54 protein-coding genes, 3 tRNA genes and 1 riboswitch (1 of these 58 cut by a window edge) are annotated in these 56458 nt (G+C 61.7%); of the genes, 27 read left to right on the top strand and 30 right to left on the bottom strand.

Annotated features, from left to right (window positions below; translation table 11 throughout):
• A protein-coding gene (gene ffh, locus B0D78_RS07225; protein WP_078016301.1) for a signal recognition particle protein crosses the window boundary here: on the bottom strand, positions 1–826 show its 5' portion. It extends 524 nt beyond the left edge of the window; only the first 826 of its 1350 coding nucleotides appear in the window; it begins with the start codon at positions 824–826; its stop codon lies off the left edge, out of view.
• Positions 819–1166: a sigma-70 family RNA polymerase sigma factor gene (locus tag B0D78_RS07220; protein WP_078016300.1), complete on the bottom strand. Its 348-nt coding sequence runs from the start codon at positions 1164–1166 to the stop codon at positions 819–821. Before B0D78_RS07220 ends, ffh begins: the two co-directional genes overlap by 8 nt.
• 351 nt (positions 1167–1517) lie before the next feature.
• Here B0D78_RS07220 and B0D78_RS07215 point away from each other — a divergent pair, with 351 nt between their 5' ends.
• Entirely contained in the window at positions 1518–2192 is a 675-nt protein-coding gene (locus tag B0D78_RS07215) for a lactate utilization protein (protein ID WP_078016310.1), read from the top strand.
• Positions 2193–2194: 2 nt separating this feature from the next.
• Positions 2195–3184 (top strand): asparaginase, encoded by a 990-nt coding sequence (locus B0D78_RS07210; protein ID WP_078016299.1) that lies wholly within the window; start codon positions 2195–2197, stop codon positions 3182–3184.
• A 278-nt stretch (positions 3185–3462) separates the two neighbouring features.
• On the opposite strand, the gene hutH is transcribed toward B0D78_RS07210, so the two are convergent.
• The 4 genes from hutH to B0D78_RS07190 form a co-directional block, all read right to left on the bottom strand.
• On the bottom strand, positions 3463–5001 hold the full coding sequence (gene hutH / locus B0D78_RS07205; RefSeq protein WP_078016298.1) for a histidine ammonia-lyase: 1539 nt from the start codon (positions 4999–5001) through the stop codon (positions 3463–3465).
• 92 nt (positions 5002–5093) lie between these two features.
• Complete coding sequence (locus B0D78_RS07200) at positions 5094–7139, bottom strand: urocanate hydratase (protein WP_143521770.1); 2046 nt, start codon at positions 7137–7139, stop codon at positions 5094–5096.
• A gap of 215 nt (positions 7140–7354) precedes the next feature.
• Entirely contained in the window at positions 7355–8605 is a 1251-nt protein-coding gene (hutI, locus tag B0D78_RS07195; protein WP_078016297.1) for an imidazolonepropionase, read from the bottom strand.
• A gap of 22 nt (positions 8606–8627) precedes the next feature.
• Positions 8628–9383: an IclR family transcriptional regulator gene (locus B0D78_RS07190; protein ID WP_158606341.1), complete on the bottom strand. Its 756-nt coding sequence runs from the start codon at positions 9381–9383 to the stop codon at positions 8628–8630.
• A gap of 70 nt (positions 9384–9453) precedes the next feature.
• On the opposite strand from B0D78_RS07190, the gene B0D78_RS13230 reads away from it, so the two are divergent.
• Complete coding sequence (locus B0D78_RS13230; RefSeq protein ID WP_205948272.1) at positions 9454–9591, top strand: hypothetical protein; 138 nt, start codon at positions 9454–9456, stop codon at positions 9589–9591.
• A gap of 65 nt (positions 9592–9656) precedes the next feature.
• Here B0D78_RS13230 and B0D78_RS07185 read toward each other — a convergent pair whose 3' ends face one another.
• Positions 9657–10280, bottom strand: coding sequence for a hypothetical protein (locus tag B0D78_RS07185; protein ID WP_078016295.1), 624 nt, complete (start codon positions 10278–10280; stop codon positions 9657–9659).
• Between the two features lie 177 nt (positions 10281–10457).
• Positions 10458–11543, bottom strand: a complete 1086-nt coding sequence (locus B0D78_RS07180) for a deacylase (RefSeq protein ID WP_078016294.1) — start codon at positions 11541–11543, stop codon at positions 10458–10460.
• Between the two features lie 136 nt (positions 11544–11679).
• Between B0D78_RS07180 and B0D78_RS07175 the strand changes: the two genes are divergently transcribed.
• Positions 11680–12363, top strand: coding sequence for a lipid-binding SYLF domain-containing protein (locus tag B0D78_RS07175; RefSeq protein ID WP_078016293.1), 684 nt, complete (start codon positions 11680–11682; stop codon positions 12361–12363).
• An 83-nt stretch (positions 12364–12446) separates the two neighbouring features.
• Here B0D78_RS07175 and B0D78_RS07170 read toward each other — a convergent pair.
• From B0D78_RS07170 to B0D78_RS07135, 8 genes are all read right to left on the bottom strand, one after another.
• A tRNA-Thr gene (locus B0D78_RS07170) sits at positions 12447–12522 on the bottom strand.
• Positions 12523–12530: 8 nt separating this feature from the next.
• Positions 12531–12616: transfer RNA gene (locus tag B0D78_RS07165), tRNA-Tyr, on the bottom strand.
• A 23-nt stretch (positions 12617–12639) separates the two neighbouring features.
• Positions 12640–12715, bottom strand: a tRNA-Thr gene (locus B0D78_RS07160).
• Between the two features lie 203 nt (positions 12716–12918).
• On the bottom strand, positions 12919–14400 hold the full coding sequence (locus B0D78_RS07155; protein WP_240496140.1) for a TolC family protein: 1482 nt from the start codon (positions 14398–14400) through the stop codon (positions 12919–12921).
• Between the two features lie 110 nt (positions 14401–14510).
• The gene (locus tag B0D78_RS07150) at positions 14511–14771 is read right to left on the bottom strand and encodes a glutaredoxin family protein (RefSeq protein WP_078016292.1); all 261 of its coding nucleotides are present in this window, start codon (positions 14769–14771) and stop codon (positions 14511–14513) included.
• A 33-nt stretch (positions 14772–14804) separates the two neighbouring features.
• Positions 14805–15695, bottom strand: coding sequence for a M23 family metallopeptidase (locus B0D78_RS07145; RefSeq protein ID WP_078016291.1), 891 nt, complete (start codon positions 15693–15695; stop codon positions 14805–14807).
• 61 nt (positions 15696–15756) lie between these two features.
• Positions 15757–17229 (bottom strand): AMP-binding protein, encoded by a 1473-nt coding sequence (locus tag B0D78_RS07140; protein ID WP_078016290.1) that lies wholly within the window; start codon positions 17227–17229, stop codon positions 15757–15759.
• Between the two features lie 150 nt (positions 17230–17379).
• Positions 17380–17790, bottom strand: a complete 411-nt coding sequence (locus B0D78_RS07135) for a GNAT family N-acetyltransferase (protein ID WP_078016289.1) — start codon at positions 17788–17790, stop codon at positions 17380–17382.
• Positions 17791–18023: 233 nt separating this feature from the next.
• Positions 18024–18201: riboswitch (cobalamin riboswitch) on the top strand.
• 136 nt (positions 18202–18337) lie between these two features.
• Between B0D78_RS07135 and B0D78_RS07130 the strand changes: the two genes are divergently transcribed.
• The 17 genes from B0D78_RS07130 (at position 18338) to B0D78_RS07050 (ending at position 34996) form a co-directional block, all read left to right on the top strand.
• The gene (locus tag B0D78_RS07130) at positions 18338–19231 is read left to right on the top strand and encodes a sirohydrochlorin cobaltochelatase (protein WP_240496139.1); all 894 of its coding nucleotides are present in this window, start codon (positions 18338–18340) and stop codon (positions 19229–19231) included.
• A gap of 2 nt (positions 19232–19233) precedes the next feature.
• On the top strand, positions 19234–20250 hold the full coding sequence (locus tag B0D78_RS07125; RefSeq protein ID WP_078016288.1) for a FecCD family ABC transporter permease: 1017 nt from the start codon (positions 19234–19236) through the stop codon (positions 20248–20250).
• 23 nt (positions 20251–20273) lie between these two features.
• Positions 20274–21032, top strand: coding sequence for an ABC transporter ATP-binding protein (locus B0D78_RS07120; RefSeq protein WP_240496138.1), 759 nt, complete (start codon positions 20274–20276; stop codon positions 21030–21032).
• A gap of 11 nt (positions 21033–21043) precedes the next feature.
• Positions 21044–21859 carry an ABC transporter substrate-binding protein gene (locus tag B0D78_RS07115; RefSeq protein ID WP_168170046.1) on the top strand — a complete coding sequence of 272 codons (816 nt, stop codon included), beginning with the start codon at positions 21044–21046 and terminating at the stop codon, positions 21857–21859.
• 4 nt (positions 21860–21863) lie between these two features.
• Positions 21864–22553, top strand: a complete 690-nt coding sequence (locus B0D78_RS07110; protein ID WP_078016285.1) for a precorrin-2 C(20)-methyltransferase — start codon at positions 21864–21866, stop codon at positions 22551–22553.
• Positions 22544–23449 (top strand): hypothetical protein, encoded by a 906-nt coding sequence (locus B0D78_RS07105; protein ID WP_240496137.1) that lies wholly within the window; start codon positions 22544–22546, stop codon positions 23447–23449. Before B0D78_RS07110 ends, B0D78_RS07105 begins: the two co-directional genes overlap by 10 nt.
• Before the next feature lie 23 nt (positions 23450–23472).
• Complete coding sequence (locus B0D78_RS07100) at positions 23473–24093, top strand: precorrin-8X methylmutase (RefSeq protein ID WP_240496136.1); 621 nt, start codon at positions 23473–23475, stop codon at positions 24091–24093.
• Positions 24077–25177 (top strand): cobalt-precorrin-5B (C(1))-methyltransferase CbiD, encoded by a 1101-nt coding sequence (gene cbiD / locus B0D78_RS07095; RefSeq protein WP_078016283.1) that lies wholly within the window; start codon positions 24077–24079, stop codon positions 25175–25177. Before B0D78_RS07100 ends, cbiD begins: the two co-directional genes overlap by 17 nt.
• On the top strand, positions 25167–26396 hold the full coding sequence (gene cbiE / locus B0D78_RS07090; RefSeq protein WP_078016282.1) for a precorrin-6y C5,15-methyltransferase (decarboxylating) subunit CbiE: 1230 nt from the start codon (positions 25167–25169) through the stop codon (positions 26394–26396). The genes cbiD and cbiE overlap by 11 nt, the downstream gene beginning before the upstream one ends.
• Before the next feature lies 1 nt (position 26397).
• A complete protein-coding gene (gene cobM / locus B0D78_RS07085; protein WP_078016281.1) occupies positions 26398–27153 on the top strand; it encodes a precorrin-4 C(11)-methyltransferase in 756 nt (251 codons plus the stop codon).
• Positions 27150–28151 carry a cobalt-precorrin 5A hydrolase gene (locus B0D78_RS07080; RefSeq protein WP_078016280.1) on the top strand — a complete coding sequence of 334 codons (1002 nt, stop codon included), beginning with the start codon at positions 27150–27152 and terminating at the stop codon, positions 28149–28151. Before cobM ends, B0D78_RS07080 begins: the two co-directional genes overlap by 4 nt.
• Positions 28148–28870, top strand: coding sequence for a precorrin-3B C(17)-methyltransferase (cobJ, locus tag B0D78_RS07075; RefSeq protein ID WP_078016279.1), 723 nt, complete (start codon positions 28148–28150; stop codon positions 28868–28870). Before B0D78_RS07080 ends, cobJ begins: the two co-directional genes overlap by 4 nt.
• Positions 28867–30090, top strand: coding sequence for a precorrin-6A reductase (cobK, locus tag B0D78_RS07070; protein ID WP_078016278.1), 1224 nt, complete (start codon positions 28867–28869; stop codon positions 30088–30090). The genes cobJ and cobK overlap by 4 nt, the downstream gene beginning before the upstream one ends.
• Complete coding sequence (gene hemC / locus B0D78_RS07065; protein ID WP_078016277.1) at positions 30087–30977, top strand: hydroxymethylbilane synthase; 891 nt, start codon at positions 30087–30089, stop codon at positions 30975–30977. Before cobK ends, hemC begins: the two co-directional genes overlap by 4 nt.
• 4 nt (positions 30978–30981) lie before the next feature.
• Complete coding sequence (gene cobA / locus B0D78_RS07060) at positions 30982–32433, top strand: uroporphyrinogen-III C-methyltransferase (RefSeq protein WP_078016276.1); 1452 nt, start codon at positions 30982–30984, stop codon at positions 32431–32433.
• Complete coding sequence (gene hemB / locus B0D78_RS07055; RefSeq protein ID WP_078016275.1) at positions 32430–33410, top strand: porphobilinogen synthase; 981 nt, start codon at positions 32430–32432, stop codon at positions 33408–33410. The genes cobA and hemB overlap by 4 nt, the downstream gene beginning before the upstream one ends.
• 206 nt (positions 33411–33616) lie before the next feature.
• Positions 33617–34996 (top strand): cobyrinate a,c-diamide synthase, encoded by a 1380-nt coding sequence (locus B0D78_RS07050; RefSeq protein ID WP_078016274.1) that lies wholly within the window; start codon positions 33617–33619, stop codon positions 34994–34996.
• A 69-nt stretch (positions 34997–35065) separates the two neighbouring features.
• Here B0D78_RS07050 and B0D78_RS07045 read toward each other — a convergent pair whose 3' ends face one another.
• From B0D78_RS07045 to B0D78_RS07030, 4 genes are all read right to left on the bottom strand, one after another.
• On the bottom strand, positions 35066–35938 hold the full coding sequence (locus tag B0D78_RS07045) for a MurR/RpiR family transcriptional regulator (protein ID WP_078016273.1): 873 nt from the start codon (positions 35936–35938) through the stop codon (positions 35066–35068).
• 201 nt (positions 35939–36139) lie between these two features.
• A complete protein-coding gene (locus B0D78_RS07040; protein WP_078016272.1) occupies positions 36140–37141 on the bottom strand; it encodes a PDZ domain-containing protein in 1002 nt (333 codons plus the stop codon).
• Between the two features lie 39 nt (positions 37142–37180).
• Complete coding sequence (locus B0D78_RS07035) at positions 37181–37636, bottom strand: ImmA/IrrE family metallo-endopeptidase (protein WP_078016271.1); 456 nt, start codon at positions 37634–37636, stop codon at positions 37181–37183.
• A complete protein-coding gene (locus B0D78_RS07030; RefSeq protein WP_078016270.1) occupies positions 37608–37991 on the bottom strand; it encodes a helix-turn-helix domain-containing protein in 384 nt (127 codons plus the stop codon). The genes B0D78_RS07035 and B0D78_RS07030 overlap by 29 nt, the downstream gene beginning before the upstream one ends.
• A gap of 149 nt (positions 37992–38140) precedes the next feature.
• Here B0D78_RS07030 and B0D78_RS07025 point away from each other — a divergent pair, with 149 nt between their 5' ends.
• Entirely contained in the window at positions 38141–39034 is an 894-nt protein-coding gene (locus B0D78_RS07025) for a LysR family transcriptional regulator (protein ID WP_078016269.1), read from the top strand.
• A 251-nt stretch (positions 39035–39285) separates the two neighbouring features.
• Here the strand turns inward: B0D78_RS07025 and B0D78_RS07020 are convergent, their stop codons facing one another.
• Genes B0D78_RS07020 through B0D78_RS07010 form a run of 3 tightly spaced genes read right to left on the bottom strand, consistent with a single transcriptional unit; the run spans position 39286 to position 43260 of the window.
• On the bottom strand, positions 39286–40845 hold the full coding sequence (locus B0D78_RS07020; RefSeq protein ID WP_078016268.1) for an ABC transporter substrate-binding protein/permease: 1560 nt from the start codon (positions 40843–40845) through the stop codon (positions 39286–39288).
• Positions 40846–40894: 49 nt separating this feature from the next.
• Complete coding sequence (locus tag B0D78_RS07015; protein ID WP_078016267.1) at positions 40895–42460, bottom strand: ABC transporter substrate-binding protein/permease; 1566 nt, start codon at positions 42458–42460, stop codon at positions 40895–40897.
• The gene (locus B0D78_RS07010; RefSeq protein WP_120372240.1) at positions 42460–43260 is read right to left on the bottom strand and encodes an amino acid ABC transporter ATP-binding protein; all 801 of its coding nucleotides are present in this window, start codon (positions 43258–43260) and stop codon (positions 42460–42462) included. The genes B0D78_RS07015 and B0D78_RS07010 overlap by 1 nt, the downstream gene beginning before the upstream one ends.
• 481 nt (positions 43261–43741) lie before the next feature.
• On the opposite strand from B0D78_RS07010, the gene sufC reads away from it, so the two are divergent.
• Genes sufC through sufU form a run of 5 tightly spaced genes read left to right on the top strand, consistent with a single transcriptional unit; the run spans position 43742 to position 48647 of the window.
• A complete protein-coding gene (gene sufC, locus B0D78_RS07005; RefSeq protein WP_078016265.1) occupies positions 43742–44488 on the top strand; it encodes a Fe-S cluster assembly ATPase SufC in 747 nt (248 codons plus the stop codon).
• A gap of 5 nt (positions 44489–44493) precedes the next feature.
• A complete protein-coding gene (gene sufB / locus B0D78_RS07000) occupies positions 44494–45903 on the top strand; it encodes a Fe-S cluster assembly protein SufB (RefSeq protein ID WP_078016264.1) in 1410 nt (469 codons plus the stop codon).
• Positions 45904–45918: 15 nt separating this feature from the next.
• Positions 45919–46977, top strand: a complete 1059-nt coding sequence (locus tag B0D78_RS06995; RefSeq protein ID WP_078016263.1) for a SufB/SufD family protein — start codon at positions 45919–45921, stop codon at positions 46975–46977.
• On the top strand, positions 46970–48211 hold the full coding sequence (locus B0D78_RS06990; RefSeq protein WP_078016262.1) for an aminotransferase class V-fold PLP-dependent enzyme: 1242 nt from the start codon (positions 46970–46972) through the stop codon (positions 48209–48211). The genes B0D78_RS06995 and B0D78_RS06990 overlap by 8 nt, the downstream gene beginning before the upstream one ends.
• Positions 48201–48647: a Fe-S cluster assembly sulfur transfer protein SufU gene (gene sufU / locus B0D78_RS06985; protein WP_078016261.1), complete on the top strand. Its 447-nt coding sequence runs from the start codon at positions 48201–48203 to the stop codon at positions 48645–48647. Before B0D78_RS06990 ends, sufU begins: the two co-directional genes overlap by 11 nt.
• A gap of 51 nt (positions 48648–48698) precedes the next feature.
• On the opposite strand, the gene B0D78_RS13605 is transcribed toward sufU, so the two are convergent.
• The 7 genes from B0D78_RS13605 to panB all read right to left on the bottom strand — a co-directional run bounded on the left by B0D78_RS13605 (position 48699) and on the right by panB (position 56393).
• Complete coding sequence (locus B0D78_RS13605; RefSeq protein ID WP_143521768.1) at positions 48699–48959, bottom strand: IS3 family transposase; 261 nt, start codon at positions 48957–48959, stop codon at positions 48699–48701.
• A 202-nt stretch (positions 48960–49161) separates the two neighbouring features.
• Positions 49162–50850 carry an amidohydrolase gene (locus B0D78_RS06975; protein WP_078016259.1) on the bottom strand — a complete coding sequence of 563 codons (1689 nt, stop codon included), beginning with the start codon at positions 50848–50850 and terminating at the stop codon, positions 49162–49164.
• Positions 50851–51005: 155 nt separating this feature from the next.
• Positions 51006–52442, bottom strand: coding sequence for a sodium:glutamate symporter (locus B0D78_RS06970; RefSeq protein WP_240496135.1), 1437 nt, complete (start codon positions 52440–52442; stop codon positions 51006–51008).
• Positions 52443–52559: 117 nt separating this feature from the next.
• Positions 52560–53846: a TRAP transporter large permease gene (locus tag B0D78_RS06965; RefSeq protein WP_078016305.1), complete on the bottom strand. Its 1287-nt coding sequence runs from the start codon at positions 53844–53846 to the stop codon at positions 52560–52562.
• Positions 53839–54318: a TRAP transporter small permease gene (locus B0D78_RS06960; protein WP_078016257.1), complete on the bottom strand. Its 480-nt coding sequence runs from the start codon at positions 54316–54318 to the stop codon at positions 53839–53841. Before B0D78_RS06960 ends, B0D78_RS06965 begins: the two co-directional genes overlap by 8 nt.
• A 196-nt stretch (positions 54319–54514) precedes the next feature.
• Positions 54515–55483, bottom strand: a complete 969-nt coding sequence (locus tag B0D78_RS06955; RefSeq protein ID WP_078016256.1) for a TRAP transporter substrate-binding protein — start codon at positions 55481–55483, stop codon at positions 54515–54517.
• 73 nt (positions 55484–55556) lie between these two features.
• A complete protein-coding gene (gene panB / locus B0D78_RS06950) occupies positions 55557–56393 on the bottom strand; it encodes a 3-methyl-2-oxobutanoate hydroxymethyltransferase (protein WP_078016255.1) in 837 nt (278 codons plus the stop codon).
• Between the last annotated feature and the right edge of the window lie 65 nt (positions 56394–56458).

Below are 56458 nucleotides of genomic sequence, written 5' to 3'. Positions count from 1 at the left end.
CGCCGACGCCGGCGAATTTGACCGGCACGCCGGTAGCGGCCAGCACGGCCAGAGCCGCTCCGCCGCGGGCGTCGCCGTCGAGCTTGCTGAGCACGACGCCGGTGACGCCGAGGCGTTTGTTGAAGGCTTCGGCCACGTTCAGGGCTTCCTGTCCCGACATGGCGTCGACGACCAGAAGGATTTCGTGCGGATCGAGCGCCGCTTTCATGCGGTCGAGCTCGGCCATCATCTCCTCGTCGACGGCGAGACGTCCGGCCGTGTCGAAGACGAGGACGTCGATCAGGTGCGAGGCGGCGTAGGCGAGAGCCCGTTGGGAGAGCGCCACGACGTCGGTCTCGCCGGCTTCGGGGCCGAAGAAGGCGACGCCGGCCTGGCCGGCCAGCACGCGCAGCTGATCCACCGCGGCGGGGCGGCGCAGGTCGCAGGCGACGAGCATGGGCTTGTGGCTCTTGCTCAGCTTTTTGGCGAGCTTGGCGCTGCTCGTCGTTTTGCCGCCGCCCTGAAGTCCGACCATCATCACCAGCGTCGGAGGCTGGGAGGCGATGTCGATGCCGCGGCTGCCTTCGCCCATGATGCGGGCGATCTCTTCGTAGACGACGGCGGCGACCTGCTGGGCGGGCATGATCGACTCGAGCACCTCGGCGCCGACGGCGCGGACGCGGATCTTTTCGACCAGGTCCTTGACGACTTTGTAGTTGACGTCGGCTTCGAGAAGGGCGCGGCGAACTTCGCGCAGAGCCTGCTGAACGTCTTCTTCGGTCAGCTTGCCGCGGCCGCGCAGTCCGCTGAAAATGCTTTCCAGCCGTTCTTTGAGCGAGTCAAACATGATTCATCGTCCTTCCGGCGCACGCCTCGACAATGGCCGCGGCGTGCTGTTGGGGATTTTCGCCGCCGCAGATGGCGCGGGCTTCCTCCTCGATACGGCGAAAGCTCTCGGCGTGGCCGAGCAGCGTTTCGATCTCGTCGAGGCGGTCGCGTGCCCGCTGCAGCTGGTCGGAAACGCCCTGACGGCTGATCCCCAGATCGTCGGCGATCTCCGAGAGCGAGAGATCGTCGAGCTCGTGCATTTCGTAGACGCGGCGCTGCCGTTCCGTGAGGAGCGGCCCGTAGAGATCGTACAGCCGCGAAAGCTGAATGCGCCGTTCCAGCACTTCGTTTTCGCTCACTCTGTCCCCACTCCCTTCGCGACGCGAGCATTATAAGCGATCGTAACGAGGGTGTCAAGATGTTTTGCTTGACCCGTGAGGGATCCGAGAAAGGTTGTGTTCGCTGTCCCCGTTTTCTTCATCGTGCGGCTTCCTCTGAGATGATTGTGCCGGTTGCCGGGAGGCGGGATTTGATTTTTGCATTTCGGCGGGCAAGAATTCTCTTTTTCTGCGGGGATAGGTATGATAAAATAAGCTCGGCTCTGTTTTTAATCTTTTTTTGTTTCGCGTTTGAATGTGGAAAAACGAACGCGTTTGCGCCATGGGCTGAGGCAGAGCGAACGCTTCGCCGAGCCCGAACTGGAGGAGAAAATGAAGACTGAAACGACGATGAATGAGGCTGTGCGAGACAACTACCGCCATCTTGCGGTGAGCATGGAGAAGCATCTGGTCCGACGGGGGCACGTTCCCTTTTACGCCGCGACCGCGTCGGAAGCTCTGGAAAAGGTTCTGGACCTGATCCCCGCCGGCGCCAGCGTGGGGATCCCCGGCTCCGTGACGATTCGCGAGATCGGCGCCGTCGAAGCGCTGCGGGGGCGCGGGCACAAGGTGGTGCAGCACTGGGATCCGAAGGCGACGGCGGCGGAGAAGCTGGAAGCGCGTTTTGAAGAAGCGCAGTGCGACGTCTTTCTCGCCAGTTCCAACGCGATCACCAAAGACGGCGTGCTCGTCAATATCGACGGTTCCGGCAATCGCGTGGCGGCCATGTGCTGGAGCCGCGGCGACCGGATCTACGTCGTCGGCATGAACAAGGTCTGTCCCGACGTGGCAAGCGCCCTTGCGCGTGTGCGCGACCGCGCTGCGCCGCCCAACGCGCTGCGGCTCAAGAGCAAGACGCCCTGCGCCGTCATGGGCTGTCATGACGAGAAAGGCTGTCTCGGTCCCGACAGCCTCTGCCGCGCCGTGCTGATCATGGAGCAGGCGCCGACCATGCCAGACGGCAGGAAATCCTACGTGGTTCTCGTAGGCGAAGAATTGGGGTATTGAGAATGGCAGATCAGAATATTTCACTTGTCATCGCCGGCGGCGAAATCTCCATGGGACTGGCCGACGGCATCGTCACCTCGCAGCAGCCGGTTTCGGCGGAGACGATCCAGTCGTGGATTTCGCCCGAGCTGGCGGGAGCGGTGCGCCTGGTGGACTGGAGCCATCAGCCCAGCAGTCATTATTCGGTGCGCATGACGGCCGACCTCGTCGAACTGTTGAGCCAGCAGGTCGAAGCGGGCGCTCATGCCGTCGTCGTCTTCTGCGGCTCCGACGCCGTGGAGGAGATGGCCTATCTGGCCGATCTGCTCTGGGTGTATCCGCAGCCGCTGATATTTGCCGCGACTCATGCGCCGGCGGGTGTTCCCGGCAGCGACGCGCTGACCGTGCTGAACGAGGCGCTGCTCACCGCCCTGTCGCGCGAAGCGTGGGGGCAGGGCGTGCTGGTCTGCGCCGGCGGACAGCTTTTTGCGGCTTCCGATATCGTTGAGTATGCCGACTACGGCCGTCTCGGTTTCTCGGGCAATTTCCGCGGCGCCATCGGCGCCATTGTCGCCGGCAAGGTCCATCTCTGGCAGGCTCCCAAGCGCAGCAAAATTTTTGACGCGCCGTTTACGCCGGCCCGCAATGTGGAGCTGCTCTACGCTTCGCTGGGCGCCGGGGAACGTTTTCTGCAGCTGCTCACCGGCGACGAGGGCAATCCCCTCGACGGCCTTGTCATCGCCGGCTTCGGCGGCGGCCATGTCTATCCCGCCTGGGTCCCTTACCTGAAGGCCCTTGTGCGCGACGGCGTCCCCGTGGTGGTCGTGTCGCGCTGCCTGCGGGGCTGTGTGATGGAGGATTCTTCCTTCGAGGGAGCCTTCCTGAAGCTGAAGGAGTTCGGCGTCATGGACGGCGGCTTCCTTTCTCCCTTGCAGGCGCGCCTCAAGTTGGCCGTCGGCATTGGCGCAAATCTGAAGGGCGAAGAGCTGCAGAAATATCTGTTGGACCAGTGACGAAAAATGACGTTTGCTCTTGAGAAAACAGCAGGACGAACAAGGCGCCGGAAGATTTTTCTTCCGGCGCCTTGTTCGTCCTGCTGACGGGGGAGCGCGCTTCATGCGCAGACGTTGGGATTTTGGGAAGCGGCGAGTTACATTGATTCTTGATAGAAAGTGTAAACGTAATTTTCTGAGCGCTGCGGGGGAGTTCAGTCGCTTGGAACTCCCTCGCAGCGCCCCTGCGTTCGGCTTTTTAATTGAGAAATAGTATGAGCGATGATCTTGTCGGACAATCAGTTCAACTCGCCGATGGCGTTCTCGACGGCTTCGATCAGAGCGCCACTGCGGACGAAGTCGATGGCTTGGGTCATGAGCGGATGGATGAAGTGGTCTTTTTCGAGGAAGGGGATCTGGGCGCGGAAGGCTTCGTAGGCGGCTTTCGTGCCGCGGCCGAGACTGAGCGGCAGCGAGAAGTCGACGCCCTGGCAGGCGGCCATGGCTTCGATGCCGAGGATCTTTTCCACGTTGCGCAGCACGCGCGCAGCCTTGAGCGAGCTCCAATAGCCCATGGAGACGTGGTCTTCCTGATTGGCGGAGGTGGGGATGGAGTCGACGCAGGCGGGGTGGGTCAGCGTCTTGTTCTCCGAGGCCACGGCGGCCTGGGTGTACTGGGTGATCATGAAGCCGCTGTTGACGCCGCTGTCGTCGATCAGGAAGGGCGGCAGGCCGTTGGAGAGGCTTTTGTCGACCATGCGGGCGCTGCGGCGCTCGGAGATGCTGCCGAATTCGGAAACGGCGATAGCGAAAAAGTCCATGGCGAGGGCGATGGGCTGGCCGTGGAAGTTGCCGCCGCTGAGCGCCGCCTCGTCGTCGGGGAAGATCAGCGGGTTGTCGGTGACGGAGTTCATCTCGATCTCGATCTTCGACTTCACGTAATCCAGCGCGTCGCGGCTGGCGCCGTGCACCTGGGGCATGCAGCGCAGCGAATAGGCGTCCTGCACGCGGGAGCCTTTGTACTTGTCGATGATCTCGCTGCCTTCGATGAGTCGGCGGATGTTCTGCGCCACGGCGATCTGGCCGCTGTGGGGGCGCAGCGCGTGGGTGCGGGCGTCGAAGGCGTAGGGTACGCCGTGCAGCGCTTCCAGCGACAGGGCGCCGACGATGTCGGCGTTCTTTTCGAGTTTCAGCGCGTCGTACAGCGCCAACGCGCCGAGTCCGGTCAGCGCCGCGGTGCCGTTGTTGAGCGCCAGCCCTTCTTTGGGATGCAGGGACACGGGGTTGAGTCCCGTCAGCTTCATGGCATCGAGCGCGGTCATGCGCCGGTTCTGATAGAACACGTCGCCTTCGCCGAGCATGGCGGCGGCGATGTGCGACAGCGGGCAGAGATCGCCCGACGCGCCGACGGAACCCTGCTCGGGCACCATGGGCGTGATGCCGAGATTGAGGAAGTTGACGAGCTGCGACAGCGTTTCCAGCGTGATGCCGGAGTGGCCGCAGAGCAGGCCGTTGAGGCGCAGCAGCATTATGGCGCGCACCACGTCGACGGGCAGTGGTTCGCCGACGCCGACGGCGTGGCTGCGGATCAGGTTCTCCTGAAGCAAGCGGGTGCGCGCGGCGTCGACTTTTACGGTGGCGAGATCGCCGAATCCCGTCGTCACGCCGTAGACGATACGGTTGCCGGCGACCCAGTTCTCGATCAGGGCGGACGCCCGGTTGATCTGGCCGACGGCCTCTGCGGAAAGTTTCACCGGAGCGCCGCAGCGCGAGACGTTGATCAGTTGTTCGAGGGTCAGGTTACGGCCGGTAAGGACGACGGGATTGGCGCGGTTCATGGCGATCACTCCTGATTGTTTGGGTTTGACGGGCCGCCGCGGGCTTCGCGGCGGCTCTTTCGTTTAACGTTCCGTTTTTTTTCGAAAAGCGCCTAGGCTTCGTGATGTTCTCTTTGGGCGCAGGCCGCTTCGGCCGCGCGGCGCACCGAGTCGCCGTCGACGTGGTACGGCAGCGTGATGTGGTACTTGCCGGGATACTTGGCGTTCACTTCGCGGCTGACCTCTTCGGCGTGTTCGCAGCGGGCCCAGGCGCGGCGCGCGACGCCGCCGAGCACGTCCCACATCATCGCCGACCTGATGATCGCGTCGGTCTCGGGGCGTCCGTCGAGCAGCAGGCCGAAGCCGCCGTTGATGCACTTGCCGATGCCCACGCCGCCGCCGTTGTGCAGCGTGCAGAGCGTCATGCCGCGGGCGGCGTTGCCGGCGAAGGTGTTGGTGGCCATGTCGGCGCAGATGTTGCTGCCGTCTTTGACGTTGGCCGTTTCGCGGAAGGGGCCGTCGGTGCCGGAAACGTCGTGGTGGTCGCGCCCCAGCATGACGGGGCCGATCTTGCCCTCGCGCACGAGCTTGTTGAACGCGAGGGCGATGTTGGTGCGTCCTTCGGCGTCCTGATAGAGGATGCGGCACTGCGTGCCGACGACGAGGTTGTTCTTTTCGGCGTCGCGGATCCAGACCCAGTTGTCGTAGTCCTGGCTGCGGCGGTCGGGGTCGATGCAGGCCATGGCGGCCTCGTCGGTGGCGCGCAGGTCTTCGTGTTTGCCGCTCAGGCAGCACCAGCGGAAGGGACCGTAGCCGTAGTCGAACAGATGGGGGCCCATGATGTCTTCGACGTAGCTGGGCCAGATGAAGCCTTCGTAGGTGTCTTTGCCGTTCTTGGCGATCTCGGTGACGCCGGCGTCGAAGACGGCGCGCATGAAGCTGTTGCCGTAGTCGAAGAAATAGGAGCCGCGGTCGACCAGCTTCTTGATCACGTCGAAATGACGGCGCAGACTGGCGTCGACGTGCCTGCGGAACTCTTCGGGATCCTCGTGCAGCATTTTCGTGCGCTCTTCGAAGGTCAGATCCGCCGGGCAGTACCCGCCCTCGTAAGCGGCGTGGCACGAAGTCTGGTCCGAAAGCAGCTGGATTGCGATATGGCGGCTCTCGGCGTACTCGAGCAGCGTGACGACGTTGCCGTAATAGGCGATCGAAAGAGGCTTTTTGGCGTCCAGCGCTTCCTGAGCCATTCGGAAGGCCTTTTCGGCGCTGTCGGTGATCTCGCCGACCCAGCCTTGGCGGTGGCGGGTCTCGATGCGGGAATAATCGACTTCGGCGACGATGCCGACGCCGCCGGCGATCTCGATGGCCTTGGGCTGCGCGCCGCTCATGCCGCCCAGTCCCGACGTCACGTAAAGGATGCCGGCCAGATTGTCGCGCGGCCCGACGCCGAACTTGAGGCGCGCGGCGTTGAGCACGGTGTTGAAGGTGCCGTGTACGATGCCCTGCGGCCCGATGTACATCCAGCCGCCGGCGGTCATCTGGCCGTAGTTGCTGACGCCCAGCTGCATGGCGCGGTGCCAGTCCTTCTGGTTGTCGAACAGGCCGACGAGCAGCCCGTTGGTGAGGATCACGCGCGGCGCTCCGGGATGCGAGGCGAACAGTCCCACGGGATGGCCGCTCTCGAGCACCAGCGTGGTGTCGTCGGTCAGCTCGCGCAGATACTTCTGGATCAGGCGGTACTGCAGCCAGTTCTGGCAGACCTGCCCCGTCTCGCCGTAGGTGACGAGTTCGTAGGGATAGAGCGCCGTCTCGAAGTCGAGATTGTTGTCCATCATCACCTGAAAAGCTTTGCCGGCCAGGCACTTGCCCTCGTAGGTGTCGATCGGGCGGCCCCAGATGCGGCCGGCGGGGCGGAAGCGGTAGGCGTAGATGCGGCCGCGCGTGCGCAGTTCTTCCATGAACTCGGGGATCAGCTGCTCGTGGTACTTCTCGGGCACGTAGCGCAGCGCGTTGCGCAGCGCTAGCTCCGTCTCGGACTGCGAAAGCGTCCAGCCGCGGTCGGGGGCGCGGCGGATCCCCGCCGCGAACTCGGGATATTCGGGCAGAACCTCGTCCAGTTTGATGACCATCGCTTCACTGTTGAGCAAATTCTCCTGCATGTGTTTTTCTCTCCTTTTATAAAACAAGATCTCCCGCGGAGAAGCGGAACAGCGGAGAAAAATCCTTTTCCGATGAACCGCGTCCTGCCGATCTTTTTCCCCACGGACTTCCATCAAGCGAACGAACGTTTTACGACAAACAAAAACAACCCAATTGCCTCGCGGCCGACAGCTTTTTATTTTTCTACGTCTCCGCGAGAACGTTCGATGCGTCTTTACGCCACGTAAACGCCTTTTTTGTACACTTCCATGACGGGACTGACGCCGGCGTGATAAGCCAGGATCGTCGGCGAATCGCCGTCGAGCAGCAAAAAGTCGGCCTGTTTGCCGATCTCCAGGCTGCCGACTCTGTCCTGCAGGCCGACGGACCAAGCAGCGTTGAGCGTGCAGCCGGTCAGCGCCTCTTCTACGGTCATGTTCATGTTCATCACCGCCAGGCCGAAGACGAACGGCATCGACTCGCAGAAGCAGGAGCCGGGGTTGCAGTCGGTGGCCAGCGCCATGGGCACGCCCAGTGCGATCATGCGGCGCGCGTCGGCATAGGGCTTGCGCAGGCTGTACGCCGTGGCGGGCAGCACATCGGCGATGACGCCGGCTTCCGCCATGGCCCTGAGATTCTTTTCGTTGGCCGCCAGCAGGTGTTCGGCCGAGGCGACGCGCAGTTCCGCCGCCAGCCCCGCGCCCTGCGTGTCGTCCACTTCGTCGGCGTGGATGCGCAGCTTCATGCCCAGCGTGCGAGCCGCTTCGAGGATGCGGCGGCTTTGCGGCACGGTGTACACGCCCGTCTCGCAGAACACGTCGCAGTAGCGCGCGATGCCCTGTTTTTTAACGGCGGGCAGCATTTCATCGACGAGAATATCGACGAAATCGTCGGCGCGCCCCTTGTATTCCGCAGGCACGGCGTGAGCGCCCATGAACGTGGGCACGATGTCCAGCGGCGTCTCCTCGCCGAGGCGGGCGATCACGCGCAGCATTTTCAGTTCTTCGGCGGTGTCCAGACCGTAACCGCTTTTCACTTCCATGGTCGTAGTGCCGAAGTTCAGGGCCGAGAGCACGTTCTCGCGCGTGGTCTCGAACAGTTCCTCCTCGCTGGCCGCCTTGACGGCGTTGACGCTGGAAAGGATGCCGCCGCCCGCGCCGAGGATCTCCAGATACGTTTTGCCCTGCAGGCGCATCGTGAATTCCTTTTCGCGCCGCGCCGCAAAGCAAATGTGCGTGTGCGGATCGACGAAGCCGGGGATCATCGCCGCGCCCTCGCAGTCGCGCTCCTCTTCGATCTCCGCGTCCTTCGCGGCGAGAGCCGCGCGCACTTCCGCCTCGTCGCCGACGGCGGCGATCAGGCCGCCCTCGACGAACAGCGCGCCCTTCTCCCACGACGCGACGCGCCCCTGCGCGGCCCCCGCCGCCGGCGCGCCGCCCATCAGCGGCGTGGCGATCGCCGTGTTGTAAAACAGTTTTCCGCTCATCCCTTCGCCTCCTTTTGAATCGTTACATCAACGAAGCGATCTCTGCCGCCGCGCTTTTCAGCGCCGGCAGCAGATCGGCTTCCCAGTTCCCGAACGTTCCCGCCACGCCGGCGATGCCCAGCTGCGCCACAAAATGGCCGTGACGGTCGTACAGCGGCACGCTCAGATCCTCGGCGTTGGCCATCCACTCTTCGCGCGAATGGGCGCAGCCCGCGCGCCGGATCCCGGCGACGCGCTCCCGCAGCCGTAGCGCGTCGGCCGCCGAGCCGTCGGGCATTTTCAGCGGCGAGGCCAGGATCCGCTCGCGCAGGCTCGTCTCGCAGAACGCCAGCAGTACCAGCCCCGTGGCGCCGGCGCAGAGCGGCACGCTCATGCCCTCGCGCGCCACGAACTTGACGGCGATCTCCGGCTCTTCGGTGTGGACGCACAGGCCGCCCGTGCCCTCGATCACGCTCAGGATCGCGGTTTTCCCCGTGCGTTCCACAAGCCGCCGCATCGGCTCTCTGGCGCAGCGTACCAGCGCCTCGAAGAGCACGGGGCGGTGGTTGAGCAGGAAGAAACGAAGCCCGGCGCGGTAGGCGCCGCTTTCGGCGTCTTGAACCGCCCAGCCGTAGGATTCCAGCGCCGCCAGAAAACGATGCGCCGTACTGCGCGGAACGCCCGCCGCCGCAGCCAGATCGCGCACGCTCGTCACCCGTTCGGAGCGCACCAGCGCCTCCATCAGGCGAATGACTTTGCCCACGGCGTCGTTTTTGCTCTGCTGTCCTGTCGAATCCATCATGAACCTCCAAAAGTGGGACGCTCCGTCTTAAAAATTGTTTAATATAACTATACTAAAAAAATATCCCTTGTCAATCGAGAAAAAAGAGAAACTTAGATTTTCTTCATTCGGCGCCGATGATTTGGCGCGCGGCGGCTCAATGGCACAGGTCCGTACCATTCGGATGAGGCTGGCCGGCCCGATGCCGGCGGGATTTTTGCATTAAAATGAGGGAAGTTCCTCCGCGCTGCGGCGCGAAAGAGCTTCCCTCGTTGAGTTTTTCTGAAAAAATCACTTCCACTGCGTTTCCAGCGACAGGATCGTGTAGCGGTTCCGCTGTTTGGTCTTGGGCGTGACCCAGGCCTCGAACGTGGCGGGGCGGTCGCTCTCGTCCTCGACGTTGTAGATATCGCCGGTCATGCGCAGCATCCTGGCTTCTTCGAAGACTTGCTTCACCTGCGCGTAATAGACGGACTCGCCGTCGGCGCCCTCGAAGTGGTAGAGTTTCCCGTCGTAATGGAAGTCGGAACCCTCCATGTTGCGATTCTTCAGATCGATGTCGAAATACTTTTTCACCGTCTCGGCCACGAATTTTCCGTCGATCGTCAGCGAGCCGTACGGGCAGTTTTTGTCGGCGCAGCGTTTGACGCGGCTTTTGAAGTTGTTCACGTAATTGTGCCAGACGCCGAAACGGATCAGCTCGGCCAGACCTTCTTCGCTCTTCATGTGCAGCAGGCCGTCGCTGCCGTCTTCCCCCACGTCGAAGCCGTAGTAGCCCAGCTCGGTGAAATTGCTCAGGAAGATGCTCATCCTTTTCAGTTCCGCCGCGCCGGGATCCAGCGTTTTCGCCCCGGCCGAGGCCGCGGCGCAGGCAGCCAGCGCGCACGCTGCCATCACGCGTGCAAACTTTTTCATCTTCATTCGCTCCTTTCGTCGCTCTCGTCTCTCTCTCTCGACGCCCGAAGCCCTCTTCCGGCTTCCGTCGGACCACGCTTTAAAATCACAAAGAATATAACACGGGCGGAAGGTCTCGGCAAGCGGCCAAAATCCGTCTGCGAACGCGCCGTTTTCGCCTTCGCTGCCGCGCTTTCGTTATTGCAGCCACGCCCCCACGCCCTGCGCTTCGATCTGCTTTTTGGAGGGCAGACCGTTCACCGCCAGCGGCGCGCCGGTCAGTTCGGGAAACTTTTCGAACCAGACTCTCAACACTTCCGCCGTAATGCCGACGCGCTCTTCGAGCGGATGTCTGGCGTCGCGGAGCGGATCGGCGCCGACTGCATGCGCGTTCATCGCCGGATTGGGCGTTTCGCTGAGAAACGGGACGCAGGGCGTCCCTTCGCCGATCTCGTAGTGGGAGATGCCCCGAAAGCCGGGGACGGACTGTTTGGGCTTGAGAGAAACGCCTCGCTCTTCGAGCTCCAGGATCATCTCGATGCATGGCTCGAGGTATTTCGGATGAGTGATCAGAGAGTAAGAGAGCGAACCGCCGGGATGTTTTTTGCCGTCGCGGGGATCGAACACTTCCTCCGGCGCGGTCGCTTCGTGCATGTCGAGACAGGAACCGGGCTTTTCGCGGCGGATCAGCTCCATGACGCCGAACGTCACCATCTGCGCAGGCGTTCCGTCGGCGACGCCGGGATAATTGCGGTTGACGTTGCGCCATTCGGAGCCGTCTTTGTGAACGTAACCGAGCGGGTGGACGAAATGTTCGGGGTCGCTCTCGCCTTTCTTCAGCGGTATGCGGCGATCGCCGTAATACAGCCAGCGCTTGCCCTGGCGGCTTTCGAACGGCAGCTGATGGGGCACTTGCCCGAGCGCGTCCGGCACCGACATGCCGGCGGCGTTCAGGCAGGGGATGACGAACAGCTTGCCCTGTTCGACTTCCGCGTTTTCGAGAAGAACTTCCGCCGTCAGCACGCCGCCGATCTCGCGCGGATGCGTCCCCGCCAGGATCAGCGCCGTCGCGCCCGGCTTCTTGCCCTCCATCACGTAGACCGCCGTGTCGTAATCGGTGCCTCTGAGATTGGGATTGTAGTCGGAAAGCCATTTGATCCCCGTCACGCCGTATCCCGGCCGCACGTCCAGCCGAAAAGCCGCCCGCGCCGCCGCGCCGTTCAGAGCTAAAACCGTCGCCATCCCGGCGGCTGCCGCAAATTTTTGAAAACGTGTGCAGACCATTTTTGTCCCCCTCCGTTGGATTTCGCTGCCGCATTCCACGCTGTGCCGTTATTCTTCCGGGATCATTATACCAACGTCTGCGACTTTCTACGCGGATGATGATAAAATAAAAGCACCTTAAAAGCGGAGGTGTCACATGAAAAAATTTCTCGGTGTGATTTTGTTCTTGGCGGTTTCATGCTGCACGGCAGTTCAGGCGAAGGATTATCACGTGGCGGCGCGGGTGAAGGAAGCGCAGGCGGCCGTGGATAAAATGATCCGCTCCAAATCGGCGGCGGGACTGGCACAGTCAGTCAAGGAAGGCGTCGGCGTGGCCATTTTCCCCAACGTCGTCAAGGCGGGACTCATCGTCGGCGGCCGTTACGGCGAGGGGTTGATGCTGCGTCATGATCCCAAGACGGGCCAATGGTACGGACCGGCGTTTTTCAGCATCAGCGGCGGGTCGGTCGGACTGCAGATCGGCGCTTCTTCGACGGCGCTGGTTTTGACCGTCAACAATGAAAAAGGCATGAAGGCATTCCGCGGCGGCACCTTCACGCTGGGGGCCGACGTCGCTGCCGTGGCCGGCCCGAGCGGACGCAACTCCTACGTCGGCACCAACATCAACGCCGACGCGCCGATCTTCAGCTACTCGATCACCAAAGGCGTTTTCGCCGGCGTGGCCCTCGACGGCTCGGTGATCAGCGAACTGCCCCGCGTCAACGATGCCTGCTGGGGCAGACACCTGAACAACGTCCAGATCTTTCACCGCAGACCGGCGCGTAAGGACGTGCAGGCGCTGATCAGAAAACTCAACCGGCTGATTTCCCTGGCAAAGTAAACTCGTTCTTTCGGTCCCGGAACAAAAAAGCGCAGACCCTTGATCCCAAAGGTCTGCGCTTTTTTGTTTTTCGCGGTAAAAAATGGAGCCGACTCCCGGATTCGGACCGGGGACCCCATCCTTACCATGGATGTGCTCTACCTACTGAGCTAAGTCGGCTTAAAAAATGGTGGTAGCGGGTGGATTTGAACCACCGTAGGCTCTCGCCGTCAGATTTACAGTCTGATGCCATTGACCACTCGGCCACACTACCACGTCGTATGAAGTTGTCAAAACTGGAGCCGGCGATCAGAGTCGGACTGATGACCTGCTGATTACAAGTCAGCTGCTCTACCAACTGAGCTACGCCGGCCTGACAGGAAGACATTATAAAGGGTTTTCGTCAAAAGTCAACGGGCAAATGCAAATTTCTTCGTTCGCGGCGTGCGGCTCGGGAGAACAACCTCCATCCTGTGTCGTCCTTTCGACGAGCCTTCGGCGGGCGAAAAAGCGCGAAAAGAGCGCGGCGAAACGGCCGCTTGTTCGATGAAAACGACCGCTCCGCCGCCTCGCTTTTCAATTTTTCGCGCCGTTCCGTCCTGCCGCCGCGGGCGGAACGGCGTCGGGCAGCTTGAACCGTTCCGAAAGGCCGAGCGCGTAGTCGAGATCGGCGCGGCTGCTGTTCATGTCGTAAACGGCGTCGACGAGCTGAGTGCGGGCGTTGGTCAGGGCGGTGCGGGCGTCGAGCACGTCGAGGTTGGTGCCGACGCTGGATTTATAGCGCAACAGGGCCATGCGGTAATCTTCCTGCGCGCTGGCGACCTGGCGTGAAGCCACGTCGATGCGCTGGCGCGCCGATTCGAAGTTCAGCTGCGCCGACGAGACCTCCAGCGCGACCTGCCGTTTCACGTCTTCGATCTGGGCGAGCAGTTCCTGCGCCCGCGCTCTGTACTCCTTGACCTGGGCGCGGGCCTTGCCGCCGTCGTAGAAATCCCATCGCAGGCTGAGCGACAGCTTCCACGTGTCCAGATCGTCGGGCCAGAAATCGCGCCCCGTGTTGAAAACTTCTCCGCCGGCGACAATCTTCGGACCGGTAGACGCGCGCGACGCGGCGGCGACGGCCAGCGCGGCGCGGCGCGAGAAATCGAGCGCCTTCAGCTCGGGACGCAGGGCGTAAAGGCTGGCCTCGTCCCAGTGGGGCGCGTCTTTCGGCGCCGCGTTCCGGTCCGGCTCCGGCAGGTCGAATTTCGAGCGCAGCTCGGTGCCGACGGCGCGTTCGAGCGCGCGCCAGCGCACGTCCACGGCGTTTTTGGCGGAGATCACGTTCAGCTCGCCGTTGGACACGTCGACTTCCACGCGCAGCACTTCGTCCTGAGCGACGACGCCGTACTTGAAAAAGTTCCTGACCTGCGACAGATGTTCTTTGGAAAGCGCGAGCACCTCTTCGGCCACGGCCAGCTTGGCGCGGGCGCGCTGCAGGTTGTAATAGGAGACGAGCACGGCGTTCTCCACGGCCTGGCCGGTGCGGACTTCGCGGGTCTGAATGCCGCGGAAGGCCATTGTGCGCGCGGCGATCGTGTTCTCGACGGCGCCGCTGCTGAAAAGCAGCCACTGCACGCCGAGCGCGGCCTGATACGCCTCTTCGAAGGAATTGAGGGCGTAACCGCTGAAAACTTTAGGCGGATCGGACTTTGGATCGACGGTTACAACAGCAGGAACTTTTCCCTCCTCGCCCTGCCACGCCCCGGCGAGCGCGGCGTACAGCTTGGGCAGTTTGTCGGCGCGGGCCTGGGCGAGCTGCTGCCGGGCCTGTTCGATGCGGGCCTCGGCGGCCGCCAGCGAGGGATTGTTCGCGCAGGCCAGTTCAAGGGCCGTCTCCGTCGTCAGCACGGGACGTTCGGGGCGTTTTGAGGCGCGGCCGTCCTTCGCCGCGGCGGGGACGGCCAGCACAGCGGCCGCCAGAAGAGCGGCGATCGTTTCCTTGTACACGGGCATCAGCCTCCTGATCGGTCGGGCTTTTTCGCGCCCGACGAAAGATGCGTTGCCGCCATTATACATAAATTTGCGGGAATCAAGAAGCCGCAGCGGCAATTTTGTTCAGTTCCTGTAACCTGTTCGAAACGAAAACGCCCCGCCGTGAGGCGGGGCGTTCGCGTGCGATTTTCTCGCTATGCCAGGGCGGCCTTGAAGACTTTTTCCACGTCGGCCTTCTCGGCGTGCCCTTCGTGAACTTTCTCGCCGTCCACGAAAAACGTGGGCACATAATAGTAATCGTACTTCGCGGCGACGTCGGGCTGTTTCTTCTCGTCGACCATCTCGAACGGAACGGCGGCGTACTCGGGGTGTTCGGCCTTCAGCTCGTCGAGGCACTTGCGGGCCAGCTTGCAGTGAGGGCAGCTTTCGAACATGAACATGGTGATTTTTTTCATCGTGGTTCCTCCTTGGATAAATAAAATCGAAGCCTAAATTTCGTACAGCACTTCCACGCCTTTGGGCAATCTTTGTGGTTCGAGCAGCGGCAGAGGATCGAGCGCCGCGCCGCCGCTGAAAAGGCCGAGGTGGAGGTGCGGTCCGGTGACGCGCCCCGTCGCGCCGGAAAGGGCGATCGCGTCGCCGGCTTTCACTTTCTGGCCGGCTTCGACGAGGTTCTTCGAAAGATGGAAATAGGCGGACAGCACGCCGCCGCCGTGATCCACGTAGACGGCGCCGCCGGAAAAATAATGGGCCCCTTCGAGCACGACCGTACCGTCGGCGATCGCTCTGACCGGCGTACCGACGGCGGCGCGCAGGTCGAGGCCGCCATGGCCGCTGCGGGGCACGCCGTTGTAGACGCGGAAGCCGCCGAAATACGCGGTGGGGATCCCCGGCACGGGGGGCACGTAACGGCGCGGCAGCACGCCGCCTTTGCTGCGCGTCGCCAGCGCTTTCCGCACGAGCTGGCGCTCTTCGGCGATGCGTTTCAACTCCGACTGAGGCGGAGTGACCATCTTCGGCGCGACTGTGAGCACCTGTTTGGGGTAACGGTAGCCGGTCACTTTGATTTTTCGTTCGGCCCGGATCCGGCCTTTGGCGCCGCAGTCGAACTCTACCTGCACGGGCAGCGTCGATCCGGCCAGTTTGGCGTCGTTGGGCGCGCCGAGGATCGTGCGCACGGCGTTGCGGCGCGGCGCGAGGACAAACTTTTGCCCGCGCCACGTCACCGTGACGTCGCCGATCGCTTCGTTGGCGCGCAGCTCCAGAAAAAAAGGCTGACCGATCGGCGCCTCTTCCGGCACCGTCAGCCGCATGCGCGCGGCAAACGCCGCCGGCATGAATGCGAACGTCAGCAGCAGCGCCAGGACAAATTTCTTCACTTCTTCTCTCACCTCTGAAAAAATTCGCCCGGGCGGCGAAAGCTTTTGGGCCGGCCAGACGTCACTCAAGCTCTCTCAGCTTGCGGCGCAGGATCTTGCCCGAAGGCGACACGGGCAGGCTCTCGACGAAATCGACCTTGCGCGGGATCTTGTAGTTGGCGAGTTTGCCCTTGCAGTATTCGATGATGTCGCGGTCGGTGACCGAAGCGCCTTCCTTGAGCACGACGAAAGCGCGCGGGATCTCGCCGTTGACGAGGTGGTGCATGGCCACGACGGCCGCCTGGGCGATCGACGGATGGACGTTGAGGATGCGTTCCACTTCCTGGGGATAGACGTTGAAACCGCCGACGATGATGATGTCGGTGAGGCGGTCGAGCACGGTGATGTAGCCGTCCGCGTCGTATTTGACGACGTCGCCGGTGTCGTACCAGCCGTCGGGGGCGAGGCGCTCGGCGGTGACTTCGGGCGCTTCGTAGTAGCCGTGGAACACGGACTTGCCGCGCAGTTTGAGCACGCCGGGCGTTTCCGGCGGCAGCGCGTTGCCCTGCTGATCGCAGACTTTCCACTCGTAGCCGGGCAGGACGGGACCGATGGTGCCGAGCTTGCGCGTCTTTTCGTCGTTGTTGAAGGTGACGACGGGTGAGCACTCGGTCGTGCCGTAGCCTTCGAGAATGGGATGGCCGAACAGCTCCATGCTGGCCTGGTCGAGCATCGTATTGAGCCGGTCGCCGCCGGTAATGACGGCGCGGACCGAGTTGATCTCGATGGGATTGTGTGCGGCCGAACGCTTCAGGAACTCGAGCATGGCGGGCACGAGGAACAGCACGGTACAGCCGGCGTCGCGGATCGCCTCGAGCGTTTTCAGCGGCGGCATGAATGCGGGCACGGCGGCGACTTTCGCGCCGGCGTATTGGGGCAGCAGCATGGAGAGCGTCAGGCCGAAGGAGTGGAAGTTCGGCAGCGCCCAGATGATCGTGTCGCTCGGATAAATCGGGAAATGTTTGCAGATCGAGCGCACGTTGTCGACGAAATTTTCGTGGCTCAGCGGCACGGCCTTGGGCAGGCCGGTCGTGCCCGAGGTCGTGAAGAACACGGCCCAGTCGGACGTCGTCGTTTTGCGTTCCACGCCGCGGAATTTGTCAAGCGTGCCTGTCGTCGGCTCGATCTCCACGACGGGGTAGCGCAGCACGCCCGCTGCGGCTTTGGCGTCGCCGCGCGCGACCGCGATCGCGAACGGCTGCACGAGGTCGATGGTGGGCAGCAGATTGTCGGTGCCGGCGCGCATGTTCAGCGGGACCAGCGTGCCTTTCAGGGTCCAGACGGCAAGAGTCAACGTCAGCAGCGCCGGGCAGTTGGGCAGCAGCGTCATGAGCCGCTGCCCTTCTTTGAAACCGGCCGCCGTCAGCGCTTCGCGTTCCGCGGCGACGGCGTCCAGCAGCGCCTGCCCCTTCAGCCACTCCCCGTCCCACCAAAACACATCCGCGGCGGCGCGTTTTCTCAAACTCTCCAGCAGGAGATCTTCAAGACGTTCCATTTGTTTCCTCCTCAGATAAAGCGGCGGCAGAATCTCCGCGCCGGCCGGCTCATTTCTCAGCTTGGCGCGCCCTGGCAAGGACGCATTTCAAGAATTCTACACGATTCTCCTTTTCAAGGCAAACGGATGCTTTTATGTCTTCAGTCCGGCTCAGCACTGATACTTCATGGGCACGAACTGGGGCATTTCGCTGAAGCCGAGCTTCTCGTAAAAGGCTTGGGTGCCCGGAGCGCCGACCAGACCGATCCAGTCGATCCCGACGGCGCGGAGTTCCTTCACAAGCCGGGAAACGATCTTCTTCCCCCAGCCCTGACCGCGGTAATCGGTGCGCACCACGATGTCCTGAATGTAAGCGTCGCTGACGCCGTCGGAAAGGGCGCGTCCCATGCCGACCAGCTCGCCGCCGTCGAACAGCGCCACGAACCGGAAGGAATTGGCCACCATCGCGGGGATGACGTCTTCGCTCCAGCCCTCTTCCCACCAGCCGGCATCCATGTAAAGATCGACGACCGCCTCGGGGCGGAGCGATGTAACCACTTCAAGGCGCAGTGAATTTTCCAATTAAGAAGCACCTCCATGAGAAATGTAACGCGATATTTTCTTCGATCACCGGTTATATGGTAATTTTTCGCCGCCAAATTGGCAAGCGCCGATTGCAGAATTTTGTCGCCGCGTCCGCCCCCAAAAATTCGGCGGCGCGTTTCTTCGGCACGGAGCCGGGGCTTCGTCATTTTCCGCCGCGCAAAAAACGTTTTCATCTTCGTTATGTTTCATTGAAGCGGCTGCGACTCCGTGTTATAATGACGGCAATCGAACATGGAACTCCGTTTAAAGAGGAAGCCGGTGGAAATCCGGCGCGGCCCCGCCGCTGTAACTCGGACAAATCCGAAGCACGTCACTGATCGCGTTATTGGGAAGACTCGGACGAGGATGAAGAGAAGCCAGAATATTCTTTAAAGGGAGCTTGCAAAGGGGGAATGTTTGCGTGGGCGAACTCCTGTGCGGCTGACCAGTGACAGCCGCGGCGGAAGGACACGACGCAGGGTCGTGTCTTTTTTTGTCTCCCGAGGCCCGAGCTTCGGAAAAAAATTTCATGAAAGGTCGTCTGATGAATATGTCCTTTAAGTCCATGATTCTCGCCGTCACCCTCGTGGCCGTCGCTTTCTCCGGGATCGCCTGCGCCAAGGAAGCCAAAAAGGAAGAGAAACAGGCCATCCTGATCACCTCTTTCGGCACCTCCATGCCCAGCGCCCGCAAAGCGATCGACAATCTGGTCGTCGCCGCCAAAAAGGCGTTCCCCGGCGCCGAGGTGCGCTTGGCCTTTACCTCCAACATCATCCGCCGCAAGCTGGCCCGCGAAGGCAAGAAGAACGTTCCCCCCACGCCCGTCATGGCTTTGGCGCAGCTGAACGACGAAGGGTTCGCTACGGTCGGCGTGATGCCGACGCACATCATCCCCGGCGCCGAATACGACGAGATCAAGAACGTTGTCGAAGCTTGGGGCGAACTGAAAGGCAAATACGGCATCAAGGATCTGCGCCTCGGCAAGACGTTCCTGTCCAGCGTCGAAGGCTGCGACGAGATGGCCGCGATCCTCGTGAAGAGATTCGAAAAACTCGCCGGCAAGGACACCGCCGTCGTGCTGATGGGACACGGCACGCCGCACCATATCGCCAACGCCATGTACAGCCAGCTTCAGGTCGCCCTAAACAAAGTCGCCGACGGCCGTTTCTTCATCGGCACCGTCGAGAACACGCCGCTGATCGAAGACGTCGTCGCCGCGCTGAAGAAAGCCGGCTACAAGAAGACGCTCGTCTCGCCGCTGATGATCGTGGCCGGCGACCACGCCAACAACGACATGGCCGACAAAGACGATCCGGAGTCCTGGTACAGCATCCTCAAGAAGGAAGGCTTCGCCGTCGAGACTTACATCAAGGGCCTTGGCGAGGACAAGAACGTTACCGCCGCCTTCGTGGAACACCTGAAGGAAATGATGAAGTAAACATGCCTCCGTCGCCTGTCGGAAATCTCGAGCGCTGGCGTTCGCAACTTCGTGCGCGATACTTCCGCCTCGGAGCGGCGCTCGGCGTTCTGCTCTTTCTGACGGCGCTGTGGCGAATCACGCAGGGAGAGTGGAATATTCCACTCTCCCGCGTCTTTGAACTGCTCTCGCCGTTTCTTCCCGCCGCCGAGAGCGAGACCGCCGAGGCGCTGGTGATCCGCGCCGTCCGCCTGCCGCGGTTCTTCGCGGCGGCGGGAGCCGGGGGGCTGCTCGCCGTCTCGGGTGTCGTCCTGCAGGGGCTTTTGGCCAATCCGTTGGCCGAACCTTACACGCTGGGCATCGCCGCGGGCGCGGCGTTCGGCGGCGCGGTGGGATTTTTCTTCGACCGCTTGGCGGTGACGCCGACGGCGTTCGCCGGCGCGCTCGGTTCGCTGGCGCTGGTCAATCTGATCGCGCGCAAAAACGGCGGCAGCGGCGCGTATCTGGTGCTGGCGGGCATCGTCGCCAACGCCGTGCTCTCGGCGGGGGTGACGCTTCTCAAGGCCGTCGCCGACGACAAGCTGGGAGCGATCGTGCTCTGGCTGATGGGCAGTTTTTCCGGCGCTTCGCCCGCGGCGGCGCGTCTGGTCTGGCTGGGCGCGGCGATCACGCTGGTCCCGGCCTGGCTTTACGGGCGACGGCTCGACGCCGTCTCGCTCGGCGAAGGGCAGGGGGAAATGCTCGGCGTCGACGAGAAAAAACTGCGGCGGCGTCTGCTCTGCGCCGCGTCGCTGGGCACGGCCATGAGCGTGAGCAGTTTCGGCATCATCGGTTTCGTGGGGCTGGTGGCGCCGCATGTCCTGCGGCTCCTCATCGGGCCCTCGCACCGGCCGCTGCTGGTCTTCAGCTTCCTCGCCGGCGCTCTGCTGACGGCGCTGGCGGACGGAGCGGCCCAGCGTCTCGGGGAACTGCCCGTCGGCGTGATCACGGCGCTGATCGGCGGCCCTTTTTTCTGCTGGATTCTGGTGAAAAGAAAATGACCGCGCCGTCTCTTTCGTATTGTTTGCGCGATCTCAGCGCCGGCTACGGGGACCGCGAAGTCCTCAGAGGCGTTTCCGGCTCGGTCGAACCGGGGTTGGTGACGGCTCTGATCGGCCCCAACGGCAGCGGCAAAAGCACGCTGCTCAAAACGCTGGGCGGTTTTTTGCCCTATCGGGGCAGCCTCGCGCTCGGCGGGCGCGAGATCCGGCGCTGTCCTCGCCGCGAGCTCGGCCGCCTGCTCGGCGTCGTCGCCCAGCAGGCGGTCATGAAAGCGGCTTTCAGCGTCTACGACGTGATCGGTTTCGGCCGTCTGCCGTACCAGCGTCTGCTGGCTCGGCGCTCGCCCGCGGACGACCGTGCCATTCAGGCGGCAGCCGAGCGTCTGGAAATCGCGTCGCTGCTCTTCCGCCCCGTCACCGAACTGTCGGGCGGCGAGCGGCAGCGCGTGCTCCTCGCCATGGTACTGGCCCAGGATCCGCCCATCTTTTTGCTCGACGAACCGACTTCGGCCATGGATCCCCGCCAGGCCCAGCATGCCTTCCGCCTCATGCGCGGGCTTGCCGCCGGCGGGAAAACTGTGATCGTCGTCGCCCACGACATCAACGCCGCGCTGTCCTGCGCCGACCGTTATCTCGCTCTCCGCGGCGGCGAACTGATCGCCGCCGGGCGCGCGGATCGCATCGACGGCGGCGTGCTGGAAAAACTTTACGACACGCCGTTCGTCCCCTACATTTCGCCCGAAGGTGATAAAGCATGGCATCCTTCTTCAAAAAAACGCTGATCATTTTTCTGATGGCGTTCGTTTGGGCCGCGCCGGCGACGGCTTACGAGCGCATCGTTTCGCTCTATTCGGGGCACACCGACAACATTATCGCCCTGGGCGGCGAGGGAAGGTTGATCGCGCTGTCGAAAAACGACGAACCATCGCGCCTCACCGATCTGCCGCGCTTCGCCCTCAACGTCGGCGCCGAGGCGCTGCTGGCGCTCAAGCCGGATCTCGTGCTGACGCGTACGCTGGTGGAAAAGCAAAATCCCGAACTGCGCGGCGTGCTCGAACGCGCCGGAGTTCCCGTCATGCGCGTCGATCCGCCCTCGTGGGACTCTTTCACCGCCTACCTGCGGGCGCTGGCGCCGCTGATCGGCGTTGCTCCGCAGGCGGCGGAAGCCCAGTTCGCGCAAGCCTGCGATGAAATCCGGCAGGCAGCGGCGGCGCGACGAGGCGGCCGCCCCGCGCCGTCGGTCTTCGTCGAAGCCACGGCCAAGGAACTGCACACCTGTTCCCCCGATTCGTGGGCGGCGCATCTGATCGAACTGGCCGGAGGCGCGAACGCCGCCGCGGAAGCCGAACCGATCCGCCGCGGCAGCGCCGTCGCTCCCTGGGGAGTAGAGCGCGTCATGAAGCTGCTCGCCGGGGGACTGGACGTCTACCTCGTCCAGCACGGGCCGATGAACCGCGCCTCGCTCGACGAAGTCAAAGCCCGCCCGTGGGCGGCGGCGCTCGCTTCCGTCAAGCTCGCGCAGATCCCCGAGTACTGGCTGAGCCGTCCCTCGCTGCTTGGGCTCAAAACGGGCGGGGCGGAATTGATCCGCATTTTTTACGGAGAGTGATCCCATGAAATTTATCGTTGCCGGCGTCGGTCCCGGCGATCCCGATCTCGTCACCGCCGGCGCGCTGAAACTGATCGAGCGGGCCGACCTGGTGCTCAGCCCCCATTCTCATGCGGAACGGGCCAGCGTGGCCGAACAGGCCGTACGACCGCATCTGCCCGATCTGAAAACGACGCCGGTGTTGTTTCCGATGACCGGCGACGCGACATCCCGCGACGCGGCGCTGAAAGCGCAGCTGGAAGAGCTGCGCCCTCTCTGGCAAAACGCCGAGACGGTCGTGTTGCCCGTGATCGGCGACTCTACGCTCTACGCCACGGGTTTCTACCTTTACGAGCTGTGGAAGCAGATCGTCCCCGAACTGGAACTCGAGCTGACGCCCGGCATCTCGGCGCACTGCCTGGCCGCGGCGAAGTCCGGCTCGTTCCTCGCCATGGGGAGCGAGATCCTCGCCATCGTCCCCGCCACGGCGTCGCGCGAACGGATCGCCGCTGCGCTGAAAGCGGCCGACGCCGCCGCGGTCTACAAGCCCTGCGCGCTGCGTGGACAGCTCCGCTCGACGGTGGAAGAAGCCGGCCCGTGGAACAAGATTTTGCGTATCGACCGCGCCGGTCTGCCCGACCAAAAGATCTTCACGGACGCCGCGGCCCTGGGCCCCGCCGAGGAATACCTTTCGATCCTGCTGCTGTGGCGCTGACCATGGACTGGGCGCGTCTGCTCCGCGGCGAACTGCGGCTGACGATCGACATTCTCGCCGGTTTTCTGATCGGCGCGCTGATCGTCCGCACGGGGCTGGCGGACAAAGCGCTGCGGCGCGCCCTGCCCTGGCTGAAACGATGGGGCATCGGCGCTACGCTCGGCGCGGCGCTGACCGTCAGCATCGGCTCGTCGAAAGCCGGCGCCGCCGTGGTAGCTTCGGCGCTGGACAGCGGGCGCATTTCGCCGCGCACGGCCAAATGGGGCACGCTGCTGCTGGCTTTTCCGGCCTACGCGCGCCGCTGGGTCGCGACGATGGTTTTGTCGTGCAGTCTGGCCGGCTGGGCGGGCGCGTTCTTCGCGCTGACGCTGCTGTTCCGCTCGGCGGCGAAATTCGCGCTCGAGCTTTTCATTCTCAACCGCGGCGAACACGACGACCGGCCTCTGGAAGAAACGGCGGCGGGCGGCGAAACGGCGCGGAGATTCGGCTTCAAGCTGCTGAAAACGCTGCCGCTGGCGTGGTTCTTCTACGCGCTCGCCGTGCTCGTCGTGCCATGGGCGGAAAAATATCTACAGCTCTGGCTGCGCGGCAGCGCCTTTTTCCCCCTGCCCGCCATGGCGGTGGCGGCGGCGTCTTTCGCCCACGTTTCCGCGGCGCTGGCGCTGGCCGGGGGCAGTCTGGCCGCGGGCGAGCTGTCGACCGCGCAGGCGGTTTTCGCGCTGCTTTTCGGCAACAGCCTGAGCCTGATCACGCGGCTCGTGCGCACCAACGCCGGCTATTACTTCGGCTTTTTCCCGCGCGCCGTCGCCCAGTCCATGCTGCTGTGGAACGTCGCCGCGTCGGCCGCGCTCAGCCTGCTGACGCTGGCGCTGGCGGCGCTGCCGCTGTGTCTGTGAAACGAAATTTTGCCTTAGAAGAGGTGAACGCTGTGAGACCGGAAGAGATCGAACAGGCGAGCATGAGAACGATCGTCGCCGAAATGGAACCGTGGCAAGGACCGGAGGAGAACCTGCCCGTGGTCATGCGCGTCATCCATACGACCGCCGATTTCGAGTTCCAGAAGAACCTGCGCTTCACGCCGAACGTGGTCGGGCGCGCCCGCGAAGCGCTCCGCGCCGGGACGACCATTGTCACCGATACGATGATGGCCGCCGCCGGCGTCAACAAAAAAGCCTGCCAGACGCTGGGCGTGCAGGTCGTCTGCCGCATGTCGGACGCCGCCGTCCGCGAAGAAGCCGCGTCGCGCGGCGTCACCCGCGCCGTGGTGAGCATGGAGGCGGCCGTGCGCGAGACGCCGCAGGCCATCTTCGCCATCGGCAACGCGCCGACGGCGCTGATCCGCCTCTGCGAGCTGATCGACGCGGGCGAGGCCCGTCCGGCGTTGGTCGTCGGCGTGCCCGTCGGTTTCGTCAACGTGATCGAGTCCAAGGAACGCCTGGCGCGCACCGCCGTGCCCTCGATCGCCGCCATGGGACGCAAGGGCGGCTCCGCCGTCGCCTCGGCGGTCCTCAACGCGCTGCTCTATGGAATTACACGATAGCCGTGGCCTGCGCGAAGGTTTCACCACCGGCAGCTGCGCCGCCGCGGCCGCGCAGGCTTCGGCGCTGCGCCTGACGACGGGGCGGTGCCCCGCGCAGGTGCGCATCGTCACGCCCGCCGGCAAGGAACTCACGCTCGACATCGTCGAGTACGCCTTTCCGGCCTGCGGCGTCGTCAAGGATGCCGGCGACGACCCCGACGCCACCGACGGCATGACGGTGATCTCGTCGGTGGAACTGGGCGACGGCGACGGCCCCGTCTCCTTCAGGGCCGGCCCGGGCGTGGGCACAGTGACGCTGCCGGGGCTGAAAATCCCCGTCGGCGAAGCGGCCGTCAATCCCGTGCCGCGCCAAATGATCGAAGAGGCGCTGCGCGCCGTCATCGGCCCGCGCCGCGCCTGCGTCACCGTCTCCATCCCCGGAGGCGAAGAAAAGGCCGCGCACACGTTCAACCCCCGTCTCGGCATCGCCGGCGGTTTGTCGGTGCTGGGCACCACAGGCATCGTCAAGCCGTACAACGTCGAGTCGGTCTACGCTTCGTTCTTGCTGGAACTGAGCACGTTCGCTTCGTCGGGGCTGAAGTGCGTCGGCCTGTGCTTCGGCAACAGCGGCGAAAAGGCCATGCGGCACGTATGGAACATCGGCGGGCGCGTCATCATGCACACGGGCAACTACATCGGCTTTGTGCTCGACGAGGCGCTGCGGCTCAAGTTCGAACGCGCGCTGATCTGCGGCCACCCCGGTAAGCTGCTCAAGGTTGCCGCGGGAACGTTCGACACCTACAACCGCACCGGCGACGGCCGCCGCGAAGCCCTCTGCACGCAGGCCGCTCTGGCCGGAGCGGGACGCGAGATCGTCAGGAAACTTTACGAGAGCACTACGACCGAGGTCGCCATGCAGATCGTCCGCGAAGAAAAGCTCGACTTCCTTTGGACGACGCTGGCCGAGGTGACGGCAAAGCGCTGCCGCGAGCGGATGTTCGGCGACCTCGCCGTGGAAGCCGCTTTTATCGACAATCAGGGCCGACTGCTGGGCGCGAGCGCCGGCGCGGCGGCCTTCGCGGAGGAACTCGCCCATGCGCAATAAACTTTTCGTCGTCGGCGTCGGCCCGGGCGGCGCCGATCAACTGACGTCCGCCGCGCGCGAAACGATCCGGCGCGCCGGGTGTGTGGTCGCCGCGCCGCGCCATCGCGCGCTGGCGGGCGGCCATCCCAACGTCATCGCCCTCGGCAAATTCGAGGAGACGTTTGCCGCCGTCGACGCCGCGCTCGACCGAAATTCCGTGGCCGTGCTCGTCTCCGGCGACGCGGGCGTGTTCAGTTTACTGCCGCTGCTCAAAAAACGCTTCCCCGGCGACGACCTCGAAGTGATCCCCGGCGTCAGTTCGCTGCAAAGCCTGTGCGCCGCCGCACGCGAAACGTGGATCGACGCCGTTGTCCTCTCCGGGCACGGGCGCGATCTCGGCGAGGCGAAGGTCCTCGACGCCGCCGACCAGAACAGAAAGACGATCTTCTTCTGCGGGCCGCAGTGGAACCCGCGCCGCCTCTGCCGCCTGCTTGCCGACTGGGACATGGACCACCTGCGTCTCACCGTCGGCGAGCGGCTCAGCTACGGCGACCAGCGCCTCAGCCGCGGTTCTCCCGCGGAACTGGCGGCGCGGGAATACGACGATCTGTCGTTGGTTCTGATCGAAAATCCTTCGCCGTGGAGCGCGCCGCAGGCGCGCCCGCGAGACGACGATTTTCTCCGCGCGGACGTGCCGATGACGCGCGAGACCGTGCGCTCGGCGATCCTCGACGAGCTGCGTCTGCGCCGCGATTCGACGCTCTGGGATCTGGGCGCGGGCACTGGCTCGGTGACGGTCGCGGCGGCGCTGTTCTGCGCAGACGGTCGGGTCTGCGCCGTGGAGAAAAATCCCGCAGCCGCGGCGCTGATCGCCCGCAACGTCAGAAAGTTCCACCGGCACAACGTCGCGCTGTACGAGGGCGACAACGCCGCCGTGCTGCCGTCGCTGCCGCGCCCCACGCACGTCTTCGTCGGCGGCAGCGGCCCGGAACTGCCGGAGCTGCTGCGCGCCGTCGCCGCGCTCGGCGAAGGGATCCGTGTCGTCGTCTCGGCGGTAGCCTTCAAAACCTACGCGGCCGCGGCCGAGAACCTCGCCGGAGCCGGCTTCCATGATTTCGACGCCGTACAGGTGGCAGTCGGCCGCGCCAAAAAGATCGGCGGCACGCTCATCATGGCCGCGCAGAACCCCGTCACCATCTTTTCGGCGTTCACCGCCGGCATACAGAAAGAAGGACGATAACATGATCCACTTTGTCGGCGCCGGCCCCGGCGCGCCCGACCTGATCACGCTGCGCGGCGCGAAACTGCTGGCGCGGGCGGGCATGGTGATCTACGCCGGTTCGCTGGTCAATCCCGAACTGCTGAACGGCACGCCCGCAGGCTGCGAGATCTACAACAGCGCTTCGATGACGCTGGACGAGGTGATAGAGAAAATGGCCGACGCCGACCGCCGCGGCCTTGAAGTGGTACGGCTGCACACCGGCGACCCGTCGATCTACGGCGCGATCCGCGAGCAGATCGACCGGCTCAAAGCGTTGGGCGTCGCCTACGACATCACGCCCGGCGTCAGTTCGTTCTGCGCCGCCGCGGCCGCCGTGGAGGCGGAATACACGTTGCCGTCCGTCAGCCAGACGCTGATCATCACGCGCATGGAGGGGCGCACGCCGGTACCTCCCGGCGAGAAGCTGGCGTCGCTGGCCTCTCACGGCGCTTCGATGGCGCTGTTCCTTTCCTCCGGTCTGCTGGAAGAGACCTGCGCGGCGCTGATGCGGGGCGGTTACGCGCCCGACACGCCCGCGGCCGTGGTCTACAAGGCGTCGTGGCCCGAACAGAAGGTGCTGCGCGGCGACGTTTCGACCATCGCGGCCATGGCGGCGGAAGCGGGCGTCCGCAGCACGGCGCTGATCCTCGTGGGTGGATTCCTCGGCGAGGACTACGAGCTGTCGAAGCTCTACGACGCCTCGTTCTCGCACGGCTTCCGCAAGGCCAGCCGATGACGTCCCTTCACGCCGTCGCCTTCACGCGCGACGGGACGGAACTGGCCCGGCTGATCGCCGCCCGTCTCGGCGGGCGGGCCTGGGCCCCGCCCCGCTACGCCGGCGGAGACGTCTCGCCTCTGACGGGCTCGATCGCCGTCTGGACGCGCGAACGTTTTTCCTCCAGCGACGCGCTGGTATTCGTCTCGGCCTGCGGCATCGCTGTGCGCGCCGTCGCTCCGTGCCTGAAGGACAAGACGCGCGACCCCGCGGTCGTCTGTCTCGACGATCGGGGACGGAACGTGATCTCGCTGCTTTCGGGGCATCTCGGCGGCGCCAACGAGCTGGCGCGCCGCGTCGCGGCGCTGACGGGCGGCCGTCCGATAATCACCACGGCGACCGACGTCCATAAGGTCGAAGCCGTGGACGCGTGGGCGAAAGAACACGACTGCGCCATCGAAAACATCGGCACGGTCAAAAGCGTTTCCGCGGCCGCGCTCGACGGCGAAAAAATCGGCGTCGCCGTCACCGAAATGGAACAGCCCGCGCCCTGGCCGGTGACGCTGTGGCTGCGGCCGCGCAACCTTGCGCTCGGCGTCGGCTGCAAGCGCGGTACGACGAGCGCGGCTCTGCGCGCGGCGCTGGACGATTTTTTAAGCGGCGCGGGAGTCTCGAAATTGTCGCTTTGCGCGTTGGCTTCCATCGACCTGAAAAAGAACGAACCCTGCTTGGCGGATTTGGCGCGCGAGCTGGGCGTTCCCTTTCTCACGTTCCCGGCCGCGGAACTCGCCGCCGTGCCGGGGCAGTTCTCTCATTCGCAAAAAGTCCTCGACGTCACGGGCGTGGGCAACGTCTGCGAACGGGCGGCCGTTCTGGCTTCGGGGCTCGGCGTTTTGCTGCGCGGCAAAGCGCGCTATCCCGGCGTCACTTTCGCGCTGGCGCGGCGAAAATTTTTCGATCACACGGAGAAGGCGGACCCATCCATGAAGAACGTTTCTGATACGGAGGCGCAAGCATGATCTACGTCGTCGGCCTCGGCCCCGGAGGCGAAGACCAGCTGACGCCGCGCGCGCTCGCGGCGCTGGAACAATGCGACGTCATCGTCGGCTACAAAACGTACGTCGACCTGATCGCGCCCCGTTTCGAGGGACGCAAGGAACTGGTCGTCTCGCCCATGAAGGGCGAAGTGCAGCGCTGCGAAGACGCGCTGCGCCGTTCGCTGGCGGGGAGCACGGTAGGCGTCGTTTCCAGCGGCGACCCCGGCGTGTACGGCATGGCGGGCATTATGCTCGAAGTGGCGGCGGGACGCGACGAGGTGACCGTCGTGCCCGGCGTCACGGCGGCCTGCGCCGCCGCGGCCGTGCTCGGCGCGCCGCTGACGCACGACTTCGCCGTCGTCAGCCTCAGCGACCTGCTCACGCCGTGGAAGCTGATCGCGCGCCGCCTCGAAGCGGCCGCGGCCGGCGATTTCGTGATCTGCCTTTACAACCCCATGAGCCGCGGGCGTCCCGACAATCTGCGTCTGGCCTGCGAAACGCTGCTGAAGACGAAAAGCGCCGACACGACGGCTGGCTGGGTGCGCAGCGCCGGGCGCGACGGCGAAGAGGCGCATCTGACCACGCTGGGGGCACTCGCCGACGAGAAGCTCGACATGTTCTGCACGGCCATCGTCGGCAGCAGCGCCACGAAATTCCTCGACGGCCGCCTCGTCACGCCGCGCGGCTATCAGCGGCCATGAACGGGCGGCTGCTGGTCTTCGGCGGCACGACCGAGGCGCGCGAACTGCTGCGCCGCGGCGTGCCGGCCGTTTGCTGCGTGGCCACCGCTTACGGCGCCAAGCTGCTTGAAGGGCTCGAAAACGTGCGCGTGCTCACGGGCCGTCTCGACGAAACGGCCATGGAAGATCTGTTCCGTGCCGAGAAGGTCACCCACGTGATCGACGCCACGCACCCTTACGCGCTGGAAGTGACGAAGAACGTGCGCCGCGCCTGCGAACGCACGGGCGTGAAGCTGCTGCGCGTGGCGCGCGCCAGAACGCCGCTGTTCGGCGACGTGACCGCGGTCGCCACGCCGGAAGAGGCGGCGGCGCTGCTGGACGGCGGCGGCGAGAAAGTCCTGCTCACGGTGGGCAGCAAAGAGCTGCCGGCCTTCGCGGGCGTAAGCCGCGCAAAGGAGCGTCTTTTCGCCCGCGTGCTGCCCACGTCGGACGTGATCGCCCAATGCGAGGCACTGGGCTACGACGCTGGGCACCTGATCGCCATGCAGGGAGCGTTCAGCGCCGCCATGAACGAGCAAATGCTCGCGGCCACCGGCGCGACGGTGATCGTCACCAAGGACGGCGGCGCGTCCGGCGGCATGGAGGAAAAGCTGCGCGCGGCGCAGAACCGCGGCGCGCGCGTCATTCTTATCGGCCGCGGTGACGAAGAAGGGGCGACTGTCGACGAAGCGATGCTGTGGCTGCGGCGCGAGATGAAACTCGAATGTCCGCCGCTGTTTCCGATGCTGCTGCCGCTCGAGGGCAAGAAAGCCCTGCTGATCGGCGGCGGCCCCGTCGCCCTGCGGCGCGCGCAAACGCTGAAAAGCTGCGGCGCCGACGTGCGCGCCGTCGCCGTCGCGTTCTGCGAAGGATGGGACGGTTTCGACACCGCCGCGCGCGAATGGCGCGAGAGCGACCTCGACGGCGCGGTCCTGGCCGTGGCCGCCACCGACAATCGCGAACAGAACCGCCTGATCGCCGCCGCGGCGAAAAAACGCGGCGTCCCCGTCAGCATCGCCGACAACGCCGCCGAGGGCACTTTTTACTTTCCCGCGCTGATTCATTGCGGCGCGGCCGCCGTATCGGCGTCGAGCGGCGGACTCGATCCGGCTCTGACGCGCCGCCTGGCCGACCGCCTCAGAGAGATCTGGCCCGGGATCGTCGCCGAAGAACTCCATAGGAAAGAAGAAAACCGCCGATGAAAATCCTTCGTTTTGGCAGCCGCAAGAGCGATCTGGCGCTGGCGCAGACGCGCCTTGTCATGGATGCCGTCGGGCGCGCCCATCCCGAATACCGTCTCGAACTCGTGCCCATCGCCACCAGCGGCGACGTGAACATGAAACCGTTCTCGGAAGCGTCGGACGCGTTCGGCATCAAGGGACTTTTCACGCGGGAACTGGAAGAGGCCCTGCTCAACGGCCGCATCGACGTGGCCGTCCACAGCCTCAAGGACCTGCCCGCCGCGCAGGACGAACGGCTGCCGTTGCTCGCCTGCTTCCGTCGCGGCGATCCCCGCGACGCGCTCGTGCTGCCCGACGGAGTCTCGGCCATGAACGGCGCTGTGATCGGCTGCTCGTCGGCGCGACGCCGCCTGCAGGCGCTCGATCTGTTTGCCGGCGCCGAGGTGCGTCCGGTGCGCGGCAACGTCGGCACGCGCCTGCGCAAGCTCGACGAAGGCCAGTTCTCGGCGCTGATCCTCGCGGCCGCGGGACTGGCGCGCCTCGGCTTGAACGCGCGCGTCAGCCGTTACTTTTCGGTCGACGAGATCGTCCCCGCGCCGGGACAGGGAATCCTCGCCTGTCAAGGACGCGCCGGCGACAAAAACGAAGACTGGCTCGACGCCGTTTTCGACCCCGACGCGACGGACTGCGCCCGCGCCGAACGAGTCTTCTCGGCGGCGCTCGGCGGCGGCTGCGCGTCGCCCGTCGGCGCGTGCGCGCAGCTTCGCGGCGGCGAGATGAAGCTGACGGGCTTTTTCGCCGACGAAAGTCGCGGCCTGAAACTTCGCGCGTCGTTGACGGGACGCCGCGAAGAAGCGCAGCGGCTCGGCGAAATGCTGGCCGAAAAAATTCTCGGAAAGACGAGGTGATCTCATGTCCGTCGGCAAAGTCTGGCTCGTCGGCGCCGGTCCGGGCGATCCCGGGCTGCTCACCTGCCGCGGCCGCGAAGTTCTGGAGCGCGCCGAAGTCGTGATCTTCGACCGCCTCGTCGGCGACGGCGTGCTGGCGCTCATGCCCCGCACCGCGCGCTGTATCGACGTGGGCAAGGAGGGCGGCCGCCACCCCGTGCCGCAGCGCGAGATCGAGGCTCTGATCGTGCGCGAAGCGCTGAATGGACATAACGTCGTGCGCCTCAAAGGCGGCGATCCGTTTTTGTTCGGCCGCGGCGGCGAGGAGATCGAAGCGCTGCTGGCGCACGACATCCTCTACGAGGTCGTGCCCGGCGTCGCTTCGGCGATCGCCGCGCCGGAGTGCGCCGGCATCCCCGTCACGCACCGCGGCCTCGCCAACTCGCTGCACATCGTCACCGCCCACACCAAGGAGGGCGGCATCGCCGCGCAGGATTACGACGCGCTGGCGCGGCTGAACGGCACGCTCGTGTTTCTGATGGGCGCGGCCGCTATTGCGGAGATCTGTTCGCAGCTGCTGGCGCGCGGTTTCGCCGCCGACACGCCGACGGCGGCCGTCGAATCGGGCACGACCGCCCGCCAGCGCGCGCTCGTCGGGACTCTGGGCGATTTCGAACGCAAAGCCCGCGACTTCGGGCTGCGCGCGCCGGCCGTCATCCTTGTCGGCCCCGCGGCCGCTCTGGCGTCGCGGTTCGCCTGGCGGCAGAAACTGCCGTTGTGGGGCAAAAAAGTGCTCGTCACGCGCCCGGCCAACCGTCAGGGACGGTTGTCGCGGATGCTCCGCGACCTCGGCGCCGAAGTGGTGGAATTTCCCTGCATCGCCGCCGCGCCGCTGGAGACGAAACTGCCGCCGCTGGACGGCTACGACTGGGTCGGTTTCACCAGCGCCACCGGCGCGGAATGCTTCTTCGCGCGTCTGGCCGCGGAAGGGCGCGACGTGCGCGAACTGGGAGCGGCCAAAATCGCCGCCATCGGCCCCGCCACAGCCGCGGCGCTGCGCGAGCGCGGGCTCCGCCCCGATCTGGTCCCCGCCGTTTACGACGGCGTCCATCTGGCCGAAGAACTGGCCGGCCGAGGCGGCTCCGCGCTGCTGTTCCGCGCGCTCGACGGCTCGCCCGAGCTGACCGAGACGCTGCGCGCCCGCGGCGTCGATTTCAGCGAAGTGCCCCTCTACCGAACCGAAACGCTCGCGGCTCCGTTTCAGCCCGTAAATGTCGACGCCGTGTTGTTCACCAGCGCCTCCACCGTGCGCGGCTTCAAAAAAGCCTGCCCCGAACTGGAAGCGCCGCTGGCCTGCTGCATCGGCGCGCAGACCGCGCGCGAAGCCGAACGGCTGGGGCTGAAAAACATCCGCGTCGCCGCCCGCGCGACGCTGGAAGACCTTATCAATACTTTGAAAGAAGATGGCAGATCATGATCGTCAGACCGAGAAGACTGCGCCAGACCCCGGCGCTCCGCAACCTCGTCGCGGAAACGCGCCTCAGCGCCGATATGTTCATCTACCCCGTGTTCATCCGCGAAGGCCGCGGCATCGTCGAAGACATCCCCTCGCTGCCCGGGCAGAAACGTTACAGCCCCGACACCTTCCCGCTCGTCCTCGAAGAGATGGCGCGCTGCGGCGTCAAAGCCGTGCTGCTCTTCGGCCTGCCCGAGCGCAAGGACGAGACCGGCTCCGGCGCGTGGGACGAGAACGGCGTCATCCAGCAGGCGCTGCGCGTCGGCAAAAAAGCTTTTCCCGAGATCACCTTCATCGGCGACGTGTGCATGTGCGAATATACCTCGCACGGCCACTGCGGCATCCTTCACGGCGAAAAGGTGGACAACGACGAGACGCTCGAGTACCTGACGCGCATCGCCGTTTCCCAGGCCGCGGCGGGGGCCGACGTCGTCGCTCCCTCCGACATGATGGACGGCCACGTCGCCGCCCTGCGCGCCGGACTGGACGCCGCCGGCATGAAGGACAAGATCATCTTCTCTTACGCCGTCAAATACGCCTCGGCGTTCTACGGCCCCTTCCGCGACGCCGCCGGCTCCGCGCCGGCCTTCGGCGACCGCCGGGGCTACCAGATGGATCCGCGCAACGCGCGCGAGGGACTCAAGGAAGCAGAACTCGACATCGAAGAAGGCGCCGACATGATCATGGTCAAACCCGGCCTGCTCTACCTGGACGTGCTGCGCGCCGTCAAAGAGATCAGCCCCGTGCCCGTCGGTTCCTACTGCGTCAGCGGCGAGTACGCCATGATCAAGGCCGCGGCCGCCAAAGGCTGGCTCGACGAATCGCGCGCCGTCGCCGAAGCGGCGTACAGCCTGGCGCGCGCCGGAGCCGACGTGATCGTCACCTACTCGGCCCTCGACCTGGCCCGCTGGCTCAAAGAAGGGCGCGTTACCTTCTAGGAATGCCGGAAATTTTTGAACGACAGCCGCCGCGGAGAAGCGGCGACGCGGAGATTGAAATGGGAAAGGTACTTTCCCCTCATGTCTCTCTTCTGCTTTTCTTCGAGCCTTTGTGCCTCCGTGGGAGATCTTGTTTTACGGTGCGTTTGCTATAGCGACAGCATAGGCCGGAGCGGGAGCGCTTCGGCGAAAGGAAGTGAACGACCATGAGCGCGCTGAAAAAGCTCCCCCGTCTCGTCATCGCCGCCACTCAGAGCGGCTGCGGCAAAACAACGCTCACCTGCGGCATCCTCGCCGCCCTGAAAAAGCGCGGCCTGGCCGTGCAGGCCTGCAAGATCGGCCCCGATTACATCGACCCCGGCTATCTGGCCCAGGCCAGCGGACGCCCCGCGCATAATCTCGACACCTGGCTGATGGACGAGGCGGCGATGGAGCGCCTGTTCGCAGAAAACTCTTCGCAAGCCGATCTCGCCGTCGTCGAAGGAGTGATGGGGCTGTACGACGGCGGGCGCGGCGGCGTCAGCAGCACTGCGGAGATCGCCAAAAAGCTACGCGCCCCCGTGGCGCTGGTGATCGACTGCAAGTCGATGGGCGACAGCGCCGCGGCGTTGGCGCTGGGATTTCGCGAATACGACCGCGGCGTAGACTTTTGCGGCGTGATCCTCAACCGTCTCGGCTCGGACGCGCACCGCGACATGATCGCGGCAGCCATGGACCGCTTCGGTATTCCCGTGCTGGGCGCTCTGAAACGCGACGAACGGTTCGCCGTCTCGGAACGGCACCTCGGCCTGCTGCCCGCGGAAGAAAGCGGGGAACATGACTTCGACGCGCTGGTCGAGTGCGTGGAACGTTCCGTCGATCTCGAGACGCTGCTGAGGATCGCCGCGGAAGCGCCGGCGCTGGAATTTTCTCCCCGTCCCGTCCCGCCCGCGGCGGATCGCCGGGCCGTGATCGGCGTGGCGCGCGACAAGGCCTTTTCGTTCTATTATCCGGAAAGCCTCGCCGAACTGGAGCACGCCGGCGCGCGGCTCGTCTTCTTCAGCCCGCTCGACGACAAGGAGCCTCCCGACGCGGACGGCCTGATCTTCGGCGGCGGCTTCCCGGAGATGTTCGCCGCACGTCTCGCCGCCAACGACGCGATGAAAAGCGAACTTGCCGCGGCGGCCCGCGCCGGCATGCCCATCTACGCCGAATGCGGCGGCTACATGTACCTGACGCGCTCGCTGACCGATTTCGAAGGGCGCGCATTCGCCATGGCCGGCCTGATCCCCGCCGCGTGCCGCATGAACTCCAAGCTGCAGACCGTCGGCTACGTCGAGGCCACAGCTCTGCGCGACACCGTACTCTGTCCCGCCGGAACCGTCGTGCGCGGCCACGAGTTCCATTTTTCCTCGGTGCAGCCCGACGAGGGGACGGAAGCGAGCGCCGCCTGGCGTTTCGTCAAAAAGCGTACCGGTGCGGCGTATGCCGCCGGTTACGCGAGTGCGAACGTGCTGGCCTCGTATCTCCACCTGCACTTCGCCGGCAGCCCGCAGCTCGCCCGCAATTTTGTGGACGCCTGTGAACGCTTCGCCCGCTCCCGATAAAAAATCCAGCCTGAACGGCTGTTCCGATCGGAAAAGCCGTTCAGGCTGGATTTTTTTATTCAAAAAGAATCAATACCGCAGCGAGTAGACGGGATGGTACAGGCGCTCGTCGCGGAGGATCTTGCTCTGCTCGGCCAGCGCGTTCATCGCGTCGTCGCCCATGTCGATGGAGAGACGCGAGGTGAGGATGTGGATCAAAAACAACGGTCCGATCAGGCTGCTGCCGAAGGTGGGGCTGTTGTCGCTGACGAAGAACGACAGGTCGGCGTCGCTGCAGATCGGCGCGGCGGGACTGTCGGTGATGGTGACGATTTTGGCGCCGTTGCGCCGGCCCCGCTGCAGCGCCTCGGTGAGCAGCACCGAATAGCTGGGCAGGTCGAAGGCGATGATCAGGTCGCTTTTGCGGACGCTGCGGGCCTGCTCGATCAGCGTCAGGCAGCCGGAACCGGGGTACATCTGATGGGCGCGCAGCCCCAACTCGCGCAGGCGGCTGTGCAGGCATTCGGCCATCATGCCGGAGATGCTCCAGCCGGCGCAGTAAATGCCCTCGGCCGATTTGACGAGTTCGCAGAACGCGCGCACGTCTTCGACGCGCAGGCGGTTCCACGTGTCTTCGAGATTGGCGTGTTCCATCTGGCGGATGCGCTCCGACAGATCGCCCTCTTCGCTCATGGCGCGGGCCAGCATCGCCGCGGGATTAACCTGTTCGAGCACCGATTCCTTGAGCGCGCTCTTGAGGTCGGCGTAGCCGGTGAAGCCGAGGATGCGCGCCACGCGCACGAGCTGCGCCTTGGAGACGTTCAGCTGCTCGGCCACGTCGCCGATGGAGACGAAGGCCGCCTCGCGCATGTGAGTGAGAAGGTATTCGACGACGCGGCGCGCCTTGGAGGGCATCGAGTCCAGATTGCTGCGCAGAAGTTCCTGCAATTTATTCGCTTCCAATGGATAACACCTCTTTCATCGCTAATAAACAAAAGTACATTAATATTTTACAAAAAGCGACGCCGCCCGTCAACGGCGAAAATCCGCCGATCGATCAAATGGAGATTGTCCTTTCCCGGCCAAGCGTCGCAATCGCCCCAGACGCCGCGAAAAAGGGGAGCACCGAAAAAATTCCGGCGTTCCCCTTTTTCGCTCGATGGATCAGCCAAGGATGGCGGCCAACAGTTCAAGCACACGAAGCGCGGCGTTCAAAGCGGAGCTTTTCCCGGCCGCGCCGCCGTCTTCGGGCGACTTCTCCGGAGCGCCGGCGGGCTGTTCCGCCTTGGCTTTTTCCTGTTCAAGCCAGCGCTCATAGATGGCCTTGATCTCGGCGGCATACTTTTTCGATCCGGCGACCGTGTAATATTCGCAGTTCGCCGCCGTGGTGTAGGTATATCCTTTCATGCCGGGGTTCATCGGCGCCAGCGCGATGATCGCGCCGCCGGCGTGGTCGCGCTCGCCGGGGACGGGACGGTAGACGATCATGACGAGATGGTCGTCTTCACGGGTCGATTTGACCTTTTCAGCGACTTTAGGATGCATTACTTCATGAGAAGCGTTCAGCAGGTCGAAAATCGTCCAATCCTTGCCCGCGAAGGTGATCAGGAAATCGCCCGGCTGCAGCCCCGCGCCGATCGCCTGCCCGCCGGGCGTCAGCTTGATGACGCGGGTCAGGCAGACGCCATCGGCGGGCGCTTTCTTTTGCCGTTTCAGATAATTCTCCAGCGGGATGGGGCGGAACGGCAGCGTGTTGGTGTCGGCGCTGCCGATCGTGGCGTTGTTGCCGGCGCGGTATTCGGTGCGGCCCCCGAGCGGCACGGCGTAGCCGATGACGCTGCCGTTCGCGCTCTTGTAAGTGTGGCGTCCGCCCAGCTCTTCCACGCGGGCGATAGGGGCGTTGCGGGCGTCGCGATATTCCCAGTAGTTGCCCACTTTGCGCACGGTGCCGAGCGTGGCGTTGTTCGGCGCGGTGTAGGTCAGCACGCCGCCCATCGTCTTCGCGTAGCCGACGACTTTGCCGCCCACGCGGTATTCGACGCCGTTGCCGAACGTACGCCCCGTGTACCTGACGCCGCCGACGGTGACGTCGATGTTATAGGCGAAACCCGCGGCGGCGGACGACGCCAGCGCGAAAGCGCAGAGGAACGGAAATATCTTTTTCATAAAATGGCCTCCTCAGTTTGATCTTTTTCCCACGGAAAATCACTTGCCGAACTCTTCGCTCTCCCCGTCGCCCTCGCCCCACTCGCGCATCAGCACGGCCCAGGCGAACTGGTCGGCCTGATATTCGTAGGCGTTCATGTTGGCGTTGGTCTGCGACCAGAAGTAGCAGCCGCGGCTGTCGTGCAGCAGATGGTGGATCTCGTGGAACAGGGCGAAGCCCTGCCAGAAGCGGGGCAGGCGGCTGTTGAGGTGGATGCGGCAGCGGCGCAGCTCGCGATTGGTGTAGGTGAAACCCCACATGTCGGGGCTCATCGGCACGCGCGCCGTCTCGACCTCGAGAGAAACGCGCTCTTCCAGCTTGGCCAGCGCGTCGAACTCGTCCAATCCCTGCCACTCCGCCGCCTCTTTCAGGATCGACGGCTCGATGTACCGGGGCGGCGGCGGAAAAACGAAATCCTCCTCCGCGCTAATCTCTCGCTCTTCTCGATCTGCCACGCTTCGGCTCGCCTTCCCAATCCGACAGAGCGGCGTCGATCAGCCGGTGGACCATGTGCACGTCCTTTTCGGAGAGCTTGTGGCTGCGGTACCAGATTTCCATCGGCTTGGGACCGGCGAAGAGCTCTTCCAGCTGCAGACGACCGCCGGTGTCGCGAGGAAATTCCTCGAGAAGGTCCGAGGTCTCCACGCCGAGCCTGTCGGCAAGACGGTGGAGCAGTTTCATCGAAGGACTGCGGCGGTTGCTCTCGAGCGCCTGAATGTAAATCCTGCTGACTTCCGTCGCGTCGGCGAGCTGCTGCTGCGTCATCTTGAGCGCCTTGCGAAGCGTGCGGATCCGAAGACCTAGAGTCATCAAAAAGACCTCCCTGTTGATTAGTGTACACGTACTATACTACAATAAATTTCTGTTGACAAGTACCCCAAACGGCGAATTTCATGTATAATGTCCCTGACACTTCATTCTTTTTATTTATAGACTTTGACGGCAAGGGAGCTGATTGCATGGATTTCAAGGAGTTGGAGACGTTCGTTTCCATCGTGGAAAAGGGAAGCATATCCGCCGCTGCCGCTGCTCTGGGAGTCTCGCAGCCGGCGGTGAGCAAACGCGTGGCCCGCATCGAAGCGGAAATGGGCGCTTCCATGTTCGCCAACGGCCATAAACATTCTACGCTCACGTCGGAAGGCGCGGTGCTCTACAAAGCGGCGCTGAAGATGCTGGATACCCGCAAGAAAGCGCGGATCCAGATCGCCGAGATCTCTCAGGAACTTTACGGCACGGTGCGCATCAGCGCCAGTTCCATCCCCGGCGATTTCATTTTGCCGGAGATCCTCGTGGAGTTCATGGAAAAACATCCCGGCGTGAGCGTACAGGTCACGCAAGGCGATTCGCAGTCGGCGCTCGAGGATCTTTCCGACAAAAAGGCCGATCTTGCCGTGATCGGCTCCGACCGGAGCCTGCCGGGTTTCACCAGCCTGCCCTTTTATCACGACGAGCTGGTGCTGATCGTCAACCACAATCATCCTCTCGCCGCGAGAAAATACATCCCCATGGAAGAAATCGGCGGGCTCAAGCTCGTCGGACGCACCTCCGGCTCGGGCAGCCGGCAGACGTGGGAGCGCATCTACAAGAGCCGCACGGGCACTTTCAAAGAGCCGGAGCTGCAGTTCGGTCACACCATGGGCGTGGTCAACGCCGTCGCTAACGGTGCCGAAGCGGGCATCGTCTCGCGTTTCGCCGCCCAAACCTCGCCGGCCGTCGCCGTGCTGACCTTCAAACCGGCAGTGTATCGCGCTTTTCATCTCGTCTACGGCCTGTGCGAGACCAAAGCCGTGGAAGTGTTGATCTCTTTCCTGATCCAGAAAGCCGAACAACAGCAGTTGAGTCAGCCGCAGTAGAAGAGCGAAAGACTTGCGGCGATCCCCGGCGTCGCCGCCCGTTTGTCCTCAATGAGAACAAGGGGTATCGTGAAGAAGCCGAGAAGACAAGGGCAGACCCGAGCGATAAAACATTGGACGATCTCCGAAGAAGCATTGTGGAGAAGATCGATAAAGCGAGCTGCGCAGACCACTCTATACGGTCTGCGCAGCTCGCTTTGTGAATCTCTCCCGCAGCGCCCTCGCGTTCGACTTTTTAATAAGAAATAGTATCACTCGTTGTAATTCGCCGCGCGGTGGACGGCGAAGACGCGGCGCCCGCGCAGGGAGACGTTGAGCTTCTTTTCCAGCTTGCGCGCGATGCGCACGAAAGGCGTGCCGATCAGCAGATAGATGACCGCGACGATGAACCCCGTGCCGAAGTAGTCGTAGTTGACCGTGGCCAGCTGCCCGTAGGTGCGAGTCAAGTCGACGAGCGTGATGATGGAAACCAGCGAGGAGTCCTTGAGCAGGGCGATGAAGTCGTTGGTCATCGGTAGCAGGGAAACGCGGATCGCCTGGGGCAGGATCACGTGGCGCAACGCTTCTCGTTTGGTCATGCCGAGCGCCAGCGCGCCTTCCATCTGGGCGCGCGGCACCGCTTCCAGCCCGGCGCGGTAGTTCTCCGACTCGTAGGCGGCGTAGTTCAGCCCCAGCGCCAGCGTTCCGGCCACGAAGGGCGAGAGCTGCACGCCGACGTTGGGCAGTCCGTAGAAGATGAAAAACAGCTGGATCATCACCGGCGTTCCACGGATAAATTCCGTGTAACAAGTGGCGAACGCTCGCAGCGGCAGCGGGCCGAAGAGGCGGCAGACGGCGATGAAGAGGCCGACGGCCAGCGCCAAAGCCATCGAAGCGATGGAAACCTCCAGCGTCACGACGGCGGCGCGGCCGAACGACGGCAAAAAGCCGACGTAGCGTTTGATCCGCTCCGGCCAGCTGCGCGCGCCGCGCTGGATGTCCGCCCAATGCTCGTACATGACGGGTCTCTCGAGCGCCGGACGGTCGTCGTTGAAGTATTCCGCCATGAGCGGGTTCCAAAGGTTCCAGCGGTCGTAGATGCGGCGCAGCGTGCCGTCGTCGCGCAGCGTCACGATCGCCTCGTTGACGCGCTTTAAAAACGCCTCTTCTCCCTTGCGGATCGTCATGGCGTATTCCATGCGGCCGATCGGTTCGCCCACAAACTCGAACATGGGATTGAATTGCGAATAATAGATCGACATGGGGGCGTCCATGACGACGGCGTCAAGGCGGCCGTTCTGCATGTCCTGGTACGCCGTGGCTTCATTTTCGTAGCTGCGGATGTCGGCGATGCCGGCCTTGGCCAGCGTCTCGTAGGCATAAGAGCCGCGCAGCGTACCGATCGTGTGGCCGCGCGCGTTTTCGAGGTTGCTGACGCCGGCGGGATTGCCCTTGGGGACGACCATCTGCAGGTAGGTGACGTAGTAGGGAATGGAAAAGTTGATCATCTCCTGCCGCTCCGGCGTCACCTCGATGCCGTTGATGGCGATGTCGTAAAGACCGCGCTGCATGCCGGGGATGAGGATGTCCCAGACGTTCTGCACGAACTGGGGTTTCAATCCCATTTCAGCCGCCAGCGCCTCGGCGATTTCGGTTTCGAAGCCCGTCAGTTTTTCGGGCTCGGAAGGGTCGTACAGGATAAAGGGCACTCCGCCCTCGGAGTTGCCGCCCCATCTCAACACTGTGTCGGGCATGAACTCGGCGGCGAAAGAGCATGAAGCGGAAAGCAGCGTCGCGAACACGATGACGCCTATCTTCGGCTTGATTCTCATGAAGTAGTATCAACCTCGCATTCTGGAAGATGGCGGTACGTGAATAAGATTAATTGTGATAGCTCGCGGGGCGCAGCGTCGCGTCGCGGCCATGCTTTCCAGAGCGGTTGCCGCGGATGGCCACGGCGAGGCGGCGTTCGGTGTAGCGGGCCAGACGCACAAAGGGCAGCCCCAACAGGAAGTAGATCACGGCGACCATAATGCCGATGCCGAAATAATCGTAATAAGTGTTCGCCAATTGACCATAAGCCTTGGTCAGGTCGATCAGCGTGATCATGGAGACCAGCGACGAATCTTTGAGCAGCGAGATGAAATCGTTGGTCACCGGCGGCAGCGAGACGCGCACGGCCTGGGGGATGACCACGTAGCGCAGCGCCTGGCGTTTGTCCATACCCAAGGCGAGGGCCCCTTCCATCTGAGCGCGCGGCACTGCCATCAATCCGGCGCGGTAGTTTTCGGCCTCGTAGGCGGCGTAGTTCATGCCCAGGCCGATCACGCCGGCCATGAACGGCGACAGTTTGATGCCGATGTTGGGCAGACCGTAGAAGATGAAAAACAGCTGGATCAGCACCGGCGTGCCGCGCACTACCTCGATGTAGGCCGTCGCCAGACGGGAGAGGAGTTTGGGCGCGAAAAGGCGCGTGATCGCCAGCAGCAGCCCCAGCACGATGGCCAGGCTCATCGCGCAGACCGAAACTTCCAGCGTGACGACGGCGGCCTTGCCGAACGTGGGCAGAAAACCCATGTAGCGTTCGAAGCGCTGTTTCAGCGTCATGCCCTGCCGCTGATACTCCGCCCAGACATTGAATTTGTCGGGGCCGAAGCGGGCCGGCGAATCGTCGTTGAAGAATTTTGCCATGACGGGCGTCCACATGTTCCATCGGTCGTAAATGCCGCGCAGCGTGCCGTCGTCGCGGATGGAAACCAGCGCTGCGTTCAGTTTGGCCAGCAGCTCGGTCTCGCCCTTGCGCACGGGAATGCCGTAACTGATCTCGCCGATCGGCTCGCCGACGAACTCCAGATCCGTGTTGAAACCGGCGTAGAAGATGGCGATCGGCGAATCCATCAGCACCGCGTCGAGACGGTCATGGGCCATGTCCTGATAGGCGTTGATCTCGTTGTCGTAGGTGCGGATCTCATCCACGCCGGCATCGGCCAGCGTGAAAAAAGCGTAGGATTGTTTCAGCGTGCCGACGCGTTTGCCTACGCAGTCCTCCAACGAATTGATGCGGACGGGATTGCCCCTCTGAACGACCAGCTGCAGGAACGTTTTGTAATAAGGAAGCGAAAAATCGACTTCTTCTTTGTGCTCCGGCGTGATCTCCAGGCCGCTCAGGGCGATGTCGTACAGCCCGAGGTTGAGGCCGGGGATCAGATTGTCCCAGCCGTTGTGGACGAACTGAGGCGTCATCCCCATGCGTTCGGCCAGAGCGTTGACGATGTCGATCTCGAAGCCGATCATGATCTTGTCGTCGCGGGGATCCATGAACATGTACGGCACGTTGCCCTCGGAATCGCCGCCCCACCTCAGAATCGGCTGATCCGCCGTCAGGGCCGGAGAGACGATGGCCAGCAGCGCCAGCAGGGCGCAGAGAAGAGTACGCAGCCGTTTCATCAGTAGCTCACTCCGTTGAGATGGCGCAGAAAGTTCTGCGTGCGGGGATCCTTGGGCTGGGTGAAGAGGACGTCGCCGTCTTCTTTCTCGACGATTTCGCCGTCGTACATGAAGACGATGTAGTCCGAGGCGTCGCGGGCGAAGTTCATCTGATGGGTGACCACGACCTGGGTCATGCCGTCGCGGTCCAGATCCTTCATGACTTGAAGGACTTCTCCGACCAGCTCCGGATCGAGCGCCGAAGTCGGCTCGTCGTACAGCATCACCTTGGGCTGCATGGCCAGCGCGCGGGCGATCGCGGCGCGCTGGGTCTGCCCGCCCGACATGGTGACGGGATACTTGTCGACAAAATCGGACAGGCCGACTTTGTCGAGCAGTTCAAGGCCCTGTTTTTTGGCGTCCTCTTCTTTGACATGCTTGACCACCATCGGGGCCAGCATGATGTTTTCAAGAACGGTTTTGTGCGGGAAGAGATTGAAACTCTGAAAAACCATTCCGACTTCCTGACGCATCTTGTGGCAGGCGTCGAGGAACTTCTTGTCGAAATCCCGGTCTTTCTCTTCGTCCTCAGTGGAACGGCTGACCGTTACGCCGGCTATGGAAATCGTGCCGGAATCGATGTATTCGAGGCAGTTCAAACACCTGAGAAAGGTGGATTTGCCACAGCCCGAGGGGCCGATGATGGAAACAAGGTCCCCTTCTTCAATGTCGATGGAGACTCCCTTTAAAATGGTCGCTCCGTCTTCGTAACTCTTGCGCAGGTTTTTCACCTGGATCAACGGTACAGCCGCGTTGGTCAAAAGTCTCATCCTCCTGTTACAGGTCGGACATGAAGCCGTCGTCCTCCCTATAGCCTGCGCCGGTTTGCTCCCACAGGGTCCGGCATTTTTTTGTGTAAAAGTTTTCGCCCCTTCGTATTCCAACTGCGCGGCGCTGGGATGGCCGGCAGTGGAGTCTCTCGTCACGAGGACGAGGTCATAATAATTATAGGGTGATTTCCCCCTTTGACAAGGCCTGAATTTTTTCAAGCGGACGATTGATCAGGCAAAGTTCGTCGAAAGTTTCGCTTCATTTTGTCGAAAACGCGCAAAGGGCTCTTTCATATCGCTCGCTTCACCTCGGACGACTTTGCGGAAACAGGCGACGAAGAATTTTCCGCGGCGGGAATCCCGTTGCGTAAAAATCATTGCCGATCTTTTTTATAGGAATTTATTCTTGTCGGGGAAAACATATTGATATAATAGGTTTATCGTGACAATCCGAGATCAATGGGGGAGTTCCATGTTGAAAGAACTGTTGAAAGTCGATCGCCTGACCGTGCGCGTGGAGGACCGGGAGATCCTTTGCGGCGTCGGCCTGACGGTGAACGCCGGCGAGACGCACGTCCTCATGGGGCCGAACGGGGCCGGCAAGTCGACCTTGGGGTACGCGCTGATGGGCGATCCGCGCTATACGGTCGGCACGGGGAAAATTTTTTTCGCCGGCCGGGACGTGACCGAAACATCCGCGGCGCAGCGCGCCAAAGCGGGGATGTTTTTGTCGTTTCAGGCGCCGCTGGAAGTGCCCGGGCTGGCGCTGAGCGGTTTTCTCCGCACGGCGCTGGAGCAGTGCACGGGCGAGCGCGTCAAATTTGGAGCTTTCCGCAAGGATCTGGCGAAGGCGATGGAAGTCCTGCACATGGATCCGTCTTACGCCGACCGCGATCTGAACGTCGGTTTTTCCGGCGGCGAGAAGAAGAAAGCGGAGATCCTTCAGCTGCTCATGCTCAAGCCGTCCTTCGCCATCCTCGACGAGACGGATTCGGGGCTCGACGTCGACGCGGTGCACGTCGTTTCCGCCGGCATCCGCGAATATCAGAAGGACGAAAACGCGGCGCTGATGATCATCACGCACAACGCGCGCATCCTCGAGTCGCTGCGCGTCGACGCCGCGCACGTGCTCGTTCGGGGGCGGCTCGTCGCTTCCGGCGGCGCGGAGCTGGTCGACGAGATCGGCGCCCACGGTTTCGAACGCTTTCTCGGCAGGTGAGCTCCATGAAAGAAAAGACGTACGTCGAAGACCTGGACCGCAGCCGCTACGACTTCCGTTTCGACGGCAAGGACGCCTATAAAGTCGAAGAGGGGCTGACGGCGGAGATCGTCGCCCGGATCTCCGCGGAAAAAAACGATCCGCCGTGGATGCGCGAGTTTCGCCTGAACGCGCTGAAAGTTTACGGAGAGCTGCCGCTCCCCGACTGGGGGCCGCCGCTCGACGGGCTGCGCATGGAAAACATCGTCACCTACGTGCGCCCCGATACGGAGCGCATGCACGCCAGTTGGGACGACGTGCCGGCGGACATCAAAACTACGTTCGAGCGCCTCGGCATCCCGCAGGCGGAGCGGCAGTCGCTGGCCGGCGTCAGCGCGCAGTACGATTCCGAGCTGGTCTATCACAACGTCAAGGCCGAAGTGGCGGCGCAGGGCGTGGTCTATACCGATCTGGAGAGCGCGCTGCGCGGCCCGTACGCGGAGATGATCCGGGAGCATTTCATGAAGCTGGTGCCGCCGCGCGACCACAAGTTCGCGGCGCTGCACGGCGCGGTCTGGTCGGGCGGCTCCTTCGTCTACGTGCCGCCGCGCGTGAAGGTGGAGATTCCGCTGCAGTCGTATTTCCGCCTCAACGCGCCCGGCGCGGGACAGTTCGAGCACACGCTGATCATCCTCGACGAAGGAGCCGACCTGCACTTCATCGAAGGCTGCTCGGCGCCCAAGTACAACGTGGCCAACCTGCACGCCGGCTGCGTAGAGCTGTTCGTGGGCAAAAACGCGCGGCTGCGCTATTCCACGATCGAGAACTGGTCGAAGAACATGTACAACCTCAACACCAAGCGCGCCGTCGTCGAGGAGGGCGGAATTATGGAATGGGTGTCGGGATCGTTCGGCTCGCACATCTCGTATCTCTATCCGATGACGATCCTGAACGGAGACGGCGCGCGCATGGAGTTCACCGGCATCACCTTCGCCGGGCGCGGGCAGAATCTCGACACGGGCATGAAGGTCGTGCACGCCGCGCCCTCGACGTCGTCGTACGTCGCCACGCGCTCGATCTCCAAGGACGGCGGCGTCGGCACCTTCCGCAGCGCCGTGGTCATGAACGCCGCAGCGAAGTGCGCCAAGTCGTCGGTCTCGTGCCAGTCGCTGATGCTCGACGCGATCAGCCGCAGCGACACGATCCCCGCTGTGGACGTCCGCACGCCGGATGCCGACGTCGGTCACGAAGCCAAGATCGGCCGCATCAGCGACGAAGCGGTGTTCTACCTGATGTCGCGCGGCATTCCCGAGGACGAGGCGCGCGCCATGATCGTCAGCGGTTTCGCCGACAACGTCTCCAAGGAGCTGCCGCTGGAATACGCGGTGGAAATGAACAATCTGATCCGCCTGGAAATGAAGGGCAGCATCGGCTAGAGGAGGAAAACTTTCATGGATTCGATGGAGATGAAGGTCAATCGCCTGCCCGCGCCGACGTGGAACTGGCTGCGCATGAACGGGACGGAAACGGCTGCGCGGGTCGGCGGCGAGGGAGCTTTTGCCGCCGAAGTCCCCGCGGGCGTCGCGGATGAAACGCTGCCCGCGCCGTCGCTGCGCTGCGCGTCCGGCATGGGGCCGGACGTGGAGCGGTTGGTGGAGGAGGCGGCGCTGCCGGTCCGCAGATACGCGGCCGCCGGAAAAGTGGACGAAGCGCTGCGTTTCAGCTTTGATTACGCGGACGGCGCGGCAGCGTTCAACGCCGTGGAGCTGGAGACGGGCGAAGGCGGCGAGCTGACGGCGGTCATGGATTTCCGTTCGGCCCCCGGCGCGGCGGGGTTCGCCGGCGCGCAGACGAAGATGGAGCTGGGACGGAACTCGCTGCTGCGTCTGGTGCAGATCCAACGGCTTGGCGGCGGGCTGACGTTTTTCAACGACGTGGGCGCGCGGTGCGCTGACGGCGCGCGGGTGGAGCTGATCCAGCTGGCGCTGGGCGGCGGGAACGTCTTCATGGGCGCGCAGTGTGCCCTCGAAGGGCGACGCAGCGCGCTGAAGGCCGACGTCGGCTATCTGTTGCGCGGAACCGAACGGCTCGACATGAACTACACGGCGCTGCACGAAGGACGCCGCACGCAAAGCGAGATCAACGCTTCCGGCGTGCTGCGGGAGAAGGCTTTCAAACTGTTCCGCGGTACGATCGACTTTCGCCGCGGCGCCGCGCAGGCGTCGGGCGACGAAAAAGAGGACGTGCTGCTGCTGGACGACGGCGTCGTCAACCGGACGATCCCGCTGATCCTCTGCGGCGAAGACGACGTGACGGGCAATCACGGCGCCACGATCGGACGCCTCGACGACCGGCTGCTGTTTTATCTTGAGTCGCGCGGGCTGCCCCGCGACGACGCGTACGAGATGATGGCCCGCGCGCGCGTCGCCGCCGTGGCCGCGAAAATTCCCGACGAAACGACGCGGCGCGGCGTGGAACGCTGGTTGAACGGAGGAACGAACGATGAATGAAACGGAACTGAAACGGGAAGACGAGCGCCTGCGCGGCGACTTTCCGATTTTCGCCGATAAAGATCTGGTCTATCTCGACAGCTCGGCGACGACGCAGAAGCCAAAGCGCGTGCTGGACGCGGTGCGGGATTATTACGAGAAAAACAACGCCAACCCGCTGCGCGGCCTGTACCGGCTGAGCGTGGCGGCGACGGAGGCCTACGAAAACGCGCGCGCGGCCGTTCAGAAGTTCGTCAACGCCGCCGCGCCCGAGGAGATCGTTTTCACTCGCAACGCCACGGAGAGCTTGAACCTCGTCGCCTACAGCTGGGGCATGAACTTTTTGCGCCCCGGCGACGAGATCCTCGTCAGCGTCATGGAGCACCACAGCAATCTGCTGCCCTGGCAGAACGCCGCCCGCGCGGCCGGCGCGGCGTTGAAGTTTGTCGACTGCGCGCCGGACGGCTCCCTGACGGCGGAAACGTTCGCCGTGGCGCTGACGCCGCGCACGCGGCTGGCGGCGGTGACGCACGTTTCCAACGTGCTGGGCGTGGAAAACGATCTCAAAACTTTTGCCGAATTGTGCCGCCGCAACGGCACGATCCTCGTCGCCGACGGCGCGCAGAGCGTGCCGCACCTGCCCGTGGACGTGCGGGAGCTCGGCGTCGATTTTCTCGCCTTTTCCGGGCACAAGATGCTGGCGCCGATGGGCGTCGGCGTGCTGTACGGACGGCGCAAGCTGCTCGACAAAATGCCGCCCTTCCTCTACGGCGGCGAGATGATCGAGTCCGTCCGGCGCGACGGCGCCACCTACGCGCCCGTGCCGCACAAGTTCGAGGCCGGCACCGTCAACGCCGGCGGCGCCGCGGGATTGGCGGCGGCGATCGAATACATCCAGTCCGTCGGCTTCGAAACGATCCAGCGCCGCGAAAACGCCCTCTGCGCGCTGGCGCTGGCGGAAATGAAAAAGATCCCGCACGTGCATGTGCTCGGCAGCGGCGATCCACTCGACCACCACGGCATCCTTTCCTTCACGGTCGACGGGGTGCATCCGCACGACATCGCGGCGATCTGCGACGAAGCCGGCATCTGCGTGCGGGCCGGCCATCACTGCGCCCAGCCGCTGCTCGAACATCTCGGCTGCCGCTCGACGGCGCGCGCCAGCATCGCCTTTTACAACACGGAGGAAGACATCCGCCGTTTTATCGCCTGCCTGGCGGGCATCCGAAAGAAGATGGGCCGCGATGGAGAATAGGACGTTTTACAACGAAATCCTCACCGAACACAACGTTCGTCCGGCGCACAAACACGCGCTCGAAAACGCCGGCTTCTCGCTGGAAGGCGTCAACCCGTCCTGCGGCGACGACATCACGCTCAGCCTCAAAATCGAAAACGGCGTCATCGTCGACGGCGCGTTCGCGGGCGACGGCTGCGCGATCTCGCAGGCTTCGGCGGACATCATGCTCGACCTCGTCATCGGCCGCACGAAAGAGGAGGCCCTGCGTCTGTCGGATATCTTCCGGCGCATGATCCAGGGCGCGGCCTCCGAGGAAGAGATCGAAGAGCTCGAAGAGGCCGGCGCGCTGCGCGACGTTTCCCACATGCCGGCGCGCGTCAAGTGCGCCGTGCTGGGCTGGCATACCATGGACGAGATCCTGCGGAACCTCGACAACGCCGCGAAGAAACGCTGAAAAAAGCCGCAAAGTTAGCCTGATATGTACCCAGAATCCTGGACACAATGATTACTGATCGAACTCGCGAGACATGGATGCTATCCTGTACTTTACAGGCGGCATCCATTTTGTTTTGATCTGGTTCCGCTCATTGTTATAGTATTTTATATATTTTCTGATTGCACTGGTAAAATCCTTAAATGCCCTATATTCCTGCTCATGTCTATAATACATCTCATTCTTCAGTCTCCCGAAGAACGTCTCCATAATACAGTTATCGTAGCAATTGCCTTTCCTTAACATCGACTGGATAATACCGTGTGCTTTCAATTCATGCTGATACTGCCATCTGTATTCTTGCGGCGCAACCAGCGCCCAAAATTGTACGTTCTGTGGTGTCTATTATGCGGAAAACAGTTCTGAGATGCAAGATGAATTCTGAAACTTAATTATATAATTTCTGACATGCCAAACCCCAAAGTAAATGCAACACGGTATCGAAAAACTCTTTTCCGTTGAGAGGTTGCACTTCTTATCTTGAGAAGAGGATATCACCATCAATCATTGTTATATCAACTTTCAGTTTGTCAATGTCCATAGGAGCAATGCTCAATATGTCATCAGAAAGCACTATCAAGTCAGCCAGCTTGCCAACCTCTACGCTGCCCTTGATGTTTTCCTCAAAAGTAGAATATGCGCCGTTAAGCGTTGCGACTCGAATCGCCTCAAGAGGGGTTATAGCCTGAGTACGATCGCACTGAACGCCCTTTACTCTGTCATACCTGTTGACACAACCGTCAATGCACTTAAGTCCCACTGGTCCGGAGGGCGCGTCACTGTGAAGCGAGCATTTTACTCCTTTGTCAATCATGCTTCTCAGTGCCCCAAGATATCTGTTTCGTTCACCGTAAAAGCGCGTGAAATTGGCTCCGAGCATGGCGACGAGACCGGCATTGACAGACGGGCAGATGTTCATGACCGCCATTCTGTCAATCAGATCCTGATCGACTATCGTGCAGTGCTCAATCCGATGGCGCAAACGCCGCACTCTGTCAGGATCTTCAGCAAAGACCCTTTCAAAGCCCTCTATCATGAATTCAATAGCAAGGTCACCAATGGCGTGCGCTGTAGCCTGGCATTCGGCGTCATTTATCTTCTTAATGTAGTCTGAAACTTCCTGGCGCTCCCAGCCTCTTTCGCGAACCATTGAGGGGGCATGTGAATAGGGCTCACGAGTCGCGCAGGATGGACCACCTGAACCGCCATCGATCATGAATTTGCACGGTCCTACTCTGAAATGTTCATCGCCAAGGCCCGTGAGGAATCCTAGGTCAAGCCAGCTCTGATTCTCAGCAAGAGAGAATGGTTTGCCAAAGATGCTGTGAAGCGCCATGTTGACACGCACTTTGAACGCACCTTCACGGCAGAGTTTCTGCATAACGTGATAAGATGTGCGCCCGCATTCTCCCATATCTCCAACCGAAGTGACTCCAGCCTCAAGCAATTGCCGTTGCGACACCAGCGCCGCTTCTTTCTGCTGGTCTTCCGTGTAACCGACGTGAGACCAGAGTAAAAAGTGAGTGTGACCTCTCACCATGCCAGTGAGGGCTCCATTTACCACTTCTACCTCATCGGGGGGAAATTTCGCGGCGTCCTTTGGCGATGTCACGCCAAGGCACGCCAGCGCCAGGGTGTTATACATGCAAATGTGCCCGCCTCCGTGCATGCATTGGACTGGATTTAAAGGAGCAACCTCGTCAAGCTCTTCTAAAGTCGGATGCCGCTTCTCGCACAGAAGCAGTGGTTCATAACCCATCATGGATATCCACTCGCCTGGCTTCTTATGCTGGACTGCACAGCGAAGCAAATCCAGAAGTTCGACAATGGAACCGCAACGCTTGAGCGTTGTGTCAATAATAGCCGAGTTGGGATCGCAGCCGAGCATTCCGTTCAGTATCGGGTGAAAATGAGTATCGTTGATGCCAGGCATCAGCGTTCGTCCCTTGAGGTCAATGACCCGCGTTTCAGGGGCGATGAGGCCGTCTATCTCACTGTCGCTTCCGATAAAGGCGATTTTGTTTCCCTTGACGCCGACGGCCTCAACAATCTCGTCGGCTTCGTTCACAGTGATCACTTTGCCATTTATAAAAGCTGTATCCAGATATGAATAGCCTCCAATCATGCTTTCCGATATTCTTCCTTTGTGGTCGCGCGTCTTCATATTCTCACTCCCTCAGCTATTTCATAATAAATTCAAGGACCGGCCCCACAGTGTCCCGCAGACACAAACATGCCAAACCATTAGCCTGCCTGCGATTCTCACCTCAGGACCGATCCCGCAGAGAACAGTCACAGCATTTCAGTTGTCAATAAATGTCATGCCACCGTTTTGCCGTCTTTCATGATGAGTTTGCCATCCTGGTACTTCTCGCCTTTTGCCATGTCAAAGGTCTTCTTGCCCCAAACGCCGACGACGCGCATAAAGACAAGATAGCTGACGAGAACAGCCACAAGGCAGAAGATCATAGAGCTCCTGCTCATGGAACGGGCTGAGTAGGCCAGAATAGCAGGCATGACAAAGTATGACGCGGGAACGTTCACGATGTTTGCTGGCCCCAGTTCCGCCGCGGTTGTTGTCTCCGCTTCGGGGTCGACGATACGGACAAGAGAGAGTCCCGTAGCGTTCGTGCCCGTCGCGGTTCCCCACTCACCGAGAATGCGCTCAAAGTCGTTACTTCCGCCAAAGCGCGCGCCGAAGTAAAGAATGGCGTACCACGTGACAAGAGAGGCGACTACGCAGATGATCAGAATAGGCACCATCCACTTGCCCACGATCTGCATGTCAATGGCCATGAAAGCTGAAGCCACCATCAGGTCTGTGCAGAGAGCGCCAATGCGGATCTGAGTACCTCTGTCGAGATACTTTAACAGCCCGAACCTGCCGACGAACCAGCGGAGGGCATAGGCGCAGAGCATGCCGTTAAAGAACAGCAACTGAGAGAAGAGTCTTCCAAAATAGCCGGGGAAGAACCCCCACAGCTTGCCGACATAGATACCCATAATCCAAGCCACGCCAACAAGAGCGACGTGGAATGTCAGGACATCAAGGTTGCCGCCAAAAGTTGTGAGCTTGCCGTAATTTTCTTGTTTTTCAGGCTCATAAAATCCCAGGGCTACGTCGTCGCCAAGGCGGACGCTTGAACTTGCGATTCCCATTTTGATGCCCCTCTTTGCGTAGGGTACGCCGAAGATAAACGCGACCAGAAAGCCCATAGACGCAAAGGTAATGCCCACCTGAACAGCGTGGCTCCACCCCGCAGCCTCCATCTGAATTCCGTATGTGACTGCCTGTCCAGGCCCCTGAGCGAAACCGAAAGAGATGAGGAGCCCATATGTAGGATCCATCCCCCAGTATTGTCCAATCAGGCACAGAAGGCCGAAACCGATCAGAGCCTGGAACGAATAGGCTAGAGCCCAGAACGAGCCCATTCCAAGGATACCTGAAAACATGCTGCCAGCAATTTTTTCACGGAACCCCGAAAGACGGTGTGGCATTGTTTTATGTGCCGCCTGATCTTTTTTCGCCGCGAGAGTAATACCCATGTTAATAAAAAGGAACGTATAGAGTTGCCCTGAAATGTAGCTGTAATCAGCCGATGAGGAACCGCCAAGTCCAGTCGTATTCATAAATGCGAACCCGACAACACCTGCAATGACACATGCAGGTACCAGAGATTTCCCTAAAAAGAAGATCTTTGCCCGCAATAGCACTGCGAGAATAAACATTACCCCTATCCACGCTAAAGCTGTCATTTTCATTCCTCCTCCTTATGATTATTTTGCACCACAGGATCAACAATTGTAATGCACAACAACCTCACAGCCATCTGTCAGCTGTGGCATGACAGATATGCCCGCACCGCATTGTCGTCACATCAGGGCTCGGGGCAACCATGTGCTGAGCCAGGGCAGATAAGTGACGAGAAGCACATCCACCACGAGCGCCAGAATGAAAGGCAAAACGCTCTTTGCGATTTTCTCAAGTTTAATGCCAGAGACACCACAAGCCACAAAAAGGCAGATTCCAAAAGGCGGAGTAACCTGTCCAATAGCCAGGTTGACACAAATTATCAGACCAAAGTGAATAGGATCAATGCCAAGCTGGACAGAAATCGGGAAAAGTATGGGAACCAGGATGATTAACGCCGCCACGGTGTCAAGGAACGTGCCGACAACAAGCAGAAGCACGTTGATCAGCAACAGGATTATCACCGGATTTGAGGATACGGAAAGCATCCATTTGGCGATCACGTCGGGGATTCTGTTGTTCGTCAAAATCCAGCCGAACAGCGATGCAGCAGCGATCAAAAACAGGATACCCGCCGTGCTGACCGCGGATTCGATCAGCACATCTACAATAACCTTGAATTTAAGCTGACGATAGACAAAAGTTCCAATGACAAAGGCATAAACGACAGCCACGACAGCCGCCTCTGTCGGCGTGAACATGCCGCTGTAAATGCCGCCTATGACGATGATAGGCATGAAGATCGCGAGAATCGCGTCTTTAAAAGCAACCCAGCAATCATGCCAGCTGGCCGTATATTCATCTTTATACCCACGCTTACGCGAAATCACATAGACTATGACAATCAGAGACAGCCCCATCAGCAGACCGGGAATCATTCCGCCGAGAAACATGGCTCCCACTGACGCGCCTGTAAGCACAGCGTAAGTAACAAAGGGAATGCTGGGGGGAATGATGATTCCGATGGTCCCCGCTGAGGCGTTGACCGCGGAAGCAAAACCTACGTCGTAGCTGTGCTTGACCATGGCGGGAATCATGATGCCTCCAATAGCGGCTGTGGTTGCGGCGGAGGAACCGGAAATCGCCGCAAAAAACATGCAGGCTACGATGGATACCATACCCAACCCTCCGTGACAAGCTCCAAGAAAGGCACTTGCGAGGGAGATCAGTCTTTGAGATATTCCCCCCTGTTCCATCAAGCTACCAGACAGGATAAAGAATGGTACAGCCATGAATGGAAATGAGTCCGTCGCGGTAAAAAGCCTCTGAGGTACCACTTGTAGGGGAACGCGAGTGCATAGCATCAAAGTGAGCACCGAAGCTATTCCGATGGAAAAACCGATAGGAACCTTCAGGAAAAACAGAACCAGCAACGATCCAAAAAGTATCAATGCGATATCGTTACTCATGTCCATCTACCGCCCTTTTAAAGCTCTGAATGAGACTATCAAGAGAGTGAAGCATCATCAACGCCGCACCAATGGCAATTGAAGCGTAAATATAGCCCATTTTCACGCCCATAGCGGGGGATGTCTGGCGAAGTGTGATCATCGTTATCTTGATGCCATATCGAATCAAGATGTAGAAGAATGCCATATTCAGCATCGTTACGAATACGGCAGTCCAGCGCTGTATTGACTTGGGGAAAAAACTCATAAAAGCTTCGATCTCTATTAAGGCACCGCGTTTGACACCGACACTCAAACCAAGAAACGTCAGATAGACCATCATGTAACGCGACAGTTCCTCGGACCATGGCAGAGAGCCATGCATTATTCTGAAAACGACCTGTGCAAAGGTCACCACCGTCATAGCTGCCAATAACACGCAGATAATTTTCTCCACAAGGTAATTCAGAGCGTTGCTGACATTATGCATCATGCGCACTCCTTCCTAAAAGAGGCTGCGTCTTTGCAACGCAGCCTCTCACCTACACTAAACTTCGCTATCATGCCTTTAGATAGAAATACTTGATTTGTAAAATTGAAACGCAATCAAGCATCTATAGAAGCATAGTATTATCTGTTACGAAATAATGAATTCAATTTCAGAAACTTAATGCTTTTAAACGCATCTTTTACTTCGTATTTATAATGCTGTCAATGAGTTCTTTTGTAAATTTCTTTTCATATTTCTCGTAGACAGGTACGCATGCTGCCTTAAATTCATCCTGATTGGGATAGGTCACTGTCATGCCTGCTTCCTGGAGCAAGCCAATCTGTTCGTCATCCATCTGTTTGATCAAACCGCGCTGATAGGGTGCCACCTCTTTGGCTGTGTCAACGAGAATTCTGCGGGTATTCTCGTCAAAGCGTTCGAGTGTGATTGCGCTGATCAGAAGGAGTGATGGCGAATAAACATGGTTCGTCACGGCAAGATATTTCTGATTGGCTTCTACAAGCTTCTGTACGTAAATTATGGGCACAGGGTTTTCCTGTCCGTCAATAACTCCCTGCTGAAGAGCTGTGAAGACCTCACTCCAGGCCATAGGAGTCGGGTCAACGCCAAGGGCGCGGAAAGCATCCATATGGACCTGGTTCTCCATGGTACGAAGCTTTAAACCTTTGATGTCGGCTACCGAGTTAATCGGGCGCTTGGAGTTCGTAACCTGTCGGAAACCGTTTTCCCAGTAGGCAGCTCCCACGATGCCAACGTCGGCTAGTTTCTTTAAAAGCTCCTCGCCGATTGCTCCATCGAGCACCTTATAAACGTGTTCTCGGTCGCGGAATAGGAAAGGAAGATCAAACATCAGGAATTTAGGTTCAAAGCCACCCATGGGGCCTGTAGAGGAAACGCACAGATCCAGCGTCCCCATTTGAAGCCCTTCGATGTTATCGCGTTCATTTCCGAGCTGCGCAGAGTGGAAAATATCAATGGACACTTCGCCATTTGTGCGCTCTTTGACCAGTTCAGCATATTTTACAAGTCCAAGATGGTAAGGGTGAGAAGGTGCCACAGAATGTGAGGCTTTAAGGACTTCTGCGGCAAACGCGCTTGTGCTTAACATAGTGCAAAGGACTGTCGCGAGTGCAAGCAATTTTTTCATGTTTTTACCTCCTTGATGATATGTTTTTTGTATATTCGCGCGCATAAAACCGTTTTACTGAAAGACGCCAAAGTTATTCCGATGCTGGAGGAATATCAACCTGCTTGTTGAAGCAGAATTCATGCGAAGGGAACGTGCCATCGAGGGTCTCTTTATGAAATTCGTTAAGGCCTTCAACCATAGCCTGGCGAATCTGGGCAAACTGTTTGACGAATTTGGGCTTAAACTCGCCGTACATGCCGAGAAGGTCCTGTGTAACCAGAACCTGGCAGTCTACGTCGGGGCCAGCGCCTATTCCGAGGATGGGTATTTTCACTTCTTTGGACATAGCCCTGGCAACACAGTTGGGGACACACTCAAGAACGATGGAGAACGCCCCGTTTTTTTCAAGAATTTTGGCGTCTTCAATAATCTTGCGGGCGCTCTCAGGCGTACCACCCTGCACCTTAAATCCGCCAAAGGAAGTAGCGGTCTGAGGGGTCATGCCAATATGGCCCATTACGGGGATGCCGGCCTTGACGATTGCGGCGACTTTATCAGCCATCTCGACGCCGCCTTCAAGCTTAATGCAATCGCATCCCGTCTCCTTGATCAGGCGTGTCGCATTCATGATAGCCTGCTCGCAGCTCACGTTATAGGAACCAAAGGGCATGTCCCCCACGATAAAGGTATTCGGAGCTCCCTTGACGACGGGGCGGATATGATGAATCATATCATCCATGGTCACAGCGGTGGTACCGCTATAGCCAAGCATAATCATGCCGAGAGAATCTCCGACGAGAATCACTTCTACCTCACTATCGTTTACGATTGAAGCCGTAGTATAATCATAAGCCGTTACGTAGGAAAATTTCCTGCCCTCGTCTTTGTACTTCTGAAAATCCATAATAGTCATTTTCTTTTTCGTCATCACAAACTCCTCCTCCTAGAATAATGTAGTCGCACTTGTTGACAGATTATTGAACGGAACAATCT

The organism is Pyramidobacter sp. C12-8, from assembly GCF_002007215.1.
In the GTDB taxonomy this organism is placed as follows: Bacteria; Synergistota; Synergistia; order Synergistales; family Dethiosulfovibrionaceae; genus Pyramidobacter.
This window is presented reverse-complemented; position numbering and strand designations above follow the sequence as displayed.

Excerpts from the sequence above, each read along its gene's own strand:
- B0D78_RS07215 (WP_078016310.1), top strand. The coding sequence starts at position 1,518 with ATGAAGACTGAAACGACGATGAATGAGGCTGTGCGAGACAACTACCGC.
- B0D78_RS07210 (WP_078016299.1), top strand. The coding sequence starts at position 2,195 with ATGGCAGATCAGAATATTTCACTTGTCATCGCCGGCGGCGAAATCTCC.
- hutH (WP_078016298.1), bottom strand. The coding sequence starts at position 5,001 with ATGAACCGCGCCAATCCCGTCGTCCTTACCGGCCGTAACCTGACCCTC.
- B0D78_RS07200 (WP_143521770.1), bottom strand. The coding sequence starts at position 7,139 with ATGCAGGAGAATTTGCTCAACAGTGAAGCGATGGTCATCAAACTGGAC.
- hutI (WP_078016297.1), bottom strand. The coding sequence starts at position 8,605 with ATGAGCGGAAAACTGTTTTACAACACGGCGATCGCCACGCCGCTGATG.
- B0D78_RS07190 (WP_158606341.1), bottom strand. The coding sequence starts at position 9,383 with ATGGATTCGACAGGACAGCAGAGCAAAAACGACGCCGTGGGCAAAGTC.
- B0D78_RS07185 (WP_078016295.1), bottom strand. The coding sequence starts at position 10,280 with ATGAAAAAGTTTGCACGCGTGATGGCAGCGTGCGCGCTGGCTGCCTGC.
- B0D78_RS07180 (WP_078016294.1), bottom strand. The coding sequence starts at position 11,543 with ATGGTCTGCACACGTTTTCAAAAATTTGCGGCAGCCGCCGGGATGGCG.
- B0D78_RS07175 (WP_078016293.1), top strand. The coding sequence starts at position 11,680 with ATGAAAAAATTTCTCGGTGTGATTTTGTTCTTGGCGGTTTCATGCTGC.
- B0D78_RS07155 (WP_240496140.1), bottom strand. The coding sequence starts at position 14,400 with ATGTATAATGGCGGCAACGCATCTTTCGTCGGGCGCGAAAAAGCCCGA.
- B0D78_RS07150 (WP_078016292.1), bottom strand. The coding sequence starts at position 14,771 with ATGAAAAAAATCACCATGTTCATGTTCGAAAGCTGCCCTCACTGCAAG.
- B0D78_RS07140 (WP_078016290.1), bottom strand. The coding sequence starts at position 17,229 with ATGGAACGTCTTGAAGATCTCCTGCTGGAGAGTTTGAGAAAACGCGCC.
- B0D78_RS07130 (WP_240496139.1), top strand. The coding sequence starts at position 18,338 with ATGAATATGTCCTTTAAGTCCATGATTCTCGCCGTCACCCTCGTGGCC.
- B0D78_RS07125 (WP_078016288.1), top strand. The coding sequence starts at position 19,234 with ATGCCTCCGTCGCCTGTCGGAAATCTCGAGCGCTGGCGTTCGCAACTT.
- B0D78_RS07115 (WP_168170046.1), top strand. The coding sequence starts at position 21,044 with ATGGCGTTCGTTTGGGCCGCGCCGGCGACGGCTTACGAGCGCATCGTT.
- B0D78_RS07110 (WP_078016285.1), top strand. The coding sequence starts at position 21,864 with ATGAAATTTATCGTTGCCGGCGTCGGTCCCGGCGATCCCGATCTCGTC.
- cbiD (WP_078016283.1), top strand. The coding sequence starts at position 24,077 with ATGGAATTACACGATAGCCGTGGCCTGCGCGAAGGTTTCACCACCGGC.
- cbiE (WP_078016282.1), top strand. The coding sequence starts at position 25,167 with ATGCGCAATAAACTTTTCGTCGTCGGCGTCGGCCCGGGCGGCGCCGAT.
- cobM (WP_078016281.1), top strand. The coding sequence starts at position 26,398 with ATGATCCACTTTGTCGGCGCCGGCCCCGGCGCGCCCGACCTGATCACG.
- B0D78_RS07080 (WP_078016280.1), top strand. The coding sequence starts at position 27,150 with ATGACGTCCCTTCACGCCGTCGCCTTCACGCGCGACGGGACGGAACTG.
- cobJ (WP_078016279.1), top strand. The coding sequence starts at position 28,148 with ATGATCTACGTCGTCGGCCTCGGCCCCGGAGGCGAAGACCAGCTGACG.
- cobK (WP_078016278.1), top strand. The coding sequence starts at position 28,867 with ATGAACGGGCGGCTGCTGGTCTTCGGCGGCACGACCGAGGCGCGCGAA.
- hemC (WP_078016277.1), top strand. The coding sequence starts at position 30,087 with ATGAAAATCCTTCGTTTTGGCAGCCGCAAGAGCGATCTGGCGCTGGCG.
- cobA (WP_078016276.1), top strand. The coding sequence starts at position 30,982 with ATGTCCGTCGGCAAAGTCTGGCTCGTCGGCGCCGGTCCGGGCGATCCC.
- hemB (WP_078016275.1), top strand. The coding sequence starts at position 32,430 with ATGATCGTCAGACCGAGAAGACTGCGCCAGACCCCGGCGCTCCGCAAC.
- B0D78_RS07050 (WP_078016274.1), top strand. The coding sequence starts at position 33,617 with ATGAGCGCGCTGAAAAAGCTCCCCCGTCTCGTCATCGCCGCCACTCAG.
- B0D78_RS07040 (WP_078016272.1), bottom strand. The coding sequence starts at position 37,141 with ATGAAAAAGATATTTCCGTTCCTCTGCGCTTTCGCGCTGGCGTCGTCC.
- B0D78_RS07030 (WP_078016270.1), bottom strand. The coding sequence starts at position 37,991 with ATGACTCTAGGTCTTCGGATCCGCACGCTTCGCAAGGCGCTCAAGATG.
- B0D78_RS07025 (WP_078016269.1), top strand. The coding sequence starts at position 38,141 with ATGGATTTCAAGGAGTTGGAGACGTTCGTTTCCATCGTGGAAAAGGGA.
- B0D78_RS07020 (WP_078016268.1), bottom strand. The coding sequence starts at position 40,845 with ATGAGAATCAAGCCGAAGATAGGCGTCATCGTGTTCGCGACGCTGCTT.
- B0D78_RS07015 (WP_078016267.1), bottom strand. The coding sequence starts at position 42,460 with ATGAAACGGCTGCGTACTCTTCTCTGCGCCCTGCTGGCGCTGCTGGCC.
- sufC (WP_078016265.1), top strand. The coding sequence starts at position 43,742 with ATGTTGAAAGAACTGTTGAAAGTCGATCGCCTGACCGTGCGCGTGGAG.
- sufB (WP_078016264.1), top strand. The coding sequence starts at position 44,494 with ATGAAAGAAAAGACGTACGTCGAAGACCTGGACCGCAGCCGCTACGAC.
- B0D78_RS06995 (WP_078016263.1), top strand. The coding sequence starts at position 45,919 with ATGGATTCGATGGAGATGAAGGTCAATCGCCTGCCCGCGCCGACGTGG.
- B0D78_RS06990 (WP_078016262.1), top strand. The coding sequence starts at position 46,970 with ATGAATGAAACGGAACTGAAACGGGAAGACGAGCGCCTGCGCGGCGAC.
- sufU (WP_078016261.1), top strand. The coding sequence starts at position 48,201 with ATGGAGAATAGGACGTTTTACAACGAAATCCTCACCGAACACAACGTT.
- B0D78_RS06975 (WP_078016259.1), bottom strand. The coding sequence starts at position 50,850 with ATGAAGACGCGCGACCACAAAGGAAGAATATCGGAAAGCATGATTGGA.
- B0D78_RS06970 (WP_240496135.1), bottom strand. The coding sequence starts at position 52,442 with ATGACAGCTTTAGCGTGGATAGGGGTAATGTTTATTCTCGCAGTGCTA.
- B0D78_RS06965 (WP_078016305.1), bottom strand. The coding sequence starts at position 53,846 with ATGAGTAACGATATCGCATTGATACTTTTTGGATCGTTGCTGGTTCTG.
- B0D78_RS06960 (WP_078016257.1), bottom strand. The coding sequence starts at position 54,318 with ATGATGCATAATGTCAGCAACGCTCTGAATTACCTTGTGGAGAAAATT.
- B0D78_RS06955 (WP_078016256.1), bottom strand. The coding sequence starts at position 55,483 with ATGAAAAAATTGCTTGCACTCGCGACAGTCCTTTGCACTATGTTAAGC.
- panB (WP_078016255.1), bottom strand. The coding sequence starts at position 56,393 with ATGACGAAAAAGAAAATGACTATTATGGATTTTCAGAAGTACAAAGAC.